Genomic DNA, 56,519 nt, shown 5'->3' on the forward strand with positions numbered 1-56,519 from the left:
ATGGCCACGGGCGCGGTGAGCCACTGGATCAGCTGCCCGGCGAGGACGGGGCCGCCGAGCTGGGCGGTGGCGCGGACGGTCTCCAGTTTGGCGTTGCCCTCGACGAGGTGCGCCCGGCCCACGAGGTGGGGCAGGTAGCTCTGGTAGGACACGTCGAAGAAGACGGTGAAGACGCCGATGACCAGCGCGACGGCGTAGAGCTGCCAGATGGTGAGGGCGTCGGCCCACCAGGCGAGCGGGACGGTGAGGAGCACGGCGGCGCGCACCACGTCGCTGACGATGAGGACGCGGCGGCGGCGCATCCGGTCGACCCAGGCTCCCGCAGGGAGTCCGATGAGGACGAAGGCGATCATCGTCATGGAGGAGAGGACGCCGACCTCGAACTCGCTGACGTCGAGGGCGATGACGGCGGCTAGCGGGAGCGCGAGCGAGGTGATCTGGTAGCCGACCTGGGCGACGGTGGTGGAGAGGAAGAGGTCGCGGAAGTCGTGGTCGCGCAGGAGGCCGAGGCGGTCGCGCTTCGGGGGCGCGCCGACGTCGGGGTCGCCGAGGGAGATCATGCGATTGAGTATTCCCAATCGATTGGGAAATGTCAATCGGTCGTGCCGCTAGGATGGGGTCGTGGCAGAGCAGCGCAGTTCAGAGGGCTTCAAGGACGACCGGACCCTGGCGACCGAGGCCGAGGCGAAGGCGGTGGCCTCGGCGGTGCGCCTGCGCATCCTGCGGCTGTGCCTGGACCAGCCGCTCACGAACAAGGAGATCGCGCTGCGGCTGGGCTCGAACCCGGCCACCGTGCTCCATCACGTGCGCAAGCTGGTGGACACCGGGTTCCTGGCCCCGCAGGAGGAGCGGATCGGCGCGCGTGGGGCCCGCGAGATCCCGTACCTCGCCACGCGCAAGTCCTGGTCGCTGCGGCTGGGCGAGGAATTCTGGTCCGACATGTCCACGGCGATGATCGACGTGTTCCAAACCGACGTGGCGCAGCTCGGCGACCCGGCCAAGCTCAATCTCGGGCGGCTCGGGCTGCGGCTCAACGAGGAGCAGTACGAGGAGGTCAACCACCGGTTCAAGGTGCTCCTCAACGACCTGGCGGGCATGGAGCCGGGGCCGGGCGCGCGGCCGTTCTCGGTGTTCCTGGCGATCCACCCCGACTCCAGCCGCGACTAACGCGAGGATCGCTCGATCCGCAGTCGCCCCCGGTCTCAAAGATGCCGCGGAGGTACGACAAGTCCGGCGGGCCCCGTGGGCGCGGAATGCGAGGATGACTCGATCCGCGGTCGCCCCCGGTTTCAAAGGTGCCCCAGGGGTACGACAGGTGCGGCGGGCGCGGGGCGGGCGGGCGCAACGCGGGCGAAGAGGAGGAAAAGGAGCGGGGCGGGGACCCCTCAGACCCCGCCCCGCCCTCCGAGGCGGTTGTGCCTGCCTCGTGTGTGTGGAAGAAAGCTTGTTATCTCTGGTCGAGCAGCCGCTGGACCTTCGCGCGGATCTCGGGCGTGTCGAGGCCGCGGATGGTGAGGGTGGTGCGGCGGCGGAGGACGTCGTCGGGGGTTTCGGCCCACTCCATGTCGCGGGCGTAGACGACCTGCGCCCAGATCTCGGGGGCGTCCGGGTGGACGCGCTCGGCGAGCTCCGGGTGCTCCCCCGCGAGGCGGGCGATGTCGAAGGCGATGGAGCCGTAGTGGGTCGCGAGGTGCTTGGCGGTGTCCTCGCCGAGGTTCGGCAGCGGCGCGCCGCCGTCGGACAGGAGCCGGTGCGCCACGGCGTGCGGGTTGGCGATGCCGGGCAGCGGGAGGCGCCGCGGCAGGTTCCGCATGGGCTCCATCTCGGCGCCGAGCGTGTACCCGGGCATGGCGGCGAGCTTCTTCATCACGGTGCGTCCGATGTGGCGGAACGTGGTCCACTTGCCGCCCGCCACGGAGAGCATCCCGCCGCGGCCCTCGGTCACGACGGTCTCGCGCTTGGCCTTCGCGGTGCTCCCGGGGCCGCCGGGCAGGACCCGCAGGCCGGCGAAGGTGTACGTGATGAGGTCGCGGTCGAGCTGGTTCGAGCGGACCGAGTGCCCGGCCTCGTCGAGGATCTGGCGGATGTCCTTCTCGTTGACGGCCACGTCCGCGGGGTCGCCCTCGTACTCCTCGTCGGTGGTGCCGAGCAGGAGCATGTCCTCCCACGGCAGCGCGAAGGTGATGCGGTACTTGTCGATCGGCGTCGCCAGCGCGGCCTTCCAGTGGGCGGTGCGCTTGAGGACGAGGTGGGCGCCCTTGGAGAGGCGGATCGAGGGGTCGGACCCGGCGTCCTCCATGCGGCGCAGGTGGTCGACCCAGGGGCCGGTGGCGTTGAGGACGACGTGGGCGTTGACGCCGAACTCGGTGCCGTCGGTGCGGTCGCGCAGATCGGCGCCGGAAACGCGTTTGCGCTGGCCTTGGCGGCCGGTGAAGCGCAGGCCGGTGACTTCGGCGTGGTTGAGGACGACGGCTCCTGCGTCGGCGGCGGCGCGGACGGTCATGAGGGCCATGCGGGCGTCGTTCATCTGGCTGTCGCCGTAGACGGCGACGGCTTTGAGGTCGTCGGTGCGCAGTTCGGGCACGGCCATGCGGGCCTTGACGGGGTTGAGGAGGTGGCCGACGCCGTCGCCGAAGGCGGAGAGCGCGGAGTAGGCGAAGACGCCGGCGCCCATCTTGGCGGCGCCGTGGGGGCCGTTCTTGTAGATGGGCAGGTAGAAGGTGAGGGGGCGGGAGAGGTGGGGCGCCACCTGGCGGGTGACGGCGCGGCGCTCGAAGTGGTTCTCGGCGACGAGTTTGACGGCGCCGGTCTGGAGGTAGCGGAGGCCGCCGTGGAGGAGTTTGGAGGAGGCGGAGGAGGTCGCTCCGGCGAAGTCGCCGGAGTCGACCAGGGCCACCCGCAGCCCCGACTGGGCGGCGTGCCAGGCGGTGGAGATGCCCAGGATGCCGCCGCCGATGACGAGCAGGTCGAACGTGGTGTTCGACAGCGCTTCGCGCTGCTCGGCCCGGTCGGCGCGCTCGGTGAAGCGTGCGACGGTCGGGTCCTCCCAGTTCGCGGGGAGGTGCTGCAAGGTGGTCATGGCCGCGCTCCTAATTGCACTGTTGCTAGTCTTCCAGCCAGCCCATGGTCCGCTCGACGGCCTTGAGCCAGTTCTTGTACTCGCGGTCCCGCAGGTCCGGGTCCATGTTCGGGGTCCATTCGGCGGCCCGGCGCCAGTTGGCGCGGAGGTCGTCGGTGGTGTCCCAGAAGCCGACGGCGAGGCCGGCCGCGTAGGCGGCGCCGAGGCAGGTGGTCTCGGCGACCATGGGGCGCACGACGGGGGCGTCGAGGACGTCGGCGAGGAACTGCATGAGGAGGTTGTTGGAGGTCATGCCGCCGTCGACCTTGAGGGCGGAGAGCTCGACGCCGGAGTCCTTGGTCATGGCGTCGGTGATCTCGCGGGTCTGCCAGGCGGTGGCTTCGAGGACGGCGCGTGCGATGTGGGCCTTGGTGACGTACCTGGTGAGGCCCGCGATGACGCCGCGGGCGTCGGAGCGCCAGTAGGGCGCGAAGAGGCCGGAGAAGGCGGGCACGAAGTACGCGCCGCCGTTGTCCTCGACGGAGGCGGCGAGCGTCTCGATCTCGGCGGCGGTCTTGATGAGGCCCATCTGGTCGCGCATCCACTGGACGAGGGAGCCGGTGACGGCGATGGAGCCTTCGAGGGCGTAGACGGGGTCCTGGTCGCCGATACGGTAGCCGACGGTGGTGAGCAGGCCCGACTCGGAGTGGATGAGCTTCTCGCCGGTGTTCATGAGCATGAACGTGCCGGTGCCGTAGGTGGACTTGGCCTCGCCGACGGAGTAGCAGGTCTGTCCGAACAGGGCGGCCTGCTGGTCGCCGAGCGCGGAGGCGACGGGGACGCCGCCGAGGAGCTGGCCGAGGGTGCCGCCGGTGACCTCGCCGTAGGTCTCGGAGGAGGAGCGGATCTCGGGGAGGACCTGGAGGGGGACGCCCATCTCGGCGGCGATGTCCTCGTTCCAGGACAGGTCTTCGAGGTTCATGAGGAGCGTGCGGGAGGCGTTGGTGACGTCGGTGACGTGGACGCCGCCGTTGACGCCGCCGGTGAGGTTCCAGATGACCCAGGAGTCCATGGTGCCGAAGAGGAGGTCGCCGGCTTCGGCCTTCTCGCGGAGTCCTTCGACGTTGTCGAGGAGCCAGGCGATCTTGGGGCCCGCGAAGTACGCGGCGAGCGGGAGGCCGGTCTCGCGGCGCCAGCGGTCTTGGCCGGCGTCGCCGCCGAGCTGCTTGCAGAGCTGGTCGGTGCGGGTGTCCTGCCAGACGATGGCGTTGTGGACGGGCTGCCCGGTGTGCTTGTCCCACAGCATGGTCGTCTCGCGCTGGTTCGTGATGCCGATGGCGAGGATGTCGTCGCGGCGGGCGCCGGCCTTGACCATGGCGCCGGCGACGACCTCCTGGACGTTGCGCCAGATCTCGGCGGCGTCGTGCTCGACCCAGCCCGGTTTGGGGAGGATCTGCTCGTGCTCCTTCTGGTCGACGGCGACGATGCGGCCGTCGCGGTCGAAGACGATGCACCGGCTGGAGGTGGTGCCCTGGTCGATGGCCGCGATGAACGGTCCGGTGTGCGAGTCGGTCATGGTGCGCTCCAAAACATCGTTGTCGAGGCGGAATAGGTCGATTGTGTCCCCATGGCTACGCGAAGGCAACGTTGTAGAGGAGGGCGGCGAGGGAGCCGCCGACGAGCGGGCCGATCACGGGGATCCAGGCGTAGCCCCAGTCCGAGGAGCCCTTGCCCTTGAGGGGCAGGAGGGCGTGGACGATGCGGGGGCCCAGGTCGCGGGCGGGGTTGATGGCGTAGCCGGTGGGGCCACCGAGGGAGAGGCCGATGCTGACGACGACGAGCGCGGTGATGAGGACGCCGAGCGCGCCGAGGCCCTTGCCGGAGTCGTTGAGGCCCTGGGTGAGGATCGCGATGAGGAGCACGAAGGTGCCGATGATCTCGGTGAGGAGGTTGAGGACGGGCTTGCGGACCTCGGGGCCGGTGGAGAAGATGCCGAGGACCGGGCCGGCCTTGGCGTCGCCCTCGGTCTCGGCGGGTTCGGGCTGGTTCGCGAGGTCGGCCATGTGGGCCTGGAACTGGCCGTAGTAGGCGACCCAGGCGAGGGCCGCGCCGATCATGGCGCCGACGAACTGGGAGGCGATGTAGAGGGGGACCTGGCTCCATTCGGTGCCGCCGGTGATGGCGAGGCCGATGGTGACCGCGGGGTTGAGGTGGGCGCCGGAGACGCCCGCGGAGACGTATGCGCCGGTGAGGACGGCGAAGCCCCAGCCGAACGCGATGGCGAGCCATCCGGCGTTCTGGGCCTTGGACTTCTTGAGGGTGACTGCCGCGCACACGCCCGCGCCGAGCAGGATCAGCAGGGCCGTGCCGACGACCTCGCCGACGATGATGTCTGTGTTGGACACTTGGAACTCCTTTGTCCGTGCCCGAGTTCGGTGCCGGGGCGCCGTCCTCGTTGGAAGGGCTTTTTGTTCACGTCGGGTGCCAGAGTGACCACTGAAGCCGTTTAGCGTTCGACAATGCCGACCGACGTACGCAAAGTGTTCTCCTCGGTTACCCGCGCGTCAATAGGTATGTGACCACGACCACACCTCCTCCTGAGAACCATGGGAAACGCCTGCAAGACAGGCATACCAGGATCACATGGGGGCCGCAGGAAAGTGGAGGAAATGGACGGAACGCTAGAAGGGCTTGGCCCCGAGATCGCGCGAGACCGAGCGCGCGGTGTCGCGGACCGCCGCCACGAGCTCCTGGCGCAGCTCCCCGTCCCTGCACACGCGCTCGACGGCGCCGGTAATGCCGACCGCGCCCACCGGGAGGCGGTGCCGGTCGAGGATCGGCGCGGCCACCGAGGCCACGCCCTCCCAGGTCTCCTCCAGGTCGGTGGCGTACCCCTGGGCGCGGGTCGCCTCCAGGACCCGCTCGATGTCGGGCAGCTCGGTCACCGTCGCGGCCGTGAACGGCTCGCGCTTGGCGTCCACCAGCTCGGCGTGCGCCACCGGGTCGAGGGCCGTGAGCACCTTCCCCAGGGCCGTGGAGTGCATCGGCTGCATCGCGCCGACCTCCAGGACCTGGCGGCTGTCGTCGGGCCGGAACACGTGGTGGACGATGAGGACGCCCTGCTTGTGGACCACCCCGAGGTAGACCGCCTCGCCGCCCGAGCGGGCCAGGTCGTCGGTCCACACGAGCGCGCGGGCGCGCAGCTCGTGGACGTCGAGGTACGTCGTGCCCAGGCGCAGCAGCTCCGCGCCGAGCTGGTAGCGGCCCGAGTCGGGGTCCTGCTCCACGAAGCCCTCGTGCTGGAGGGTCCGCAGGATGCCGTGCGCGGTGGCCTTCGCCAGGCCCAGCGCCGAGGCGATGTCGGACAGGCCGAGGCGGCGCTCGCCGCCCGCGAGCAGGCGCAGCATCGCCGCCGCGCGCTCCAGCGACTGGATGTTCTTGGCCATCCCCCGCCTCCGTTCCGGTCCCGTCCGCCAGCGGCTCCGAAAAACGGCCGCGTTCGACAATGCTAAACACTATCGGCTCTTGCCGACCAGATCGGGACCGACACCACTCGCGGAGTGGGAAGCGGAACGCGTGCGCACAGGGGACGGCGGCGGGCCTTCCGGACCCGCCGCCGTCGTCGGAGGAATGCTCAGGGGTACTAGTAGCCGTACCTGCTCTTCAAGTGGCGCCACCAGTCGCGGAGCATCCACTGGTCGAACGCGGTGATCGTGGTCGAGGAGCCCGCCTTCATGATGAAGCAGCACTGGCCGGTCGGCGTCCAGTCGTAGAAGTCGTCCAGGCCGAACGTGTGGCCGAGCTCGTGCAGGTAGATGTGGATCTGCGCCGAGTTCAGGGCGCCCACGAAGTACTCCTGGCCCATGCGCTGGCCCCAGTCGCCGCCCGCGCCGCCGCCCATGCCCTGCGTCAGCCACAGGCTCTGGTCGTAGTGGCGCGCCGCGCCGCCCGGGCACTGCGCATAGTTGCCGTCCTGGTGGAAGAAGCGGCCGCACGCCTCCGAGCACTGCGGGGCGTCCTCGCGGATGTCCCCGATGTAGACGTCCACGGAGTTGTCGCTCCACTGGAGGAGGCTCCGGTCGCGGGCGGCCCAGCCGACCACGTTGACCTCGATCTCGTCGAAGGGCCACTCGTTCCAGCCCGCCATCTGGTCGAACCACCGGTCGTACTGGTCCTGGAGCTTCGCCGCGATCTGGTCGCGGGTCTGGGCCGTGACCGGGTTCGCCGAGTCCCAGCGGACGCAGTAGTTGATCTTGCCGCCGGTGGCCATGACCTGGTCCCACCCGAAGTTGCGGAAGTTCAGGTTGTACGTGTCCTCGACGTGGTCCCACACCTCGTTCAGCGGCTGGACCAGGTTCGAGGGCGGGTTCCACTCGTCCTGGCCGGTGCCGCCGGTCGGGCCCGCGGTCGGGGTGGCGGTCGTCGGCGGGGCCGAGGTCGGGACCGCGTCGCCGGTGCACCGGACCCCGTTGAGCGTGAACGAGGTCGGCACGGCGTTGGCGCTGCCGGAGGTGGTGCCGGAGAAGCCGAAGCTCACCGACGCGCTCGGGGCGAGGCGCTTGTTGTAGTCCACGGCCAGGGCCGTGACGTGCGCGCCGGACTGGGTCGCCGTGGCGTTCCAGGCGTTCGCGACCTGCTGGCCGTTCGCGAAGTCCCATTCGAGGCGCCACGGCTCGACCGCGGCCGCGCCGAGGTTCGCGACCTCCACGTCGGCGTTGAAGCCGCCCGGCCACTGGGCCGTGACCTGGTATTCGACGGCGCAGCCCGCGGTCTGCGCGGACGCCGGGTTCATGGCGAACGTGGCGAGGCTGGCGGCGGTCGCCACGGCGGCGACGCCCGCCAGGACCATGCCCAGTCTTCGCCTGCGGTGCTTGGGGAGTGCCGGTCCCATGATCGAGTTCCCGTCTGTGAGGGCGGCCGGGCCGTTCCCGGCGCGGTGACCTCAGGGTAGAGCGGTAACACGGGAGGACACAATGCAACGGACGCCAATAAATCGAAAATTATCAATACCGTAGGTTCGGGGTCGAGACGACTGCGACCCCAGGAGGTTCCCGTTGAGCAAGACACCAGTGAGCTTCGCGGTGCACGACGACCGGTTCAACGTCGCCGGCGACGACTACCTTGAGTGCCTCTTCTCCGGCGGGCGCTGGACCGAGGGCCCCGTCTACGTCCCGTCCGGCAGGTACCTGCTGTTCAGCGACATCCCGAACGACCGGATCATGCGCTGGGACGAGACCGACGGCTCCGTCAGCGTCTTCCGCTCCCCCGCGGGCTACACGAACGGCCACACCCTCGACCGGCAGGGCCGCCTCGTCTCCTGCGAGCACGGGCGGCGGCGCGTCTCCCGCACCGAGCTCGACGGGAGCGTCACCGTGCTCGCCGACCGGTGGGACGGGAAGCGGTTCAACAGCCCCAACGACGTCGTGGTGGATTCGCGGGGCGCCGTGTGGTTCACCGACCCGCCCTACGGGATCACCAGCGACTACGAGGGCCACCGGGCCGAGCCGGAGATCGACGGGTGCCACGTGTACCGCGTCGACCCCGCCACCGGCGCGGTGACGCGGGTGGCCGACGACTTCCAGCGGCCCAACGGGCTCGCGTTCTCCCCCGACGAGCGGACCCTCTACATCGCCGACACCATGGGCGGCCACATCCGGTCCTTCGCGGTCGAGGACGGGCGCCTCAGCGGCGGCGCGGTGTTCGCCGAGTCCCCCGGCGGGCACTTCGACGGCCTCCGCACCGACGTCGCGGGCCGCGTGTGGGCCGCCGCGGCGGCCGTCTCCTGCTTCGACCCCGACGGGACGCGCCTGGCGACCCTCCAGGTCCCCCAGCCCGCCGTGTCCAACCTGGTCTTCGGCGGGCCGAAGCGCAACCGGCTCTTCATCACCGCCACCGACTCGGTGTACTCGATCATGCTGAACACGAACGGGGCCTGGAGCCTCTAGCCGATCGCATGGGCCATCGCCACGACGATCGGGCCCAGCAGCGGCAGGACGACGTTCGAGAAGGCGTAGACGATCGTGTAGGCCATGAGCGGCGTCGCGTTGCCCGCGGCGCCCTGCACGGCGGTGACGCCGGGCGTGGAGCACTGCTGGCCGGTGACGGCGCCGAGCGTCAGCGGCGCCGGGAGCTTCATGACCTTCCAGGCCACGAACAGCGAGATGAACGCCGGGATGGCGGTCATGCAGACGCCCGCGATCGGCAGGCCGATCCCGAACTCCTTCACCAGCGCCACGGCCTGCGGGCCCGAGGACAGGCCGACCGCGCAGATGAACGTGGCGAGGCCGAGCGTCTTGATGACGTCGGCCGCGCCGGAGTCGTACTGGCCGAACGTGGGCCGCTTCGAGCGGATCCATCCGAACAGGAGGCCCGCCAGGAGGCAGCCGCCGCCCGTGCCGAGCGTCAGCGGGATCGTGCCCACGGTCCACACCAGCATGCCGATGAGGAAGCCCAGGACCACGCCGACCGCGATGAACACCATGTCGAAGGTGACCTTCGGGTCGATGCGGAAGCCGATCATGGGGACCGCGCGCTGCATGTCCCGCGCCGCGCCCGCCAGGCGCAGCGTGTCGCCGCGCTGGATGAGCGTCTTGGGCTGGACCGGCAGCTCGTGGTCGCCGCGGGTGATCCGCTGGAGGAACACGCCCTGGCGCTCGTCCTCGAAGTCGCGGCGGATGTCCCCGAGCGTGGACGCCTTGTAGCCCTTGCGGGTCACGACGACGTCGGCGAGGTCGAGGCTCATGCCCATCGACTCGTCGAGGTTCACCTCCGTGCCGACGTGGGCGGCGGCGCCCACGAGCGACTCGCGGCGGCCCACCAGGAGCACCTTGTCGCCCTGGGCGAGCCGGGTGCCCGGCTCGACCTTGACGGCCGCGCCCCCGCGGGAGACCTCCTCCACGGTGGCCTCGCCGAGGTCCGACTGGAGCTCGGCGACGGTCCGCCCCGCGGCGGCCGACACGAGGTACTCGCGGCCGACGATCGGCGGGGCCGCGGGCGCGGCCGTCGCGTCGTCGGTCGCGCCGCCGAGCTTGGCCCACAGCTTCGCGGCCTCCTCGCGCAGGTTCACGCGCATCATCAGCGGGAAGAACTGGCTCGACAGGAGCACGATCGTGATGAGCCCGCAGATGTAGGAGATCGAGTACGCGGTGCCCACGTTCGCCTGGAGCGTCGCGATCTCGCTCGCGGACAGGTCGAGGCGGCCGATGGCGTCGGTCGCGGTGCCGACCGCCGCGGACTCGGTCGCGCCGCCCGCGAGCAGGCCCGCGGCGGTGCCGACGTCGAGGTTCATGATGAGCACCGCGGCAGCCGTGATCGCGAGGACCGAGACCACCTCGATGCCCGTGAACGTGGCGTAGCGCAGGCTCTTGCGGTTGAGGCTGGCGAAGAACGTCGGCCCCGAGATGTACCCGAGCGTGAAGATGAACAGCGCGAACGCGATCGTCTTCACCTGGTCGTTCAGCTCGATGTCGGCGACCATCCCGAGGAAGATCGCCACGATGAGCGTGCCCGCGACGCCGCCGAGCGAGATCTTCCAGATCTTCACCCGGCCGAGCGCGAACCCGAGCGCCAGGCACACGAACAGCGCGATCTCGGGGGTCGACTCCAGTGTCGACTTGATCCAGTCCATCGCCCCTCCCCCTTACCTGCGGCTCTGCTGGAACGCCTCGTGGTACTCGTCGCCGATGCGGCGCAGGGCCGCGCCGATCCGCTTGTAGGCGTCCATGCGGAGGTTCGCCATGGAGACGCGGACCGACCACTCGGGGCCGTCGAAGCCGCCGCCGTTGAGCAGGACGACCGACTCCTCCTGCGCGAGGCGGAAGATCGGGTCCACCGGCTCGTAGTTCGCCTGCATCCAGTCGGCGAACTCCGGGCCCCAGTTGCGGCTCGCCCAGCTCAGCAGGTCGAGCTCCACGTAGTAGTGCGCGGCCTCGGCGTCGTCGGGGTAGGGCACGTCGAGGCCCTCCACGAGCTGCTTGAGGCGCCGGGCGATGACGGCCTGGCAGTCCTGCTTGTACCGGTTCTCGGCGTCGGTGAGGCAGTGGAGCGAGAACAGGACCATCTGGACCTGCTGCGGGGTCGACAGGCCCGCGGTGTGGTTGAGCGCCACGGCCCGGGAGTCGGCCACGATGCGGTCGATGAACTTGAGCTTCTCGGGTTCGAGCGTGATCGACGCGTACCGCTCGCGCAGCGCGGCGGTGCGGGTCTCTTCGAGCGCGGCGATGCGCTGGTCGAAGACGTTGTCCTTCGCGATGGCGATGACGCCGAGGCGCCATCCCGTGCAGCCGAAGTACTTCGAGAACGAGTAGACGCCGATGGTGTTGGCGGCCTGGCTCGACATGAGCGAGGTGAACCCGTTCGTGAAGGTGCCGTATACGTCGTCGGTGATGATCGTCAGGCCCGGGTTGTCGTTCGCGACGATGTCGCGGATGCGCTCCAAGGTGGCCTCGGCGAGCTTCACCGACGGCGGGTTCGACGGGTTGACCAGGAACAGCGCCTTGATCGAGGGGTCCTTGAGCTTGTCGATCTCGCTGTCGGGGTACTGCCAGGTGTGGATGCCCTCCTCGCTGGTGGTCGAGGCCTCCAGCGAGACGATGTCGAACGCGTACCGGTCGAGCAGCGGGATCTCCAGGTACGGCGTGAAGATCGGGACCATGAGCGCGATCCGGTCGCCGCGGTGGAGCAGGCCGTTGACCTGCGCGGAGTCGAACAGGTAGCACATGGCGGCGGTGCCGCCCTCGACCGCGTACAGGTCCCAGCCGCCCTTGGGCGCGCCGCCCATCTCCGCGTCGAGGTAGGCGTGGACGACCTTCTCGGCGTGGACGAGCATCCGGTCGGGGACCGGGTAGTGGTCGCCGATGATCGCGTCCGCCAGCTCGCCCACCCAGTCGTCGGCGTCGAAGCCGAGCGTGTCGGTGCCGTACGCGACGTAGCGGCCGAGGGCCTCGGCGCCGGGCGCGGAGGCGTTGGCCTTGAGGTAGTCGCCCAGGCGCGCGGCGATCCCGTCGGACTGCGGCATCCCGCCGAACGAGTCGAACTCGTCCCAGTCGCGGCGGGTCTCGGTGACCGCGAACTGGCCCAGGAGGAAGAACGCGTCGCGCGGCGCAGTCGCCGTCCAGTTGGGGTTGCCGCGGCCGGCGTTGACCATGGCGAGCGCGTTGGCCTTCTCGTTCTCCCCGGCCAGCTCGATGAGCCGGTTCTTCAGCTCGAAGGGGCTGAGCCCTTCGAGGCGGCGTTCTTCGTCGCGGTCGACCGTGGTCATGGCGTTCCCTTTCATTGCGGGTCAGGCGGTTCAGGCGAGGACGGCCACGATGACCGCGCCCCAGATCGTCAGCAGCACGTTGCCGATGGCGTACGGGATCGTGTAGCCGAGGACGGGGACCTGGCTCTTGGCGGTGTCGGTGATCGCGCCGATCGACGCGGTCGTGGTGTTCGCGCCCGCGGTGATGCCGAGGTTGACCGGCACGGGGATCTTGAACAGCCACTTGCCGAGGAACATGGTCAGCAGCATCGGCAGGAGCGTCACGACCAGGCCCGCGAACACCAGGCTCAGGCCCTCGGACTTGACGCCGGAGATAAAGTCGGGCCCGGCCATGATGCCGACGATGCCCACGAACATGCACAGGCCGCCGGTGGAGAGCATCCAGTTCGCGGCGGGCGGGAACTGCCCGAACGTGGGCGACTTCGCGCGCAGCCAGCCGAAGACGAGGCCCATGATGAGCGCGCCGCCGGAGGTCGTCAGGCCGATGTCCGCGCCCGCGACGGCGATGGTCGGGACGCCGATGAGCGCGCCGACGACGATGCCGAAGCCCACATAGGACATGTCGGTGGCGTCGGACGCGCGGTTGGGGTAGCCGAGGTCGCCCACGACCGCCTCGACCTCTTCTTTGCCGCCCTGGACGGAGATCTCGTCGCCGCCGTGGATGACCGTGTCGTCGCTCCAGGGGATCTCCTGGCCGCCGCGGACCACTTTGGTGACGAACAGGCGCGGGGCGTGCTCGGCGAAGGCCGGGCCGATCTTCTGGCCCGCGAGCTTCTTGCTGGTGATGACGATCGCGAGCGTCTCGACCTGGTAGTCCAGCAGCTCCTCGTCGTCCACCTCCTCGCCCCACTGGTCGACGCTGAGGGCGACGAGGTCGGGGCGGCGGGCCGCGAGCGTCACCACGTCGCCGGCCTCGATGACGGTGGAGGGCTTGACGGCCTGCACGGTGGTGCCGCGGCGCAGGTCGTGGAACATGATGCGGTGGCCCAGGTCCTCGGCGCGGCGTTCGAGGTCGCCGACGGTGCGGCCGACGACCGAGCCGCCGGTGACGCGGTAGGAGCGGCGGACCACCGAGTAGTAGGCCGGGCCGATGCCCGGCTCCTTGGCGACGCCGAGCTGCTTCTCCAGCTCGTGGGCGTCGGCGGCGAGGTCCTTGGAGCCGAGCATCCGCGGGGCGAGCGTCGACAGGAAGAACGCCGCCGCGGCCGTGCCGAACAGGTAGCAGACGGCGTACCCGACGGCGACCTGCGACTCCATCTCCTTGATGTCGTCGGCGCTGAGCCCGGGGAGCGCGCTGATCGCGGAGTCGGCGACGCCGATGACCGCGGACTGGGTGAGGCCGCCCGCGAGGAGCCCGGCGCCCCAGCCGGGGCCGTAGCCGAGGAGCTTGGCGAGGACGATGACGACGCCGAGGCCGAAGACGCAGTTGATGACCGCCAGGAGCACCTGCTTGAGGCCGTCGCCCTTGAGGCCCGCGAAGAACTGGGGGCCGACGTTGTAGCCGAGGGCGAACAGGAAGGCCACGAACGCGACGGTCTTGACGAGGTCGGGGATGTCCACGCCGGAGAAGACGATGCCGACGAGGACGCCCGCGAGGAGCGTCCCGGTGACCGGCCCGAGGGCGATGCCCTTGATCTTCAGCTTGCCGACGAAGAACCCGAGGCCCAGCGCGAGGAAGATCGCGATCTCGGGGTGGGCGACCATCGAGTCCTCAAGCCAGTTCCACACCGTGACCTCCGCAACACCGACAGTAGTCAGCCGAATCTACTGGAAGCGGACGGTGCACAGAGGGGGTTCGCAGGAGTTCGCGGAGGCCCCATGTTGCAGCAATGAAAACTTTCTTCACATCGTTGACAACTCAAGAAGAGTTCCGTCATGCTGTCCGGTACATCTGAGGCCCGCGGCGATTGCACGCGCGCGGAGCCGCCAGGCGCCCGGAACCGAATGCGAGGACCTGCACCCCATGAATCCCCATGCCCTGAAGCGGCGGCTACTGGCCGCCGCGGCCGCGCTCCTGATGTCGGCCGGAGCGCTGGCCGTGGCCGCCCCCGGTGCGGCGGCCCAAGAAGAGGACAAGGACACCCTCCTCATCGCCACGAACCAGGAGGTCGACACCTTCAACCCGTTCAAGCGGCGGTTCGTGATCACGTACGAGACCAGCATGATGACGTACGAGACGCTCGTGCGCATCGGCGCGGACTACGAGCCCGAGCCGGGCCTGGCGACCGAGTGGGAGGAGTCCGAGGACGGTCTCACCTGGACGTTCACGATCCGCGACGGCGCGACGTGGTCCGACGGCGAGCCGCTGACGGCCGAGGACGTGGCGTACACGTACGGCCTGCTCATCGAGAACCAGGCGATCCACGACTGGAACATCGACTTCGCGGGGAACCTCGTCTCCGCGGAGGCGACGGACGAGACCACGTTCGTGCTCACCCTCGCCGAGCCGTCCCCGTGGGACGTGCTCACCCGCGAGGTCTACATCGTCCCCGAGCACGTCTGGTCCACTTACGCGGACCCGTCGGCGGACGACGCGAACGAGCTCCCGCTGGTCGGCTCCGGCCCGTTCCAGGTCACCGAGTACCAGACCGACGAGTTCATCCGCCTGGAGGCCAACGAGTCCTATTGGGAGGGCGCGCCCGGGTTCGACGAGGTCGTCTACGACTACTACACCGAGACCGACGCGGCCGTGGCCGCGCTGGAGGCCGGCGAGGTCGACATCGTGGGCAACGGGATGGGCGGCCTGAACCCGGCCCAGACCGAGGCGCTCCAATCGCAGGACCACGTCACCGTCAACGACGTGGAGGGCCGCCGGTACGTCTCGCTGACCCTCAACTACAACTCGGTGACGCAGGACGGCACCGAGTTCGGCGACGGCCACCCCGCGCTCAAGGACCCGGTCGTCAGGCAGGCCCTGCACATGGCGCTCGACAAGCAGGCCCTCGTGGACACCGTCCTCGACGGCAGCGGCACCCCGGCGGTCTCGATCATCCCGGCGATCTTCGAGCAGTACCACTGGGACGGCGGCGACCAGCTCGTCGGGTTCGACATCGAGGGCGCGAACGCCCTGCTCGACGAGGCTGGCTACGCGCTCGGCGACGACGGGGTGCGGACCATGCCGGGCACCGGCGAGCGGCTGAGCTTCCGGTTCTACCAGCACGCCGACAACACCGCGTACGCCACGATCGCGCAGTTCGCGACCGAGTGGTGGGCCCAGATCGGCATCGAGGTCGTGCCCGAGGCGATCGAGCAGAGCGCCCTGAACGACCTGGCCTACCTCGGCGAGTTCGACATCGCCTTCTCCGGCTGGGGCGTGGGCCCCAACCCGACCGAGCAGCTCGGCATGCACACGTGCGCGGTCCTGCCGACCCTCACCGACGGGTCCGAGCGCTCCAGCGAGAACAACTACTGCAACCCCGAGTTCGACGCGCTCCACGAGCAGCAGAAGGTCGAGTCCGACCCCGACGCGCGCGCCGAGCTCGTCAAGGAGCAGCAGGCGATCATGTACGCGGACACGCCCGTGATCTACCTGTACTACCAGAACGTCATGGAGGCGTACAACCACGACCGGATCACCGGCATGACCACGCAGCCCTCGGACGGCGGCATGGTCACCGGCCAGCAGGGCTTCACGTGGTCGTACTACACGGCGCAGCCGGCGGGGACCACCGAGGACTCGGGCGTCCCGGTGTGGGTGTGGATCGCCGTCGGCGCGGCGGTCGTCGCGGTCGTGGCGGGCGGCGCCTGGTTCGCGATGCGGCGCAAGAGCACCGCGGACGAGCGCGAATGACCGAAGTGCCACTCCCCGCGGGCGGGGCCGCCTCGGCCCCGCCCGCGGGGCGGCGCGCGCGGCGGACCTCCTCCGGCTTCGGGCGCTACCTCCTCAAGCACGTCGGCGGGGCGGCCGTGTCGCTCCTGCTCGTCCTGTTCTCGTCGTTCTTCATCTTCCGGCTCATCGGCGGCGACCCGATCGACCAGCTCACCCGCGAGCGGCCCGTCTCGCCGGAGCAGCGGGCCGCGATGCGCGCCGAGATGGGGCTCGACCAGCCCATGTGGAAGCAGTTCTGGGACTACATCACCGGGACGCTCACGATGGACCTCGGCGACTCGTTCCAGTACCGGCGCCCGATCTTCGACCTCATCGTGGAGCGGCTCCCGGCCACGCTCCTGCTCTCGGGCACGGGCATGGTCCTCGCCGTGGTCCTCGGACTGTGGATCGGGACGCGCTCGGGCTGGCGGCAGGGCAGCCGGTACGACCGCGGCCACGTCGCCACCGGACTGCTGCTGTACTCGGCGCCGACGTTCTGGCTCGGCATGATCGTCATCCTGGTGTTCGCCAGGTACATGGGGATCTTCCCGGTCAACGGGATGCGCTCGCCGAGCACGCCGCCGCAGTTCTGGCCGCAGGCGCTCGACATCGCGCACCACCTGGTGCTGCCGGTGCTCACGTACACGGCGGTGGTCTACGCCGGGTACCTCATGATCATGCGCTCGTCCATCCTGGACGAGATCGGCTCGGACTACCTCACCACCGCGCGGGCCAAGGGCCTGCGCGACGACGAGGTGCGCGACAGGCACGCCGTGCCGAACGCCCTGCTGCCGACGGTGACCCTGGTGTTCCTCGCGATCGGCGGGGTCGTCAACGGCTCCATCGTGACCGAGGCGGTGTTCTCCTGGCCGGGCCTGGGGAGCCTGTTCGTGCAGGCGATCTTCTACCCCGACCGGCCCGTCCTCCAGGCGCTGTTCGTGCTGTTCTCGGCCTCGACCATCATCGCGGTGCTCGCCGCCGAGGTCCTCTACTGGTTCATCGACCCCCGGATTCGGAAGTCATGACGGCATCCCCCACCACCTCGCCGCGGGCCCTGGCATGGGCCCGGCGGCGGCAGTCCTTCGCGCGGTCGTGGGCCGCGTACCGGGCCCAGCGGACCGGCATGGTCGGCCTGGTCCTCCTGGGCGCCATCGTGATCCTCGCGGTCTGCGCGCCGGTCCTCATCGACGAGTCGGCGCTCTCGGTCACGCAGGCCACGGGCGGGCGCATGGAGCCCCCGAGCATGGAGTTCCCGCTCGGCACCGACGAAGTGGGCCGCTCGGTCCTCGCGCTCACGCTGTGGGGCTCGCGCCTGTCGCTCCTCATCGGACTCACCGCCACGGTGGTCGCGATCCTCATCGGCACCGCCGTCGGCGTCACCAGCGGCCACGTCGGCGGCGCCTACGGCTGGTTCGCGCTGCGGATCTCCGACTGGTTCATGGTGCTGCCCAGCCTCGTCGTCGCGATCGCGCTCCTGGCGGTCCTCGGGCGCAGCATGGGCACCACGATCCTCGTCATCGCGCTCGTCTCCTGGTCGGGGACGACCAGGCTCGTGCGGGCGCAGACGCTCACCGTCCAGGCCCGGCCGTACCTGGAGCGCGCCAGAGCGCTCGGCGCCGGGCACTGGCACCAGATGACCAAGCACATCATCCCGAACGTCCTGCCGCTCGTGCTCGCCAGCGCGACGCTGCTGGTGCCCTCGGCGATCCTCATGGAGTCCTCGCTCGCGTGGCTGGGCCTGGGCGACCCGAACGTGGTGTCGTGGGGTTCGATCCTCAACCGGGCCAGCGACAACGGGGCGGTGTCGGCGCACGCGTGGTGGTATCTGCTGCCGCCGGGCCTGGCGATCCTGCTGGTGGTGCTCGCGTTCATGATGTGCGGGCGGGCCCTGGAGGCCGTGTTCAACCCGAGGCTGCGAGGGGAGCAGGCATGACGCTCTTGGAGTTCCGGGACGTGCACGTCACGTACACGGGGTCGCGCGGGCGGGTCCCGGCCGTGCGCGGCGTGGACCTGAAGGTGGAGGCCGGGAAGGTGCTCGGCGTCGCGGGCGAGTCGGGGTGCGGGAAGTCGACGCTGGCGATGGCGGTGCTGCGGCTGCTGCCGAAGTCCGCGGAGGTGACCGGGGAGATCCTGCTCGACGGGGAGGACCTGCTCACGATGGGGTGGGGCCGGCTGCGGGCGGTGCGGTGGACGGGCGCGTCGATCGTGTTCCAGGGGGCGATGCACTCGTTGAACGCGGTGCAGCGCATCGGGAAGCAGGTCGCCGAGCCGATGCTGGTGCACGATAGGGAATTGAGCGCCGCGGCAGCGGCGAAGCGCGCGGCGGCGCTGCTGGAGCGGGTGGGGCTGCCGGCGTCGCGGCTGCGGTCGTACCCGCACGAGCTGTCGGGGGGCCAGCGCCAGCGCGTCATGATCGCGATGGCGCTCGCGTGCGATCCGGACCTGATCATCGCCGACGAGGCGACGACGGCGCTGGACGTGATGGTGCAGGCCCAAGTGCTGCAATTGATCTCGGGGCTGGTGAAGGAGCGCGGGGTGGGGCTGGTCATGATCAGCCACGACCTGTCGGTGCTCTCCGCGACGTGCGACACGGCCGCGGTGATGTACGCGGGCCGGGTGGTGGAGCAGGGTCCGGCGCACGAGGTGTTCGCGCGGGCGCGGCATCCGTACTCGGCGGCGCTGGGGGCGGCGTTCCCGGTGATCGGGGACCCGGCGTCGCGGCGCAACCCGGGGGGTCTGGCGGGCGATCCGCCGGACCCGGGGCGGCTGCCGGAGGGCTGCTCGTTCCGGCCGCGGTGCGCGGTGGCGGTGGAGCGGTGCGCGGAGGCGTCGCCGGAGTTGCTGCAAGTGGAGGGCGCGCGGCTGTCCGCGTGCTTCGTCGCCCAGGAGGGGGAGCCCGTTGTCCTTGGATAAGGTGCTGACGGCCCGGGAGCTGCGGGTCGAGTTCGGTCTGCCGGGCGGGCGGGTCGCGCGCGCGGTGGACGGGGTGGACCTGGACGTGGCGCCGGGCGAGATCGTGGCTTTGGCGGGCGAGTCGGGGTGCGGGAAGACGACGCTGGCGCGGACGCTGCTGGGTCTGGAGCGGGCGACGGGCGGCGAGGTCGCCTTCGGCGGGGTGCCGCTGGGGCGGTCGACGAAGGCGCTGAAGGCGTACCGGCGGCAGGTGCAGCTGGTGCTCCAGGACCCGTCGGGGGCGTTGAATCCGCGGCACACGGTGTACGACGCGGTTGCTGAGGGGCTGCGCATCCACGGGATCACCGACGACGAGCCGGGCCGGGTGGCGGAGGCGCTGTCGCGGGCGGGGCTGCGGCCGCCGGAGCGGTTCTTCCTGGCGTATCCGCACGAGCTGTCGGGCGGTCAGCGCCAGCGCGTGGTGATCGCGGGGGCGCTGGTGCTGGAGCCGAGCATCCTGGTGGCGGACGAGCCGGTGGCGTCGCTGGACGCGTCGGTGCGCGGGGAGATCCTCTCGCTGCTGCTGCGGCTCAAGGAGGACGCGGGTCTGGGGGCTCTGGTGATCACGCACGACCTAGGTCTGGCGTGGAGCATCGCGGACCGGATCGCGATCATGTACCTGGGGCGGATCGTGGAGCAGGGGCCGGTGGAGCAGGTGCTCACGGCGCCGCGGCACCCGTACACGCGGGCTTTGGTGTCGGTGCTGCCGGACTCTCCGGTGGCGGAGCCGATCGTGCTGGCGGGCGAGCTGCCGGACGCGTCGCGGATTCCGGGCGGGTGCCGGTTCCGGCCGCGCTGCCAGGAGGTGGCGTCGGGGGGCGCGCTGAAGGTCCTGGACCAGTGCGAGGGCGTGGACCCGGCGGTGCTGGGCTCGGAGGCGGAGCCGCATCTGGTTGCGTGCCATCTGGATCGTGCGAGGATGTCGGTGTGAAGATCCTCATCAGCGCCGACATGGAGGGCGCCACGGGCGTGACGTGCCCGGAGGACGTCCTGCCGGGCGGGCCGGGCTGGGAGCGGATGCGGCCCGTGTTCACCGGTGACGTGAACGCGGCGGTGCAGGGCCTGTTCATGCAGGGCGCCGACGAAGTGGTGGTGAACGAGGCGCACTGGTCGATGCGGAACCTGCTGCTGGAGCGGCTCGATCCGCGGGCGACGATGATCACGGGGCGGCACAAGGACCTCTCGATGATGGAGGGCGTGCAGCACCGGGACGTGGACGGCGTGGTGTTCCTGGGCTACCACGCGGGCGCGGGGTCCGAAGGGGTGCTGGCCCACACGTACCTGGCGAACTCGGTGACGGGCGTGTGGCTCGACGGGGTGCGCGCGAGCGAGGGCCGCTTGAACGCGGCGGTGGCCGCGGAGTTCGGGGTCCCGGTGATCATGGTGATCGGGGACGACAAGGCCGTGGAGGACGCGGAAGGGTATGCGCCGCAGGCGGTCGGCGTGGCGGTGAAGGAGTGCGTGTCGCGGTACGCGGCGCGGTGCCTCCCTCCGGAGGTGTCCGCGGAGCTCATCAGCGCGGGCGCGGCCGCGGCGGCGGCGCTGGCGGTGCGGCACGAGCCGGTGGCGGCCCCGCACCGGGTGGAGGTCGAGTTCGACGCGGACCATCTGGCGCGGGCGGTGACAGTGGTTCCGGGCGTCGAGGTGTGCGGGGAGCGGCGGGTCGGGTACGGGTCGGCGACGATGTACGAGGCGATCCGCGTGTTCAAGGCGGTCACGACCCTGGCGAGCGCGGCGATGGAGGACCAGTTTGGTTGACCGGCGATGGAGGAGCAGTTTGACATCCTCCTCTCCCGTGAGGGAGAGGATTCCAACCATTACGTTGAGGTTCACGGACGTTCACCCGCTGGCACGGAGTCGTCCCTCCGGCATGTCCTGCCGCGATGTTGATGGCAGCATTGATGTCGGCGTTGCACGCGAATCCGCAGGAGACACAGGAGAACTCGGCTTGGCTCTTGCGCGAGTGCTTCTCGATCCATCCGCATGCGGAGCAACGCAGACTCGTGTAGGGGGCCGGGACATCTTCGACTCGGCCAGGAGCTTTCTGCTCGGTGCGGGAACGGAGCAGACCCCAGCCCTGAGCGAGGATCGCCCGGTTGAGACCGGACTTGGCGGCGATATTTCGGCCCGGCTCTGTCGCAGTGCCTCTGGCGGAGCCGGTCATGTTCTTAATGTTGAGCTTTTCGAAACGGATCACATCGAACCCGGTCGCGAGCGTCGTCGAAGTCTTCTCAACCCAGTCGCGGCGCCGGGCAGCCTCCTTGGCCTTGATCTTCGCGGCCTTGGCATACTCGGCAGCGCGTTGGTCAGAGTTCTTCGGGGCGCGGGCAGCGCGGCGCTGGTGCTTACGGTGCCGGGCCCGTTCGGCCCCGGTGAGTTGCGGGCAGTTGAACGTCCGCCCGTCCGAAAGCGCGGCCGTGATCACCACACCGCGATCGACTCCGATGATCTTGCCGGTGCCGGGCGCCGGTTTCGGAACCGGCATGACCGCGAATGCCGCATGCCATTGACCGTTGCGAAAGGTCACTCGGAACGTCTTCGCATCAGGGAGACCCCGATTTTTGTTGAGCCGGAACCTGACCTGACCGCAGCCAGGCACGTTCACTTTCGCCCAGCGACGGTTGAGCCGCTCGACCCGGACCGACCGGGACATGACCTGTTTGCCCTTGGCGTTGAGCTTCGGGGTGCCATCGTCTTCGAATGCAGGGACTCGGTCGGTGCCGATCACCCGGAAACCCTCGTGTCGGTAGCGCTTGCGCCAGGTCGGCTCCCCGTGACCCAGCGCGAAACGGCGGGCAACAGTGTGGTCGAAGTCGCGCAGCGCTTGTTGTTGAATTTCGGCGTTGCCTTCTCTCAGCCATTCGCTCGCTGCTCGGGCCTCGGTCAATTGTCGCGCAAGCTCCACATACCGAGGTGTGGGCCCCTTGTGCCGCGCCCAGTAGGACCGCTGCTCGACTGCGAGGTTCCAGACGTACCGCGCTTGAGCGCAATGCAGCAGCATCTGATGTTCCTGCTGTTGCGTCGGGTACATCCGGAAACGAGCCATAACACGATTATATTCCGAATAACTCTCAGTTGCCACACATGTTCAACCTGTTCGAGATGTGCAGTTGCATCCTGTATGGAATGGCGGAAACAATGCAATCACCCTACAACGCCTGGGAAATGTCCATTTCTACCGGGAGCGGCCTCAATGGCTGATGAGCGGGCGTTGGAGGAGGTCGTCGCGTTCACGCGGGACCTGATCCGGTTCGACACGACGAACCTGGGCGGCGGGGACGGGAACGAGCGGGCGGCCGCGGAGTTCGCGGCGGAGCGGCTCGCGGAGGCGGGCCTGGAGCCGGTGCTGGTGGAGAAGGCCCCGAACCGGTCGAACGTGGTGGCGCGCTTGGAGGGGTCGGACCCGGAGGCGCCGGCGCTGCTGGTGCACGGGCACCTGGACGTGGTGCCCGCGGCGGCGGCGGACTGGTCGGTGGACCCGTTCGCCGGGGAGGTCGACGCGGACGGGATGCTCTGGGGCCGCGGGGCGATCGACATGAAGAGCATGGACGCGATGATGCTCGCGGCGGTGCGGTCGTGGGCGCGCGAGGGGGTGCGGCCGCGGCGGTCGATCGTGTTCGCGTTCGTCGCGGACGAGGAGGCCGAGGCCGAGTACGGCTCGCGGTACCTGGCGCAGGAGCACGGGGACCTGTTCGCGGGCTGCACCGAGGGGGTCTCGGAGTCCGGCGGGTTCACGTTCCACAGCAACGGGATGCGGATCTACCCGATCGCGGCGGGCGAGCGGGGCACGGCCTGGCTGGAGCTGGCGGCGCGCGGGAAGGCCGGGCACGGGTCGAAGCGGAACCCGGACAACGCGGTGAGCAAGCTGGCGGCGGCGGTGGCGCGGATCGGCGCGCACGAGTGGCCGCTGCGGGTCACGCCCGTGGTGGAGGCGGCGGTCGCGGAGCTGGCGGCGCTGCACGGCGTCGCGGCAGACTACGAGGACCTGAGCGGGCTCGGCGCGGCCGCGCAGCTGGTGGACTCGACGCTGCGCAACTCCGCGAACCCCACGGTCCTTGAGGCGGGCTACAAGGTCAACGTGATCCCCGAGCACGCGCGGGCCGAGGTGGACGGCCGCGTCGTCCCCGGCGGGGAGGACGAGTTCGAGGCCACGATGGACGAATTGTGCGGCCCCGACGTGGCGTGGCGGTACGCGCACCGGTCCCGGTCGCTGGCCTCGCCCGTGGACTCGCCGGTGTTCGCGGCGATGCGCGCGGCGGTCCTCAAGCACGACCCGGAGGGGCACCCGGTGCCGTTCTGCATGTCGGGCGGCACGGACGCGAAGGAGTTCTCGACCCTGGGGATCACCGGGTACGGGTTCTCGCCGCTGGGGTTGCCGCCGGAGTTCGGGTACGGCAGGCTGGCGCACGGTGTGGACGAGCGGGTCCCGGTCGAGGGGCTCCGGTTCGGCCTGCGGGTCCTGGACGACTTCCTGCTGAACGCTTAGGAGACGGATGTGAAGCGAGCCCCTTACGGCGCCTGGGAGTCCCCGATCGGCACGGGCCTGGTCGCCGCGTCCGACGGGCGGCCGGGCTTCCTCGGCGCGGTCGGCGACGAGCTGTGGTGGACCGAGCCGCGCCCCGAGGAGGGCGGGCGGCGGGCGCTCATGCGCCGCACCGCCGACGGCGCGGTCGAGTCGGTGCTGCCCGCGCCGTGGAACGTGCGCAACCGGGTCCACGAGTACGGGGGCCGCCCGTGGGCGGGCGCGATCGGCGGGGACGGCAGTCCCGTCGTCGTGTTCACGAACTACGAGGACCAGCGGCTGTACGTGTTCGAGCCGGACCGGCGGCGCGAGCCGCTGCCGATCAGCCCGGCCCCGGCGTTCCCGGGGGCGCTGCGCTGGTCGGAGCCGGTGGTGGACCTGGATCGGTCCGTGGTGTGGGCGGTCCTGGAGGAGCACACCGGGCCGGGCCCGACCGACGTCAGGCGGGTCATCGCGGCCGTGGACCTGACGCGGCACGGCGACGACGCGCGAGTGCGGGAGTTGACCGACGACTCGTACCGGTTCCTCACCGGACCGAAGCTGAGCCCCTCGGGCGGGGCGGTGGCGTGGATCGCCTGGAACCACCCGCACATGCCCTGGGACGAGACGGAGTTGCGCGTCGCCGAGGTCGCGGGCGAGCACGACCCGGTCCTCGCCGAGGCGCGGACGGTCGCCGGGGGCGACGGGGAGTCGATCGCGCAGGTCGAGTGGTCCCGGGACGAGACGCTCGTGTTCGCCGGGGACCGGACCGGCTGGTGGAACCTCCACTGGGCGGACCCGCACACCGGCGACCGCGGCCCGGTCCACGAGGCCGAGTCCGAGTTCGCCGGGCCCCTGTGGACGCTCGGCTCCACGTGGTTCCAGATCCTCGCCAGCGGCGACATCGCCGCCGTCCACGGCAAGGGCGAGAGCCGCCTCGGGGTCTTCGACGCGTGGGAGCGGAGGCTGACCCCCGTCGAGGGGCCCTGGACCGACTGGGCGCCGGGCCTGGCCGCCGCCGACGACCACGTGTACGGCCTGGCCGCCGGTCCGCACACCGGCTACGAGGTGGTGGAGGTGGACACGCGCAGCGGCGCCGCGACCGTGGTGGCCGCTGCCCACGAGCACCGGGTGGACCCTGCGTACCTGCCGGTCCCCGAGCACCGGAAGTTCGCCGGGCCCGAGGGCCGCGAGGTCCACGCCCACGTCTACCCGCCGCGCAACCCCGACTACGAAGGGCCCGAAGGGGAGGCGCCGCCGTACGCGGTGTGGGTCCACGGCGGGCCCACCAGCCACGTGCGGGCCGTGCTCGACATGGAGCTGGCGTACTTCACCTCCCGCGGCATCGGCGTCGTCGAGGTCAACTACGGCGGGTCCACCGGGTACGGGCGCGCCTACCGCGAGCGGCTGCGCGAACGCTGGGGCGAGGTGGACGTGGAGGACTGCGCGGCCGTGGCCCGCGCGCTCGCCGCCGAGGGCGCCGCCGACCCGGCCCGGATCGCGATCCGCGGCGGCTCCGCGGGGGGCTGGACCTCCGCGGCCTCGCTCACCTCCCCCGCCGCGCGAGGGGTGTACGCGTGCGCGGTCGTCAAGTACCCGATCCTGGACCTGTCCGGGTGGACCGGCGACGACACGCACGACTTCGAGTCCCAGTACGTGTACTCGATGGTGGGCCCGCCGGAGGTCCTGGAGGAGCGCTCGCAGGAGCGGTCCCCCGTGCACCACGCCGACCGCATCGCCGTCCCGTTCCTCCTCCTCCAGGGCCTGGAGGACGAGATCTGCCCGCCCGCGCAGGCCGAGAAGCTCCTGGAGCGCGTCCAGGGCAAGGGGATACCGCACGCCTACCGCGCCTACGAGGGCGAGCAGCACGGGTTCCGGCGCGCGGCGACCATCGAGGACGCCGTCCTCGCCGAGCACGCCCTGTACGCCGAGGTGTTCGGCTTCCAGGGCCCCGACTTCGACCTGGGGCTCAAGCCGTGACCCTCGCACCGCTGCGCCGCCCGCGGCGCCTCGTCCCCGGCGACCGCGTCGCCGTCGTCTCCCCCGCGAGCCCCTCCCCCGCCGAGCGCATCGACGCGGGGCTGGCGGTCCTGCGCTCGTGGGACCTCGAACCGGTCCTCATGCCGCACGCGGCGGGCCGGACCGGGCTGTTCGCCGGGACCGACGCCGACCGGGCCGCCGACTTCCAGGACGCGTGGCTCGACCCCTCGGTCGCGGCCGTGTTCGCCGCGCGCGGCGGGTACGGGTCGCAGCGGATGATCGACCTCGTCGACTGGGAGCGGCTGCGCGGCGCGGAACCGAAGGCGTTCATCGGGTTCAGCGACGTGACGGCCCTCCACGAGGCGCTCGCGCTCAACCTCGGCGCCGCCTCCGTCCACGGGCCCATGCCCACCTGGTCGGCCTTCACCGACGACGCGGGGATGCGCGAGCACCTGCGCCAGACCCTGTTCGAGCCCGAGCGGGTCCAGAAGATCGCCTCCCCCACCGCGCGGGCCATGAACGGCGGCACGGCCACCGGGGTCACGATCGGCGGGACGCTGACGCTCCTGGCCGCCGGGATCGGCACCCCCGACCACCGCTCGGACGTCGCGGGCGGCCTGCTGCTGCTGGAGGACGTCGGCGAGGAGCCGTACCGGATCGACCGGGCCCTGACGCAGCTGCGCCGCGCCGGATGGTTCGACGGCCTCGCCGGGATCGTCCTCGGCTCGTGGGCCGAGTGCGGCCCGTACGAGGAGGTGCGCGCCGTCCTCGCCGACCAGCTCGGCGGCCTGCCGATGCCCGTCGTGGAGGAGTTCGGGTTCGGGCACTGCACGCCGTCGCTGACGATCCCGTTGGGCGTCAAGGCGACGCTCGACGCCGGCGCCGGGACGCTCCACTTCGGAGTCCCGGCGCTCGCCTGACCGCGCCCGACGCACTATTTTGAAAATTCTCTCCGTAGTCTTGCCTTTACCTGAAGTTTTCTGCCAGGATGAGCGGATCGGGCCTACCCGTCGAAAAGGGACCGCCCGGACCCCGCACAGACTGGAGCCGCTCAATGGAGACCCATCCCCGCCGGACCGTGCTCGCCGCCGCCCTCGGCGCCGCCGCGGCGACCGCCGCCGCAGGAACCGCACAAGCCCACGGCGGCGGCGAGCGGAAGTTCGTCAAGCGCCGCCTCAAGGCCATGAGCCTGGAGGAGAAGGTCGGCCAGCTCTTCACCACCTACGCGTACGGGCAGACCGCCGACACCACCGCGGCCGCCGACGTCGCCGCCAACCGGACCGCGCACGGCGTCGACAACGCCGCCGCGCTCATCGAGAAGTACCACCTCGGCGGCGTCATCTACTTCGCGTGGTCGAACAACGTCGCCAACCCCGCCCAGATCACCGCGCTCTCCAACGGCCTCCAGGACGCCGCCCTCGCCGGGTGCGGGACGCCCCTGTTCATCGCCACCGACCAGGAGCACGGCCTCGTCACCCGCATCGGCCCGCCCGCGACGCAGCTGCCCGGGGCGATGGCCCTCGGCGCCACGCACGACCCCGAGGCCGCCCGCGCCGCGGCCGTCATCGCCGGGACCGAGCTGCGCGCGATGGGCCTGAACCAGAACTTCGCGCCCGACGCCGACGTCAACGTCAACCCCGAGAACCCCGTGATCGGCGTGCGCTCCTTCGGGTCCGACGGCGAGCACGTCGCCGCGTTCGTGGCCGCGCAGGTCGAGGGCTACCAGGCCCGCGGCGACCTCGCCGCCACCGTCAAGCACTTCCCCGGGCACGGCGACACCGAGGACGACAGCCACTCGGAGCTCCCGCAGATCGACCACACCTACGAGCAGTGGCGCGAGATCGACGCCCCGCCGTTCCGCGCCGCGATCGCCTCCGGCGTGGACCTCGTCATGACCGCGCACATCCAGTTCCCGGCCCTCGACGCGTCGCTGCGGCCCGCGACGCTCTCCGAGGAGATCCTCACCGGGCTCCTGCGCGACGAGCTCGGCTACGACGGCGTCGTCATCACCGACTCCCTGCGCATGGAGGGCGTGCGCAACGGCTACGGCGACGACCGCATCCCCGTCCTCGCGCTCCTGGCGGGCGCGGACATCCTGCTCATGCCCGAGCACATCGACATCGCGTTCAACGCCGTCCTCGACGCGGTCGCCAGCGGCGAGGTGTCGCGGCGGCGCATCGACGAGTCGGTCACCCGCATCCTCGGCCTGAAGTACCGGCTCGGCCTCTTCGGCGACCCGTACGCCGACCCCGACCTCGTGGACGACGTCGTGGGGATTCCCGCGAGCCTCGAAGCGGCGCAGGCGCTCTCGGACCGGACCACCACGCTCGTGACGAACGACGGGACGCTCCCGGTCCCGACCGACGGCGGCTCCGTGCTCGTCACCGGGTGGGGCGTCACCACCGTCGCCCGGCTCGCCGCCGAGTTCGCGAACCGCGGGTGGAGCCCCCACAGCCTCGTCACCGGGGCCGCGCCGACGCAGGCGCAGATCGACGCGGCCGTCGCCGCAGCCGCGGGCAAGGGCCTGATCGCGGTGTCCACCAACAACACGAAGCTCAACCCGACCCAGGTCGCGCTCGTCGAGGCCCTCGCGGCCACCGGCGTCCCGGTCGTGGCGCTCGGCGTCCAGAACCCCTACGACATCGCCCACCTCGGCGACCACCCCAACGCGTACCTCGCCACGTACTCGTACTCGCTCGACGGCCTCGAATCGGCCGTCCACGCGATCCTCGGCTCGGTCGACCCCGCCGGGCGGCTCCCCGTCGACATCCCCACCGCCGACGGCGCCGGCGTTCTGTTCCCCTTCGGCCACGGCCTGAGCTACTAGGAGCACCGCATGAAACGCAGGACCGTCATCGGCGGCACGGTCGCGGGAGCGGCCGCCGCCCTCGCCACCGCCGCACCCGCCGCCGCCGACCGCGGCGGACGCGCCGTGAGGACCGGCGTGGAAGTCCTGGCCCGCAGCGACTTCCGCGAGCTCAGGGGCCAGCGCGTCGGCGTGATCTCGAACCCGACCGGGGTCCTCCCGGACCTGAGCCACGAGGTGGACCTCATGCACGGGAGCGGGAAGGTCGACATCGCGGCGGTCTTCGGGCCCGAGCACGGCTTCCGCGGGGTCTCGCAGGCCGGGGAGGGCGAGGACTTCTTCCTCGACGCGAAGACCGGGCTGCCGGTGTACAACGCGTACAACGACATGGACCGGATGGCGGAGGTGTTCGCCGAGACCGGGATCGAGACGGTGGTCTTCGACATCCAGGACGTGGGGGCGCGGTTCTACACGTACATCTGGACCATGTACCTGGCGATGGAGGCCGCGGGGCAGCTGGGCCTGCGGTTCGTCGTCCTCGACCGGCCCAACCCGGGGTCGGCGCTGGCGGCGAGCGGGCCGGTGCTCCACCCCGAGCACGCGACGTTCGTGGGGCTCAAGCCGATCGCGCAGCGGCACGGGATGACCGTGGGCGAGCTGGCGCGGCTGTTCAACGGCGAGTTCCTCGGCGGCGCGGTCGACCTGACCGTGGTGAAGATGGAGCGGTGGCGCCGGGGCATGTACTTCGAGGAGACGGGGCTGCCGTGGGTGCCGCCGTCGCCGAACATGCCGACGGTGGCGACGGCAGTGGCGTATCCGGGGACGTGCCTGTTCGAGGCGACGGCGCTTTCGGAGGGGCGGGGCACGACGAAGCCGTTCGAGCTGCTGGGGGCGCCGGAGATCGACCACGAGTGGTCGGAGGCGCTGGAGGGGCTGGCGGGCGCTCGTTTCCGCGAAGCGTACTTCACCCCGACTTTCTCGAAATGGTCGGGAAAGGTCTGCGGGGGCGTGGAACTGCAAGTCACCCGAAGGGATGAATTCGATCCGATCAGGACGGCGCTGGCGATGATCGTCGCGCAGCGGCGGGCCTTCCCGCAGTACGGGTGGCGGTCGCAGGACGTGACGTCGTTCTGGCTGGACAAGCTCACGGGGAACCAGGCGGTGCGCCTGGCGATCGAGGCCGGAGCGGACGTGGACGAGGTCACGCCGCTGTGGGCCGAGGAATTGGATGCGTTTTCCGAGCAAAGAGAGTCGTACTTGCTCTATCGCGGCACCGCTCAGTGATGGCACGATAACCAGGAGACACGATGCAGCGTCGAACCATGCTCGGGGGCGCGGCGGGGGCGCTGTGGTCGGCGTTCGCGCTCGGCTCCCGCGCCAACGCCGAGGAGCGCCCCTCCATGCCCGATCTGACCGGTCCGCCGAGCGCTGGGCCGTACGATGTGACCTTCCCCGAACATCCGCTGGAACTGCGGTACGGGCCCTGTTCCGAAGCGCGGTTGACCGCCGCGCACGTCGACCTCATCGCGCCGCAACTTAAGTCCTATATGGAGGGTTCTGCCCCCTCGTTCCCCGGCTTCACGGTCCTCGCCGCCCGCCGCGGCGTCGTCGTCGCGCACGAGGCCGGGGGCCACCGCCTCCGCTACTCGGGGTGGGACGAGGAGACCGAGACCGCCGTGGAGCTGCCGGAGGCCGACCGGCTCCCGGCCGAGACCGGCACGGTCTACGACCTGGCGTCGATCTCGAAGCTGTTCACCGCCGCGGTGACCGGCCGCCTCATCGACGACCACGTGGTGGACCTGAAGCTGCCGGTCGTGGACTACCTCCCCGAGTTCGACTCCCTCGACCCGGCGAAGTCCCCCATCACGCTGGAGATGCTGCTGTCGCACACCTCCGGGATGATCTCCTTCATCAACCTGTACGACAAGCCCGACGACGCCGCGCGGATGGCCGCGATCTACGCGCAGCCGCTGCGCCGGGCCCCCGGCTCGGGCTACGAGTACTCCGACCTCAACCTCATCGTCCTGGGCAAGATCCTGGAGCGCGCCACCGGCCAGGGCCTCGCCGAGCTCGTCGCCGAGTTCGTGTGCGAGCCCCTGGGGCTCAAGGACACCGGGTACAACCCGGTGGACCGGATGCGCACGGCCGCGACGGAGTACCAGCCGTGGACGGGCCGCGGCACCGTCCACGGGGAGGTCCACGACGAGAACGCGTGGGCGTTCGGCGGCGTCGCCGGGCACGCGGGCGTGTTCGCCACGGCCTGGGACCTCGCGGTGTTCGGGCAGATGATCCTCAACGGCGGCCGTTACGGGGACGCCGAGATCCTCTCGGAGTCCACCGCGCGCATGGTCTTCACCGACATGAACGCCGGGATGGGCGAGGCCGCGGCGCGCGGCCTCGGCTGGCAGCTCGGCCAGCGCTGGTACATGGACGCGATGAGCTCGCCGGTCACGGTGGGGCACACGGGGTACACGGGCACGTCGATCGTGCTCGACCCGCTCGCGGGCACGCTGCTGGTGCTCATGACGAACCGGGTCCACCCGACGCGCAACCGCGGCACGGCCAGCGCCTACCGGCGGGCGGCCTCGCGGCCGCTGGGCCGGGCGGTGCCGGTGCGGCCCGAGCGGGGCCGCGACTCGTGGTACGCGGGGCAGGTGGACGCCTCGACGGCGACGCTGACGGCGGTGCTGCGGCGCCCCAGCGACTGCGCGACCGCGCGGTTCTCGCTCTGGTACGACACCGAGGCCACGGACCTGGCGGTCCTGGAGGCGAGCCCGGACGGCGCGGCGTGGACGCCGGTGCCGCTGGACCTGCGGACCGAGGACCACTGCTGGCGGACCGAGGGCGCGTTCTCGGGCTACTCGGGGCGCCAGTGGATCGACGCGAAGGCGACGCTCCCGGACGGCACGGCCCGGCTGCGCTGGCGGTACACGTCCGACCCGGTGTACCAGGGCCGGGGCGTGTACGTCGACGAGGTCGAGGTGCGCGAGGGCCGCGCCGTCCTGTGGGAGGGCGACGACTTCGAGGCGGTCGGCTGGACGCGCCAGCGGGACTTAGGGGTGCCCCTAAGGCATGGGGTGGGGCGCGTAGCGGTCGGCGAGCCAGTCCATGACCTTGTCGCGCTCCGCGTCGACCTCCTGCTGCTCGGGGTGGGCGTCGTACCAGGCGACCACCTCGCGCGCGCCGAGCCGGAACGGCGTGGGGCGCTGCCCGAACGCGGGCACGAGGCGCTTGACCTTGGTGTTGTCGAAGACCATCGAGTGGGCCTTGTCGCCGAGGAGGCCGGGGCCCCAGCCGGGGTCGGCGGCGGCGATGGCGTCCGAAGGGACGTGGACGAGGTGCGGCTCGTCGACTCCGGCCGCGGCGGCCACGTCCAGGAAGATCTGGTTCCAGGTGGGGGCCTCGTCGCCGGTGATGTGGAAGGCCTCGCCGATCGCGGCCTCCAGGCCGAGGAGCCCGGTGAAGCCCACGGCGAAGTCGCGGGCGTGCGTGATGGTCCACAGCGAGGTGCCGTCGCCGTGGACGACGACGGGCTTGCCGGCGCGCATCCGCTCGACCACGGTCCAGCCGCCGTCGAAGGGCAGCAGGGTCTCGTCGTAGGTGTGCGAGGGCCGGATGATCGTGGCGGGGAAGCCGTCCTCGCGGTAGGCGGCGGTGAGGAGGTCCTCGCAGGCGATCTTGTCGCGCGAGTACTGCCAGAACGGGTTGCGCAGCGGCGTGGACTCGGTGACCGGCAGGTGCGAGGGCGGGGTCTGGTAGGCGCTCGCTGAGGAGATGAACAGGTACTGGCCGGTGCGGCCGGCGAACAGCTCGATGTCGCGGCGGACCTGCTCGGGGGTGAACACGATCCAGTTGACGACGGCGTCGAAGGTCCGGTCGCCGATCGCCGCGCGCACGGACGCGGGGTCGGAGGCGTCGGCCGTGAGGACCTCGGCCCCTTCGGGGACGGCGCGCTCGCTGGTGCGGCCGCGGTTGAGGACGGTGACGTCGAGTCCCTGGGCGACGGCCTCGCGCACGCAGGAGGTGGAGATCCGGCCGGTCCCGCCGATGAACAGCACGCTGACGCTCACGTGAAACCCCTTTCAGTTGACGACGGTCCCACCCTACTCGGGGCCGGATGTCGGACCCGCGGGTTACGGTGACCGGCATGGACGGGATGTTGAGCCCGAAGGGCTTCCAGGAGGCCGACGCGAGCGGCCGGTGGCGGGTCCTCGGGGACGGCGCGTGCGCGTTCTTCAAGACCGGGTCGATGCGCGAGGCCGCCGAGTTCGCGGCGGCCGTGGCGGACCTGCCGGGCGCGGGACCGCACCGGCCGGACCTCGACCTCAGGTCCGAGGGGGTGACGGTCCGGCTCGTCGCGGTGGAGCCGGACTTCTGGGGCCTCACGGCCCGGGAGGTCGCACTCGCCCAGGACATCTCGGCCGTGGCCGACGGGCTGGGACTGGAGTCGGACCCCTCGCGGCTCCAGTCGGTCCAGGTCGCGGTCGACGCGATGTCGCACCCGGAGGTGATCCGGTTCTGGAAGGCCGTCCTCGGGTACGACGAGCGCGGCGACGAGGACCTGGTCGACCCGATGGGGCGCAATGCGTCGTTCTGGTTCCAGGAGATGGACGCGCCGCGCCCGCAGCGCAACCGGCTCCACGTGGACGTGTTCCTGCCGCACGACCGGGTGGAGGCGCGCCTCGCGGAGGCGCTGGCCGCCGGGGGCGTCATGGTGCGGGACCGGTCGCCGCACTGGTGGGTCGTGGCCGACCCGGAGGGCAACGAGGCGTGCGTGTCGACGCTCGGGACGCGGGACTAGGGCGTCACGGGGGCGGGTGCTTCAGGCGGGCTGGGCGTCGCGGAAGGCCCTGGGGCTCATGCCCTGGAGGCGTTTGAACGCGGTGCTGAACGCGAACGGGTCCGCGTACCCGACCTGCCTGGCGACCGCCGACACCGGGATCTCGGGGTCGGTGAGCAGGTCCTCGGCGAGGGACATGCGCCATTCGGCGAGGTAGCCGAGCGGCGGGCGGCCCATGACGGCCGTGAAGCGCTTCGCGAAGTGCGCGCGGGAGACCCGGGCCTCGGCGGCGAGCGCGTCCACGGTCCAGCGGGCCGCCGGGTCGCGGTGCATGGCCTCGATCGCGGGACCGGTGACCGGGTCGAGGACGCCGCGGTACCAGGCCGGGGCCTCGGCCCCTTGGAGGTCGAACCAGCAGGAGAGCGTGCAGACCAGGCCCCAGTCGAGGACGCGGTCCACGAGGGCGCCGCCGCCGGGGCCGCCGCTGCGGGCCATGGCGTCGTCGAGGACCTTGAGCCAGAGCACGTCCACGGGGTCGTCGTCGAGGACGAGCGCCTTCGGGAGGGTCCGCATGAGCCGTTCGTGGCGGGGCCGCAGGTCCCGGTAGGCGCCGACGACGAGGGCCGTGGGGCCGTGCGGGTCGCGCTTGGGCTCGCAGTCGGCGTCGGGGTCGAAGCAGGAGACGAGGTAGGCCGGGCCGGTCGCGCCGGGCGGTGCGTCGCGGTCGACGAGGTGGAACGGCTCGGTGTCGCGCACGAGGGCGGTGGAGCCGGGCCGGAGCGGGTGCTCGGTGCCGTCGGCGAGGACGAGGCGGGCGCCGCCGTGGACGAGGGTGATGAGCGTCAGGGGCGCGCGGTCGGGGAAGCCGATGCGCCAGCCGGGTTCGAGTGCCGCGCGGGTGGCCGAGGCGCCGTCGGCGCGGATGCCGCGGAGCATGTCGCTCAGTGGGTCCATCGCGCAAGCGTAGACGATCGCAAAGGTATCTGCCGGTCTGGTCCATGGTCCGTCTGCCCGCGAGCGGGTGTACTTGCCCCATGAGCGAAACCGAACCCACCGCACTCGTCGTCTTCGGCCATCACCGGGCCGACTCCCTGACCGCCGCCGTCGCCGAGCGGACCGCCAAGCGCCTCGCCGACCGCGGCTACCGCGTCGACGTGCTTGACCTCGAACGCGAGGGCTTCGACCCGCGCAACAGCGTCGCGGACGAGCCGGACTACGGGAACCGCGACAAGCACTACACCGACGAGGTCCACGCCCACATCGCCCGCGTCCACGCCGCCGACGTGATCGTCCCGGTGTTCCCGGTGTGGTGGTACGGGCTCCCGGCCCTGCTCAAGGGCTGGTTCGACCGGGTCTGGAACTACGGGCTCACATACGGGCGCAGCAAGTCCCCCATGGCGGGCAAGCGGATGCTGTGGATCGCGCTCGCGGGCGGGACCGCGGACGACCAGATGGCGCCGCTGGTGCAGGGGCTCCTCGACCCGCAGCTGCGCGTCGGCGTCTCGGCGTACTGCGGCATCCCGGACGCGCACACGGTCGCGCTGTACGACTCCGAGGGCCAGGGCCTGGAGGGCGAGGCGCGGGAGCGGCACTTCCGGGAGCTGTTCGCGCAGGCCGAGGCGGCCGTGGACGCGCTGCTGGCGGCGCCCGCGGCGTAAGTGGACGCGGGGCGTGCGGCGGCGGCCGGGGCGCTTGGGGCCGTCCACGAGGACGCGCACGGCGACCTCCCCGTCCGGGAACGCGGCGGTGACGGACTCGGCGACGCTCCCCGCGGCGTTGACGAGGGACTCGCCGTCGGCGCGCGGGTCGATGTGGGCCCGCAGTTCGATGAGCTGGCCGCCGCGGACCGCGAAGCGGCGGCTGGCGACCCGGTCCACGGGCGCGACCCGTTCGAGGTCGGCCCGCAGGCGCGGCGCGACCGCGCGCACGTCGAGGTCGATCCGGTCGGCCCCGGTGGAGGACAGGGCGACGCGGCCTTCGGCGGGGCGCGGGAGTCGCGCGAGCAGCCACCACAGGGCGAGCACGGCGAGGACCGCGGCCGCGCCGAGCGCGGCCCACGAGAACCACTCGGCCGCCGCCGTGTCGTTCACCTTCGCGGTGTCGAGGCGCTTCCAGATCCCGGCGAGGTCGAAGCGCCAGTCGAGGACCGCGGCCCCCGCGGCCAGGAGCAGCAGGCCGATGACGGCGGCGGCGGGCCGGTCGATCGCGGGTCGCCTCATCGCGCGCCCTCCTTGGCCTGCACGGACACCTCGATCTCGGCGAGGCTGCCGAGCCGCGTGCCGACCGATTCGAGGATGTCGGCGACGGCGGCCTCGCTGCCGGGCGCGAGGAGGGCCTTGACGCGCAGGCGGCGGCGCCGCATCTCGGTGGCGGCGTGGAGGACCCCGGGGGCGCGCTCGGCCGCGTCGGCGGCGACGGCCTCGACGGCGGCGGGCGTGACCCACAGGTCGCCGGGGCCCTCGGCGTGCAGGTGGGAGCGGCGGGCCGGGAGGAACGCGGCGACGAGGAACCACAGGCCGAGGAGCACGGCGGCGACGCCTCCGGCGAGGACCCACGTGGACGGCTCCCGGTCGTCAAGGGCCGCAAGGGCTTCGCCGAGCCAGGAGGACGCGGAGGTCCAGCCGCGCGCGGCGGCGGCGTGCTGCGCCAGGAGCGCGGCGAACGCCAGGAGCAAGAGCGCGCCGAGGACGGCGAGCCAGGAGGCGGCGGGGCTGCGGCGCGGTTCGCGGACCTTCATCGGACCCTCCGCGTCTGCTCGGGGGCGTCGACGAGATGGACGCCCACGTCGAGGGCGACCACGTCGTACCCGGTGATGCGGGTGGCCTCGGCGCGCACGCGGGCCGTCAGGTCCCGGGCCGTCGCCGAGACGGGGCCGGGCCAGGCCACGCCGACGTCGAGGCGGGCCCAGATCCGGCCGTGCTTGACGGTGGCCTTGGCCTTGGGCCGCTTGGTCGTCGCGGTGCCCTCGCACGCGAGCGCGGCGCCTTCGAGGATGCGGGCCACGGCGGCGTCGGCGAGGCGCAGGCTCCCGCGCTCCCCCGGCGGCCGGTCGGCGCCGGAGCCGGGGAGGTCGGCGAGCGCGAAGTCCTCAGTCACGGCGGCCTCGGAAGCGGTCGAAGAGGTCCACCTCGCCGCTGAGCTTGCCCGCGACGGCGAAGCCGACGGCGCCGAGGACCACGGCGAGCAGGAACCCGGTGAAGCCGCCATTGATGACGGCCAGCGCCAGCAGGAGCCCGGCCACGAGGCCGGCGAAGGAAGCCTTCATTGGTCAGTCCCCTTTGTTCGCGACGGGAGCGGTGGCGTCCGCTGCGGCGGTCGCTTCAGAAGTGGCGTCTTCCACGGTGAGGTCCTCGATGAACACGGCAACGGTCCGTCCGGCGGCGAGCGGTGCGACCGCGGCGCGGATCGCGGCGGCCGCGGCCGGGATGTCGGCGCCCCAGGCTACGGTCGCGTGGACCTCGCAGTCGGTGTCGCCGAGCCGCAGGCCAGGGACGCGGCGGCCGGGAAGGAGGACGGCGGTCCCGTGGTGGAGGCCGGTCACGCCGGGCACGGCCAGGACGGCGTCGGCGATGGCGTCGACGCCCGCGGCGAAGTCCTCGGCGGCCACGGCGGTCACTCGACCCTCGGGTCGCCTTCGGGTTCGGCGTCGGGGTCGTCCAGGTGCACGTCGTGGACGGTGATGTTGACTTCGGTGACTTCGAGCCCGGTCATGCGCTCGACGGCGTCCACGACGTTGCGGCGCACGCCCGCGGCGAGGTCGGCGATGGCGATGCCGTACTCGGCGACCACGTCGAGGTCCACGGCGGCCTGGCGTTCGCCCACTTCGACGGAGACGCCCTGGCCGTAGTTGGTGCGGGAGCCGGGGATGCGCTCGCGCAGGGCCCCGACGGTGCGGCTGCCCGCGCCGCCGAGCTGGTGGATGCCGTCGACTTCGCGGGCGGCGATGCCCGCGATCTTGGCGACCACCTGGTCGGCGATCACGGTCCGGCCCTGGTCGCTCGCCAGCGGCCCGGCGTCCTCGGTCTTCGTCTTCTCCGGCATCACTGACCTCCCGTTTCGCGGTGGCCTCCCACCGTCGCACAGAACGGAAGGGGTTGTCGCGGAAAGCGGGGAACCGGGGCCGGGCCGCTTTTTCTCATGCTTTATCGAAGGAGTTGACTTTACCGATCGGCGCTGCGATCATCGAAGAACCTCGATGTATTGGAGGGCGTCATGCGCCGTCGCACACTCTTCACCGCCGCCGGGACGGGGGCGCTCGCCGCGGGCGCGGTCCCCTCGGCCGCGCGGGCCGACTACACGACCGCCGTCAACCCCGCGTCCGCATGGGGCACTTGGGAGGGCTGGGGCACCTCGCTGTGCTGGTGGGGCCGGGCCTTCGGGAACCGGAACGACCTCGCCGACCTCATGTTCACGAGGAACAGCGTCACGTACAACGGGGCCTCGCTGCCGGGGCTGGGCATGAACATCGTCCGCTACAACGCGGGCGCGTGCTCCTGGAACTCGATCAACGGCGAGTCCATGGCGGTCTCGCCGAACATGATGCGCTCGCGGCAGATGGACGGGTACTGGCTCGACTGGAACTCCAGCGACCCGGCCTCGGCGAGCTGGAACTGGAACGTCGACAGCGCGCAGCGCAACCTCATGTGGAAGGCCCGCGACCGCGGCGTGAACCTGTTCGAGCTGTTCTCGAACTCGCCGATGTGGTGGATGTGCGTCAACCACAACCCCTCCGGCGGCGCCAGCGGCAGTGTGGACAACCTCCAGTCGTGGAACCGGCAGCAGCACGCCGTGTACATGGCGACCGTGGCGAAGTACGCGCACGACCACTGGGGCGTGGACTTCGACTACGTGGACCCGTTCAACGAGCCGATCGCGAACTGGTGGACGGCCACCGGGACGCAGGAGGGCTGCCACTTCGACGTGGCGACCCAGTCGATCGTCATCGACCACCTGCGGTCCGAGCTGGACGCGCGGGGCCTGTCGTGGATGCCGATCACCGCCTCCGACGAGTCGCTGTACGACCAGGCCGTGAGCACCTGGAACGGCCTCACCTCCTCCGCCAAGGGGAAGGTCGCGAAGGTCAACGTCCACGGATACCAGTACGAGGGCGGGCGCCGCGACTCGGTCTACAGCGCCGTCCACGGGGCCGGGAAGCGGCTGTGGAACTCCGAGTACGGCGAGAACGACGGCACGGGCCTGCGCCTGGCCCGCAACATCAACCTGGACTTCCGCTGGCTCCACCCGACCGGCTGGTGCTACTGGCAGGTCCTCGACGGCGGCGGCTGGGGCCTGGTCCAGGCCGACAACGAGGCCGGGACGCTCGGGGCGGTGAACACCAAGTACTTCGTGTTCGCCCAGTTCGCGCGGCACATCCGCCCCGGCATGACCATCATCGACGGCGGCGAGGCGAACACCGTCGCAGCGCACGACTCGGCCTCCGGCAAGCTCGTCATCGTCACCACCAACTACGGGACGGCGCAGACCGTGACGTACGACCTGTCGGCGTTCGGCACGGTCCCGAACGGCACGGCCGTGCGCTGGTCCACGCGGACCAACGGGTCCGAGAAGTACGCGCGGTACGCCGACACGACCGTGGCGTCGAAGCGGTTCTCGCGGGCGTTCCCGGCGAACACCGTCATGACGTTCGAGATCGAGGGCGTGCGCCGCTGATTCGCGCGTTCGCGCGCCGTGCGCGGCTCCGCCCCATAGGTTGTGGGGGTGACCGAAGGGAGCGGAGCCGTGGACAGCCCCGAACGCCTCTTCGTCCTCGCCTACCCCGACGCCGCGACCGCCGAGGCCGCGCGCGACCGGCTCCTCGAACTCCAGCGGCCCGAGCACATCACCATCAGGGACCTCGCCGTCGCCGAGAACCGCGACGGGAAGATCAAGCTGCGCCAGTACCGCAACAACACCGCGATCGGCTTCGCCGTGGGCGGCATGTGGGGCGGCCTCATCGGCCTCCTCGTCTTCGCACCGTTCGTCGGCCTCGCCCTCGGCGCCGCCGCGGGCGCCGTCGGCGGCGCCCAGACCGACACCGGCATCGACGACGAGTCCATGAAGACCCTCGCCCGCCATCTCGCCCCCGGCGCCGCGGCCCTGTTCGTCCTCGAAGAGGGCGCCTCGCGGGACCGCATCGTGGAGGACCTCGCGTCCTTCGGCGGCACGCTCCTGGACGATCCGCTGAAGTGACCCGCCCAAGCGACGCGCCAACGGCGCCGGGTCCTGTCGGGCCCGGCGCCGTTGGCGTTGGGGTGGTTCAGGAGAGGATCGGGTCGAGGGCCTCGAACCAGTTGGCGGCGAGCTTGACGTAGCCGTCCTCGTCGGGGTGGACGCCGTCGTAGGTGTCGACGGAGGGGACCCAGCCGGTGTGCTGGTCGACCACGACGATCGGGGACGCGGGAGTCGACAGGCCCGCGGCCCAGGCCGGGATCTGGGCGTTGAAGTCGATCGTGCGCTGCGGGCAGTCGGCGCAGTTGCTCGGGGCGAGCGGGATGAGCTGCGCCGCGAGGATCACCGCGTCGGGGTTGAGCTCGCGCAGGTCCTCCACGATCTGGGTGTACGCGGCCAGGATGGTCGCGGGCGGGATCGAGGACCAGACGTCGTTGGTGGCGAAGTGCAGCAGGAGCACGTCGGGCGTGTTCTGCTCCAGCCAGCCGCGCACGCTGCCGTTGTTCACCGACTGGGTGACCAGGAAGCCGCCGTGGCCCTCGTGGTCGGGGTCGGAGCCGGCCGGGTTGCAGGCCTGGGAGAGCGAGCCGACGAAGTCGACGTCGTACCCGGCGGTGTCGAGGAGCTGCCACAGGTTGCCGCGCCAGCAGCCGGGGCTGCCGGTGATCGAGTCGCCCAGGGGCATGATCCGCACGGCCTCACCGGGCGGGTCGGTCGGGTCGTCGGTGGTGGGCGGGTCGGTCGGGTCCACTTCGCCGTCGCACAGGTCGCCGTTGACGGAGACCCCGGTGGGGGCGGCGGTGCTGCCGGAGCCGATGAAGCCGAAGACCTCGCGGGTCTGCCCGGCGGCGACGGTGCCGTTCCAGCCCACGTCGGAGCCGGAGAACACGCGGCCGCTCTGGGACCACGAGACGTTCCAGGCGCTGGAGACCGCCGTCCCGGCCGGGAAGGTCCACTCGATGTCCCACCCGCCGCTGATCGCCTCGCCGGCGGTGATCGCGACGTTGGCCTGGAAGCCCGAGCCCCAGCTGCTGACGACGGTGTACCGGACCTCGCAGCCGTCCTCGGCGAGTGCCAGGTCCGCCGGGCCGAGCGTCAGCGCCGCCGCGCCGAGGGCCGTCGCGGCCGCGGCCGCGAGGGCGGTGATCTTGCGTCTGAAGCGCATTCGTTGCTCCTTCACCGGAATCCGGGAACTGAGGGAGCGCTCCCAGATTGGATGGGACGATCATACCGAACCAGGCTTAGTATAGTCAAGTGTGTCAATATTTACCGGTGAGGACGGCGGCGGACCCGCGGGCCCGCCGCCGTCCGGTCAGGCCTGCGGCTCGCGCCACATCGGATAGAGGAACGGCCCGCCGTCCTCCAGCCCGTACCGCTCCCCCAGCGGCTCGTACCCGAGCGTCCCGTACAGGCGCGCGGTCTCGGGCGAGACCGCCTCCAGGTACGCGGGGATGCCGTCCCGGTCGAGCACGCGGTGGTGGCGGCGCAGCATCGCCGAGGCGATCCCGTTGCCGCGCTTGGCCTCACGCACCCCGACGAGCGCCACGTAGTGGTGCGGGACGTCGGGGTGGTGGTCCTCCATCACCTGGTCGAGGCGGCGGAACCGGTCGATCGTCGGGCCGCAGGCCGCGGCCAGGCGCTCGTCGTAGCCGGGGATCGGCGGCGCCCCGGCCGTGTGGTCGAACCACACGACCGCGCCGTCGAGGTCGCCGGAGGTGACGACCCCGCCGTGTCCGAGCGCGTGCTCCACGAGCAGCTCGAACTGGCCCCGGACCGCCTTGCGGCGCTCCTCCGGGTCGTCGGAGAGCCAGCGCGCCGTCGGCAGCTCGTTGAACTCGTCGGCGAGCATCGCCGCCACGGCGCCGTACGCGCTAACGCTCACTCGCGGCCCCCACCGGCACCGCGGCCCGCTCGGCCGCCTGGACCAGCGGCGCCTTCGCGCCGTGGCCGATCCCGGCGTACACCTCGGGCCGGGCGCGCTTGAGGAACAGGCCCCAGCCCGCGCCCAGGAGCGCCAGGACCGCGAACACGATCGGCACGAGCTTCGGCAGCAGCGAGCCCTTCTCGACGCCCAGGAGCGTGTGGAAGTGGATCACCGACAGGTACATGACCCCGGCCATCGCCAGGACCGCCAGCACCGGCGCGATGCGCGCGGCCCACACCGACTCCTCGCGCCGATCCCGCGCGAAGTAGACGACGACCGCGATGCCGCACGTCAGGATCAGCGCGATGAGGCCGATCCCCGAGGCGGTGCCGAGGTAGTAGAACAGGTGCACCAGCGGGTCGAGGCCGAGGGCGGCCCACAGGACGATGACCAGGCCGCCGACGACGGTCTGCGTCACGGAGGCGGCCACGGGCGCGCACGTGCGCACCGAGGTGCGCCCCAGCCACGAGAACACGACCTGCTCGCGGCCCAGCGCGAACAGGTACCGCGCGGTGGTGTTGTGGAAGCTCAGCGACGCCGCGGTGACCGAGGTGAGCAGGAGGACCTGCCCGATCGTCACCCACGCGGAGCCGAGCTGGTCCCCGGCGAGGGTGAACATGAGGTCGGGGTCGGCGCTGGCGGCGACCACGTTGTCGTCGCCGACGGCGGTGATGATCGACCAGGACGAGGCGATGTAGATGAACGCGAGGATGCCGATCGTCGCGAGCGTCGCGCGGGCGACGGTCCGCTTGCGGTCGCGGGCCTCCTCGCCGTAGACGGTGGGCGACTCGAACCCGATGAACCCGATGACCGCGAGGGCGAGCACGGCCCCGGCGGCCTCGCCGCCGAGCGCGGTCGGCGAGAGCGCGGCGAACGACAGGCCGTCCGCGGGGTGCGCGAAGTTCGAGACGCTGAACATGAGGATGACGGCGACCTCGACGGTGAGGAGCACCGCGAGGACCTTCGCGTTGATGTCCACCGCGCGGGTGCCGAGCAGGCCCACCAGCAGCCACGCGACGAGCGAGAACGCCCACCACGGCAGGTCGAGGCCGGTCTGCGCGAACAGGCCTTGAGCGGTGATGCCGACGAGGCCGTAGAGGCTGGCTTGCAGGGCGCAGTAGGAGGTGGCGGCGACCCACGCGGCGGCGACGCCCGGGACGCGGCCGAGGCCGCGGGCGACGAACGCGTACATGGCGCCCGCGTTGGCGATGTGGCGGGCCATCGCGGTGTAGCCGATGCTGAACAGCCACAGGGAGACCGCGATGATGACGTACCCGAGCGGGATGCCGATCTGGCCGGCCACGGCGAACATGACGACGACGCCGCCGGCGATGACGGTGAGCGGGGTGGCGGCGGTGAGCGAGAAGTGGAGGAGGCTGAGCGTTCCGAGCTTGTCGCGGGCCAGTGCGGACTGGACCGCGCTCGCGGGTGAGGGAGCGGACATGGGGTGGTGACTCTCCTTATCGTTCGGGCACTTGCTTAGAGGTTGCCGGTGATGGCGGTGTCCGCCACGGCGGCGGTGAGGTGCCCGCGGATCGCCTGGAGCGGCGCGGGCAGCACCCGCAGATGGCCCTCGGCGTATTCGCGTGCGCCGGAGGGCATCTGGGAGTACAGCGACTTCGACAGGCCGACGGACTCGGTGAGCGCGAGGAGGAACGCGTCGAGCAGGGGCATTCGTCGGTCCATCGAGGACAGGTAGCGGCGCAGCCGGGCGAGCGGCGCCTGGGCGATGAGGGCGTCGGCCGCGTCGTACGTGGTCTGCACCCTGCCGAGCCAGCGGCTGCGCTGCTCGCCGCGGACCATCAGCCCGGCCACGACCATGTGCTCGGCGGTCTTGGTCTGGGTGTCGGCGATGGCGAGGTACTCCAGCCACTCGGGCACCGCGAGGTTCTCGGGCTCGCCGTGCACGAGCTCGCTCAGCCACAGCCCCAGGGAGTCCCGCGGCGGGCCGCCGCGCTTCTCGGCGAGGACGTAGTCCTTGCCCTCATGGGGCCTGACCGCCAGGTGGCCCGAGAACACCAGCTCCGCCAGCAGCGCCGCGCCGAGCGCCAGGCCGATGACGCGCGGGGCGACCGCGGGCTTGTAGAAGTCGTGGTAGGCGGTGATGAGAAACGCGTCGTACACGAGCCTGGGGGTGGGCGCGTCGGGCACCGGGAGTGATCCTTCCAGTACAGGAGCATTCGATCGGATTATGATACGGTCACGCTTTTTCAGGGTTCATATCGGTATTCCGACTATTTCACCGCTGCTAGGACCCTCGTCGGTCTTTTGCGCGCTCCAGCCCGTGGGCTGCCCGAACGCACCGAAGCTCCGCACCATTTGGACGGTGCGGAGCTTCTGGTGATTCGCGGCTATTGGGGCCCTTGGGGAACGCGGGCTACCCGATGACGTCGCAGTAGGGCTTGACGGTCTCGACGAGCGTGGGGCCCTCGGCCTCCTCGACGCCGAACAGGGACGCGGCGTCGCGCGCGAGCTGCTCCTCGTCGGCGCCGTCGGCCGCCGACTCGCACAGCTGCCTCGCGCCGTCCACGATCTCGCCGGCCGTGACGTCGGGCGCGAGCTCCTGGAGGTCCCCGGCGAGGCCGGTCGGGAAGTCCCCCGCGAGGTCCTGGATGGAGTCCTCCAGGTTCGGCACCGAGGGCGCCTCGATGGGCAGTTCCCCTTCCCCGCAGGCGGACAGCGCCAGTGCGGAACCGAGGGCGAGTGCGAGCGCGGCGATGGTCCGTCGTGCCATGTGAACTGCTCCTTTGCGTGGTTTGCGGCCACGGTACCAACGGATCGGGCGATTCCCGAGGCGTGCTGCGATGGGTTCGGTCACAGGGACGCGGCGGCGAAGCGGGTCGCCAGGTGCGCGAAGGCGCGGGCGAGCTCGGGGGGCCGGGCGGCCTCGATCCCGGCGTCGAAGCGGCCGAAGGACGCGGCGAGCGCGGGCCAGGACCAGGCGCCGAGGGTGACGCGGCACCGGTCGGGGCCGAGGGCCTCGATGCGGCCGTCTTCGAGGTAGGGGGCGACGGCGTCGGCGGACCGCAGGAGCACCGCGTCGCCGCGGCAGGGCCATTCGGGCGTGCCGTCGGCGCCGCGGAAGCGGGACTGGAGGAACGCGGCGACGTTGCCGCCGGGGAGCGGGCGCGGGGTGAAGCGGGGCCCGGCGGGGGTGCGGGGCGCGATGCGGTCGACGCGGAAGACCCGCCAGTCGCGGCGGTCGAGGTCCCAGGCGACGAGGTACCAGCGGTCGTTCCAGGTGGCGAGGTGGTGGGGCTGGGTGCGGCGGAGGCCCTTGCCGGCGTAGGTGAAGCGCAGTTCCTCGCGGTCGCGCACGGCCGCGGCGAGGGCGAGGAGGACCTCGGTGCCGATGGGGGCCGGGCGGGGGCCGCGGGGGACGGCGGCGACCTGGACGGCGTCGACGCGGCGGCGCCGGCGCGGGGGCAGGACCTGCCGGACGGCGGCGAGCGCGAGCGCGGCGGCGTCCTCCATGCCGGTGCCCGTGGCGGTGCGCAGGGCGACGGCGAGGGCCACGGCCTGCTCGTCGTCGAACAGGAGCGGCGGGAGGGCCGAGCCGGGTTCGAGCCGGTAGCCGCCGTAGGGGCCGCGCACGGCGGTGATGCGGTAGCCGAGGTCGCGGAGACGCTCGACGTCGCGGCGGACCGTGCGCTCGCTGGCGCCGAGGCGGTCCGCGAGCGCCGGGCCGGTCCAGTCGGGGCGGGTCTGGAGGAGCGCGAGCAGGCGGAGGGTCCGCGACGAGGTTCCGGTCATGGTCCGATCCTGCCACCGGGAGCGGACGGCACCTGTCCGGAATGCGGATCACGCTGGTGCGGCACCGGGCGAGAGGCGCCCGGGACGCGAACGAGGAGCAGTCACATGAGCGTGAGCACCACACCGCACCTGAACTTCCGGGGCGAGGCCCGGGAGGCGCTGGAGTTCTACCGGTCCGTGTTCGGCGGCGACCTGGTGGCGATGACGTACGGGGACATGGGGTCCCAGGACCCGGTCGAGAAGGACCAGGTCGTGTGGGGGCAGGTCGCGGCCCCGAACGGGTTCCGGGTGATGGCCTACGACGCGCCCGCGGCGGTCCCGTTCGGGCGCGGCGAGGACCCGTTCTTCGTGTCGGTCCGCGGCGACGACGTGGAGGAGCTGGCGGGCCTGTGGGCGCGGCTCGCGGAGGGCGGCGCGGTGGCGCAGCCGTTCGGGCCGTCGGCGTGGGCGAAGGCGTACGGGATGGTGCGCGACCGGTTCGGGATCACGTGGGTCCTGGACGTGGCCGCTTAAGCCGCGGCCGGGCCGAGGACCGCGAGGAGCCTGAGCTGCTCCTCGGCCTCGGTCCGGGGCGCGGCGGTGAGGACGAGGAGCGCCTGCGCCTCGTCCTCGGTGTACAGCACCTGGCAGTCGAGTTCGATCGGGCCGACCTCGGGGTGGACGAGCGTCTTGTGGTCGGCGAAGCGCTTGGCGACCTCGTGGCGGTCCCAGATCTCGGCGAACTCCGGCGACCGCTTCCGCAGGGCCGCCACGAGCTCTCCGGCGCGGGACTTGGCCCCCATGGCGCCGTAGGCGACCCGCAGGGCCGAGACGAGGGCGCGGCCCTGGCGGTCGCGGTCGTCGGCGGGGTACTTCTCGCGTTCGGCCGGGCGGGTGAACCAGCGGTACGCGTCGTAGCGGTCGAGCCCGGTGAACGCGGTGCGGTCGCCGAACAGGGCCTTCGCGAGGTCGTTCTGGACGAGGGCCTCGCCGAGGTTCGAGAGGATCAGCGCGGGTGTGTCCTGGAGCCGGTCGAGGACGCGCAGGAGCGCGGGGGCGACGTGCGCGCCGTCGCCGATGCGGGCGGGGAGGCCGTGCCCGGCCGCGCGGAACAGGTAGTCGCGCTCCTGGTCGGTCAGGCGCAGGGCGCGGGCGAGGGAGGCGAGCATCTGGACGCTCGGCTGCGGGCCGCGGCGCTGTTCGAGCCGCGTGTAGTAGTCGGTGGACATGGCCGCGAGCGAGGCGACCTCCTCGCGGCGCAGGCCGGGCGCGCGGCGGCGGACGCCGGGCGGGAGCCCCACGTCCTCGGGCCGCAGGTGCTCGCGGCGGGCGCGCAGGAACTCGGCGAGTGCGGTGCGGTCCATGCGTCCAGTATCGGCCCGGCGGCGGGCCCCAGCCAGGGACCGGCGATCCCCCGATGGACGATCTCTGCACATCCGGCCCGGATTCGCCCAGACTCGGGGCATGGACATTTCAGGGAACACGGTCTTCATCCCCGGCTCGACCTCCGGGATCGGCCTCGCGCTGGCGCTGGAGCTGCGGGCGCGGGGGAACACCGTCGTCGTCGGCGGGCGGCGCGCGGAGCTGCTGGAGCGCCTCGCGGCCGAGCACCCGGGGCTGGACACGGTGCGCATCGACACGGCGGACCCGGCGAGCATCGAGGCCGCCGCGAAGGAGGTGCTGGAGCGGCACCCGGACCTGAACGTGCTCATCGCGATGGCCGGGATCATGCGCGCCGAGGACTGGCGCCGGCCCGAAGGGTTCCTCGCGTCGGCCGAGGCGACGATCGAGACGAACGTGCTCGGGCCGATCCGGCTCATCGCGGCGTTCACCGAGCACCTCCAGACGCGCCCGGCCGCGACGATCATGACCGTCACGTCGGGGCTGGCGTTCGCGCCGCTGCGCGCGACCCCCAGCTACAACGCGTCGAAGGCCGCGATCCACATGCTCAGCGAGTCGCTGCGCCTCCAGCTCGCCGACACGTCGGTGCGGGTGGTGGAGCTGGTGCCCCCGGCGGTGCAGACCGACCTCATGCCCGGGCACGCGGCGAACGAGCGGAACCTGCCGCTGGACGAGTACGTCGCGGAGGTCATGGGGCTCATCGAGTCGCAGCCGGACGCGAGGGAGATCCAGGTCGAGCGCGTGAAGTTCCTGCGCTACGGCGAGGCCCGCGGGGACTACGACCAGGTAGTGGCGGCGCTGAACGCGAGCGAGCCCGCCAATCGGTGACCGACGAGCGCCGGGCCCTCCCGCGGGAGGGCCCGGCGCGTCGCGTCAGCCCGCGGCGACGACCTTGGCGAGGGCGGTGAGGGCCTCGGAGACCGCCACGGGGTCGCCGACGGTGAGGCCGGGCGTGGCCTGGGCCCGGGACCATCCGCCCATGTCGCGGTCGGCGATGGCGACCTGGTCGAGGGTCTGGACGTCCTGGGCGTTGACGTCGCCCGCGAAGATGCCCGGGTTGAGGTCGAGCACGAGGTAGCCGGTGCCGGGGAGCGCGCACCACATGCCGTTCTCGATCCCGGCGTCGAGCGCTCCGGCGCGGGTCCAGCCCTTCTTGACCAGGCCGAGGAGGCCGCCGACGTGGACGCTGGCCTTTTCGAAGCGGGCGACGTGCCCGGTGGCGAGCTCCTCGTCGGTGAAGGCGTCGGTTTCGCGGCCGAGCTGCGGGAACGGCTGCACGATCTCGTAGTCGGCGAAGACCTCCGACCACGCCGCGACCGAGTCGCCGAGGTGCACGGGGTGGGCGAGGCGCACCACCGCGTCCTCGGGGAGGTCCAGGGCGTCCTCGTTCGCGTCGGTGCGGGTGCGGTCCTCCGCGAGGCGGAACGCGACCGGCCCGGCGCCGTCGTCGGCGGTCCACACCAGGCGGCGGGCGAGGTGCCAGGTGAGCGGGTGGCGCACGAAGTGCTCGTCGAACTCCGCTGACGTCCAGGCGCGGCCGGAGACCATGGCGCGTTCGAGGCGCTTGACCTGGTCGGCGGCGACGGTGCGCAGTTCCTTGCGGAGGTTCGCGAACCGCTTGTAGGCGGCGTCGGCGAGGGCCGCGTCGTCCTTCGCGCCGGGCTTGGGGAGGGACTTGCGGGGCCTGCCGTCCTCGTCGGTGACGAAGGGCTTGAGCTGCTCGTCGAAGCCGACCTTGAATCGGCGCGGCCCGTAGTCGAGGACGAGCGCGTCGGCGTCGCGGAGCCCGTAGTCGGGCACGAGCCGGTCGGCGAGCTGCTCGGAGGTCAGGCCGAGCGCGGCCGCGATGGCGGTGATCTGCCTGCGGGCCTCCTCCTTGATGGCCGCGAACTTGGCCTTCTCGCCGATGCCCTGGATGGCGCGCAGGGCCGTCTCGGTGCCGAGCCCGCCGAGGACCTGGAGGCCCTTGACGGCGCGGTGGTGCTGGTTCTCCCCCGGCCAGCGCCCGATGAGCGGCGCGAGCGCGTGGACGGTGTCGTCGTCGCCGAAGTGGATGAGCTGGGTGAGGGCCCAGGAGTCCTCCCAGGGCGCTCCGGCGGTGAGCCACTGCTCGAACAGGGCGGTGGAGAAGCGGGTGAGGGACGCGCGGTCGCAGGTCTCGGCGAGGACGGCGACGCCCGGGTAGTCGTACTCGGGCGTGCCGAGGCCGAGGATGATCGCGGCGGTGCGGGCGGCGCTGTCGGGGAGGGCGCGGTCGGGAACGGCGCCGTCGCCGCCGGGGAGCAGGAGCTGCGGGAGCGCGGCCGGGGAGACCCACGGGCCGGGGTCCGGGACGGGGACCCCGGCGGGCATGAGCGGGTCGGCGTCGGCGAGGGGTTCGATCGCCGCGGCGGCTTCGGGCCCGTAGTGGGCGGCGGCCTCGCGCACGGCCTGGGCCCGGCCGGAGGCGGCGAGGTAGCGGAGGGCGGCTTCGGCGGCGGCGCGGGGCTTCTTGGGTTTGGCGAGCGCGTCGGGGACCAGGAGGAGGACGGCGTCGGGGCCGTGCCGGTCGAGCCAGGCGAACGCGAAGGGCCGCAGGGTCTTCAGGCGGGCGAGGGCGTCGGCGGCGAGGCGGGCGGCGGTGAGGTTGACGACGGGCAGGAGGATGCCGCGCAGGGACGCGTCCGATCCGGCGAGGAGGGCGACCTGGTTGGCGACGGCCTCGCCGTGGTTGGCGAGGATGCGGCGCAGGACGTTCGGGTCGGTGTAGCCGGTGCCGGGGTCCCATGCGGCGGCGTCGGGGACGCGGTCGGCGGGGGCGAGCGCGAGGATGCGGGTCTTGTGGTGGGCGCTGGCCTCGGCGAACCGGGCGGCCTCTTCGGCCCAGTCGCGGTCGCGGTCGCCGTAGCGCACGCCGACGTCGAGGTTCTGGGCCTCCTCGCGTTCCCCTGGGGCCCATTCGACCCGGTTGACCGGGGGCGGAACGAGTCCTTTGACGACGACGGGCGGGCCGGTGTCGGCGTCCTTGGACCAGGGCGGGGCGGTGAGGAGGGCCGGGAGTTCGTCGGCGGGCGCGGCGGGAAGGCGCGCGGCGTCGGCGGTGGCGGTGGCGGCCTCGATCGCGGCGCGAACGTCCTCGTCCTGGGCGGCGAGCGCGGGGCCGAGGAGCATGGGGTCGCTGTGGAGGAGTGCGGTGAGGCGCTTGAGGATCGCGGGTTCGGCGTCGGGGAGACGGACGGCGACGGCGCGGAGGGCGCGCTGGGGGAAGCGGGCGGCGGCCTCCATGGCGAAGGTGATGGCCTGGGGGTCGTCCACGCGGTCGAGGAGCATGCCGAGCGCCTCGTCGGAGGGCATGATCGCGAGCGCGCGGTGGAGGATCTTCCGCTCGTTGGAGTCGCACCAGGAGGTGAACTGGGCTTCGATGACGGGGAACGCGTCGGCGCCGAGGCGGTGGAGGAGGTCGGCGGTGGCCTCCGCGCCGACCCAGGCGGGGCGCAGGCGGGTCGGGTCGAAGGCGTCGAGCTGGTGGCGGGTCGCGATGACGTCGAGGAGGAGGTCCGAGGCGGCGGGGTGCGGCTGCTGCGCGCGGTGCTCCTCGCAGACCTGGTCGAGCCAGTGCTCCTCGTCGGGGACGAGGAGGCTCACGGCGAGCCGGTGCGCGGGGTCGGTGCGGTGGGCGGCGAGGGCGGTGACGACGGCGTCGTAGTCGGCGTCGGGGAGGGCGGCGAGGTGCGCGCGCCGGACCCCGAGGTCGGTGGAGCCGCTGACCCAGGCCCAGTGGTGGTCGCGCAGTTCCTTGGGGCGGAAGGCGGTGCGGCCGTCGCCGGGGAACTCGGCGACGAGGCACAGGGACTCCACGACGGCGGCCGCGGCGAAGGGGAGGCCGTGGTCGGCTTCGACCGCGTCGGCGGCGGGGCCGTTGTACGGGGTCGAGCCGGGCATTTCGAGCTCGACGGCCGCGATGACCGTCGCCGCGCCGAGGACGTCCGCTTTGCCGTCGAGGAACGCCAGGCCCGCGGGGCCGTGCTCGCCGTCGGCGGCGGACAGGGTGGCGCGGACGAAGCCGTCGTACTTGGCGAGGAGTTCGCGGCCCTTGTCCGGGACGGCCTTGCGCCTGCGGGGCTTGGCGCCGCCGCGGCGGGGCTTGACGAAGCGGCTCCAGGCGGCGGGGAGGTCGAGGCGGTCCTCGTCGGGGAGCGCGGGGTTCTCGGATTCGGTCACGGGCGCCAGTCTAGGAACCGGGTACGACAGCGTTCGGGCTGGTGCACACCGTGATCGGACGGAAGCGGGCGGCGACGCGGGGCCGCCGCCCGCACCGGACTAGTCGACGGGGGCGACCCGGATCAGGTTGCCGTCGGGGTCGGCGGCCACGAAGGTGCGGCCGAAGACCTCGTCCTGCGGCGCGCTGACGATGGCGACGCCCTTGGCCTTCCACGCGTCGTGGAGCGCGTCGATCCCCTCGGGCCCGCCCGGTTCGGCGACGCACAGTTCGCTGGTGCGCACCGGGTTCGCGGCGAAGTCGACGTTGGAGCGGCCCCACAGCGAGAGGCTGATGCCTCCCCCGAGGTCGAAGGCGATGTAGCCCGGGGTCTCGAAGACCGGTTTCAGGTCGAAGAGGTCCCCGTAGAAGCGGGCGGCGGCCGGGGCGTCGGCGACGTAGACGATGAAGATGTTCGGTGCGGGCATGATGCCCTCCTTTCCGTCGGGACCGCCACCGTAGGCGCGGAACCTGACGGGATCTGTCAGGTTCTCTGGGAGAATCGGCCGTATGACTCCCGACAGGTTCTTCTCCCTGCTCCTGGCCCTGCGGACGCGGCCGGAGACGACGGTGGCGGCGCTCGCGGCCGAGACGGGCGTGTCGGACCGGACGGTGATGCGGGACCTGCACTGGCTGCGGGACGCGGGCTTCCCGGTCCTCATGCGCCGCGGGAAGTACGGCGGCGTGTCGATGCTCCCCGGGGGCGGGCTCGACTCCGGGCGCCTGACGCCGGGCGAGCGGGAGCACTTGGCGCTCACGGGACTCGACGTGGACCAGCGGCGGCGCCTGGGCGTCGAGCAGGTGAGCGGGCGGGCCCTGCGGAAGGTGACCGGGGCGCGTGGGCCCGACGACCTGATCGCGGTCGGCGACCTCGTCGTCAGCGACAACCGGCCCTGGTTCGGGCCCGAGCCCGCCGGGACCTCCCCCGCCGCGCTCATCGGGGACCTGCGCCGCGGGGTGCGGCTGCGGGTCCGGTACGAGCGCGAGCGCGAGGCGGCCCGGTGGCGCACGGTGGACCCGTACGGGCTCTTGGCGAAAGGCGGCCGCTGGTACCTCGTCGCGGACGAGGAGGGGCGCCCGCGGCTGCTCAACCTCCAGCGAGTCGCCGAGTGGGAGCCGCTGCGTACGGCCAGGCGCCTGCGCGAGGGGGCCGGGCTCGCCGCGGTCGCCGCCGAGCTGACGTCGGGGTGGGAGTCCTCCGGGGATCTCGAAGTGCGCCTTCGGGTCCAGGAGTACCAGGTGGAGCGCGCCCGGCGCATCCTCGGCTCGCGCCTGTCGGTCGGGGAGGCCGAGCCGGACGGCTGGCGGTCGGCGGTGCTGCGCTGCCGGGTCCTGGAGGACGTGCGCCAGCTCCTCGCCTTCGGGGCGACGGCGACCGTCACCGGCCCGCCGGAGGCGGTGGCCCGCGTGAAGGAGCTGGCCCGGGAGATCCTCGACCACTACGAATAAGACCAGCGGCGGACGGGTTCGGCGGTCGCCTCCCCCAAAGGTCGTAAGCGGATTTCCGACTCGCGCGAGAAGTCGGGAAGGTCCCTTCCCGGACAGTATTGCGAGGTCAGACCGAGACCACGCACCCGATGGAGACGACATGACCGCCCGACACCTCGCCGCCGCCGCGGCCCTAGCCGCGGTCGCAGTGCTCGCGACCGCCTGCGGGAGCGCCGCGCCCGCGGCGCCCGACCCGCACGTCCCCGACGCGCCCGAGGCGCTCACCGCCGCGAACGTCGACGCCTGGCTCGACGAGACCCTGCCCGGAATGCTTGAGGCCGAAGGGATCGCGGGCGCCAGCGTCGCCGTCGTCGGCGGCGGGGAGGTGCTCACCACGCGCGGGTTCGGGACCGCCGCGCCCGGGACGCCCGTGGACCCGGCCGACACGCTGTTCCGGCCCGGCTCGATCTCGAAGGTGTTCACCGCGACCGCCGTCATGCAGCTCGTCGAGGCAGGGGAGCTCGACCTCGACGCCGACGTCGCCGCTTACCTCGATTTCGAGATAGAACGGAACTACCCCGACGACCTGACGCTGCGGCACCTGCTCAGCCACACCGCCGGGTTCGAGGAGCGCGTCGCCGGGCTCATCGGCCTCGACGGCGAGGAGGTCGACCTGCGCGCGGCGCTCGCGACCGACCCGCCCGAGCAGGTGTTCCGGCCCGGCACGACCCCGTCGTACTCCAACTACGGCAACGCCCTCGCCGGGTACATCGTGGAGCGCGTGAGCGGCGTGCCGTTCGAGGAGTACATCGAAGCGAACCTCCTCCAGCCGCTCGGCATGGACTCCTCCTCGTTCCGCCAGCCGCTCCCCGCCGACCTCGCGGGCCGCGTCTCGGAGGGGTACGACGACGCCGGCGGCCCGGCCCAGCCGTTCGAGTACGTCGGCACCCCGCCCGCCGGGGCGCTCTCGGCGACCGCCGACGACATGGCGAAGTTCATGCTCTCGCAGCTCGGCGTCGGCACGCAGCTGCTCGAAGCGGCGACGCGGGAGCAGATGTTCTCCCCCGCCCTCGAAGCGGACAGCCTCGGCGCCTTCGCTGAAGCGCCGCGCATGACCCTCGGCTGGTTCCAGGAGGACCAGAACGGGCACCGCGTCGTCGGCCACGGCGGCGACACGAACTTCTTCCACTCGCACCTGAACCTCTACCCCGAGGACGGCGCCGGGATCTACGTGTCCTTCAACAGCACCGGCACCTCCGGGACCGCCACGATCGGCCTGCGCAGCGGCCTCATGCGCGACTTCGCCGACCGGTACTTCCCCGGCGAGACCGCATCGACCGCGGTGGAGGGCTCGAACGCCGAGCTCCTCGCCGGGACCTACCACTCCTCGCGCGGCTTCCACAGCACGTTCCTGTCCGCGCTCGACCTGTTCTCCACCACCGAGATCACCGCCTTGGACGACGGCCGCATCGCGTTCGAGGCCGACCCGGGCACGCTCGAACCCGCCGTCTACGAGCAGGTCGGCCCGGACCTGTGGCGCGAGGTCGGCGGCGAGCGCCTGCTGGCGGTGCGCGTCGAGGGCGGCGAGGTCACCGGCATCGTCCACGACGCCGCGTTCACGCTGCTGCCCATGGACGTCGAGCGGCGGCTCCAGCTGCCGCTCACGATCGGCGCCCTCGCGGTGCTCCTCTTCGGACTCCTCGCCTGGCCCGCCGGGGCCCTCTACCGGAAGCTGCGGCGCCGTCCCGGCCCCGGGCCCGAAGGGCGGCGCTGGCGGGTGCTCGTGCGGATCGCCGCCGCGTGCTCGGTGCTCGCCATCGCCGGATGGGCCGCGGTCGTCATGCTCGCCATGGGGCTCCAGGACCCGTCCGCGGCGCTCATCCGCGCCGTGCAGGTCCTCCAGCTCGCCGGGGCGCTCGGCCTGGTCCCCGCCGTGGTGCGGCTCGTCGGCGAGATCCGGCGCAGGGCCGGGTGGCGGGCGGTGACCGGTACGGTGGTCACGCTGCTGGCCCTCGGCGCGGTCGCCGACTTCGCGATCGAGTTCCAGCTCCTGTCGCCGAACATCTCCTACTGACCGGAGGAAGCATGTCCGCGCCCGCTCCGGCGGCCGCCCTCACCCCGGGAGAGCGCCTCGACAAGGCGCTCTCCCGGGCCCGGGCCGCCCGGCCGTTCACCAAGGACGCCGCCCTCGCGGTCGCCGTCGCCGCGACCACGCTGGGGCTGTACGCGGTCCTGGCGCGGCTCGCCCCGGCCGACGCGTCGCTCCAGGTCACCGCCGCCGAGGTGTGGACCATGGGCGCGCTCGCCGCGGCCCAAGGGCTGCTGCTGTGCCTGCGGCGGATGCGGCCGGGCCTGTGCCTGGCGCTCGTCGTGGCCGTGCAGCTCGGCGTCATCGCCGTCGCGCCGCAGATCATGGCCCAGGGCTTCGGCCCGGCCATCGCGGCCTACACGCTGGGGACGCTCGCGTCGGCGCGGTTCGCGTTCACCGCCGCGGCCGTCGCCGTCGTGCTGGAGACCGGCGCCTCAGTGGCCGCCACGTGGGGCGAGCCGGGCGCGGCGGTCACCGTCCTCAACCAGCTCGGATCGAGCGCGCTGCTGTACGCGGCGGCGTCCATCGTGGGCGCCTACGTGGCGACCCGCCGCCGCAACTGGGCCCTGGCGCAGGAACGGGCCGAGCAGGTGCTCAGGGCCGCAAGGGAACGCACCGAGCGATCGGTCCGGGCCGAGCGGACCCGCATCGCCCGGGAGCTCCACGACGTGGCCGCGCACCACCTGTCGGGCATGGTCGTCCAGGCCGCCGCAATCGAGCGGCTCATCGACCGCGACCCGGCCGCCGCGAAGGACGGGGCCGCGTGGATCCGTACGCAGGGCAAGGAGACCCTCGCGAACCTGCGGCAGGTCGTGGGGCTCCTGCGCGAACGGGGTGACGCCGGAGACGGCGACGCGCCCGTGCCGGGCCTCTCGGCACTCGACGCGCTGGTGGCGGAGTCGCGGCGGCTCGGCGATGACGTGGATTTCGCGCGCGAGGGCGAGCCGCTGGTGCTGCCGCCGATCGCGGACATCTCGTTCTACCGGATCGCGCAGCAGGCGTTGACGAACGCCCGCCAGCACGCGCCGGGCGCACCGGTGCGGCTGCGCCTCGCGTACACCGATCATGCGGTGGAGCTGCTGGCCGCCAACGGGAGTGCGCGGCGCGCGGTCGCCGAGGCCGGGCACGGCGGGACCGGCCTGGTCGGGATGCGCGAGCGCGCCGACCTCGTCGGGGCCGAGTTCGCGGCGGGCCGGGTCGCGGACGGCGGCTGGAGTGTGCGGCTACGGCTGGCGGTCCGCGAGGCCGACCGGGAGCGGCAAGGCGAGGCGTTCACGAAGGAGGGGAAGCGATGATCAAGGTGCTGCTCGTGGACGACCAGGCGGTGGTCCGCGCCGGGTACCGGGTGATCCTGGAGGACGCCGGGGACATCGAGGTGGTCGGCGAGGCGTCGAACGGGCCGTCGGCGGTGGTCGCCGCGGCGCAGCTCGCGCCCGACGTCGTCTGCATGGACGTGCGCATGCCCGGCGGCGACGGCCTCTCGGCCACGCGCGAGATCGTCGCGGCCCGAGACGGGGACCGCCCGGCGGTGCTGGTGGTGACCACGTTCAACCCCGACGAGTACGTGTTCGGGGCGCTCGAAGCAGGCGCCAGCGGGTTCATCCTGAAGGACTGCGAGCCGGAGGACCTGATCGACGCGGTCCGCAAGCTCGCCGAGGGCAAGGGCCTCGTGGACCACGCGGTCACGCACCGGGTCATCACCGAGTTCGCGCAGCGGCGGCGACGCCCCGGGGCCTCGGCCGCGGCCGGGGTGCTCACGGCCCGCGAGCTGGAGATCGTGCTGCTGCTGGCCCGCGGGATGTCGAACGCGGAGATCGCGCAGGAGCTGTTCGTGGAGACCAGCACGGTCAAGTCGCACCTGGGCCGGGCCATGACGAAGATCGGCGCGCGGGACCGGGTGCAGACCGTGGTGTGGGCCTACGAGAACGGCCTGGTGGAGAACGGCGCGACCGAGGGCCGCTGAAGCGAGAGCACCGCGAGCTTCGCGGCCCCGAGCTCGGCCGGCCCCGCCTCGGTGACCGGCGCACCGGGCCAGGCCGCGGCGAGCCGTGCCCGGACGCCGTCGCGGACCGGGGCGCTGCCGCGGAGCACGCTCCCGGACAGGACGATCGGCGTCGCCTCACCCGCGTCCCGCACGCTGGCGACGGCCGCGGCGAGATGCGCGGCGGCCTCGTCCAGGATCGCCGCGGCGTGCTCGTCCCCGGCCAGCGCGGCCTCGGTGACAAGCGGCGCGAGCCGGTCGAGGCTGCGCGGCGGGCGCTGATGGACGGCGATGACGAACGCGTCGGAGGCGGCACGGGAGTCGCGCCGCGCGTCGGCGGTCAAGCCGCCTGGTCGCGTACCGGCGGCCCTCACCTCGGCGGCGCCCGCCGTGCCCTCGGACCACCGCCGATCGG

50 protein-coding genes and 1 pseudogene (2 of these 51 only partly in view) are annotated in these 56,519 nt (G+C 72.1%); 24 read left to right on the top strand and 27 right to left on the bottom strand.

The features are described from left to right. On the bottom strand, positions 1–560 hold the 5' end (the start) of the coding sequence (locus tag ACFFXY_RS15460; protein ID WP_382352177.1) for an MFS transporter. Its footprint begins 739 nt before the window's first position; only the first 560 of its 1,299 coding nucleotides appear in the window; the start codon lies at positions 558–560; the stop codon falls past the left edge of the window. A 61-nt stretch (positions 561–621) separates the two neighbouring features. On the opposite strand from ACFFXY_RS15460, the gene ACFFXY_RS15465 reads away from it, so the two are divergent. Then, entirely contained in the window at positions 622–1,167 is a 546-nt protein-coding gene (locus tag ACFFXY_RS15465) for an ArsR/SmtB family transcription factor (RefSeq protein WP_382352180.1), read from the top strand. A 280-nt stretch (positions 1,168–1,447) separates the two neighbouring features. Here ACFFXY_RS15465 and ACFFXY_RS15470 read toward each other — a convergent pair whose 3' ends face one another. The 5 genes from ACFFXY_RS15470 to ACFFXY_RS15490 form a co-directional block, all read right to left on the bottom strand. Beyond that, positions 1,448–3,079 (bottom strand): glycerol-3-phosphate dehydrogenase/oxidase, encoded by a 1,632-nt coding sequence (locus ACFFXY_RS15470; RefSeq protein WP_382352183.1) that lies wholly within the window; start codon positions 3,077–3,079, stop codon positions 1,448–1,450. Between the two features lie 25 nt (positions 3,080–3,104). Beyond that, complete coding sequence (glpK, locus tag ACFFXY_RS15475) at positions 3,105–4,634, bottom strand: glycerol kinase GlpK (protein ID WP_382352185.1); 1,530 nt, start codon at positions 4,632–4,634, stop codon at positions 3,105–3,107. A 55-nt stretch (positions 4,635–4,689) separates the two neighbouring features. Beyond that, entirely contained in the window at positions 4,690–5,463 is a 774-nt protein-coding gene (locus ACFFXY_RS15480; protein ID WP_382352188.1) for an MIP/aquaporin family protein, read from the bottom strand. Positions 5,464–5,739: 276 nt separating this feature from the next. Continuing rightward, a complete protein-coding gene (locus tag ACFFXY_RS15485) occupies positions 5,740–6,504 on the bottom strand; it encodes an IclR family transcriptional regulator (RefSeq protein WP_382352191.1) in 765 nt (254 codons plus the stop codon). Between the two features lie 197 nt (positions 6,505–6,701). Continuing rightward, a complete protein-coding gene (locus tag ACFFXY_RS15490; protein ID WP_382352194.1) occupies positions 6,702–7,949 on the bottom strand; it encodes a cellulose-binding domain-containing protein in 1,248 nt (415 codons plus the stop codon). Between the two features lie 163 nt (positions 7,950–8,112). Between ACFFXY_RS15490 and ACFFXY_RS15495 the strand changes: the two genes are divergently transcribed. Then, positions 8,113–9,003: an SMP-30/gluconolactonase/LRE family protein gene (locus ACFFXY_RS15495; RefSeq protein ID WP_382352197.1), complete on the top strand. Its 891-nt coding sequence runs from the start codon at positions 8,113–8,115 to the stop codon at positions 9,001–9,003. Here the strand turns inward: ACFFXY_RS15495 and aspT (ACFFXY_RS15500) are convergent. The 3 genes from aspT (ACFFXY_RS15500) to aspT (ACFFXY_RS15510) are packed head-to-tail and all read right to left on the bottom strand — an operon-like array spanning position 9,000 to position 14,045. Then, positions 9,000–10,685: an aspartate-alanine antiporter gene (aspT, locus tag ACFFXY_RS15500; RefSeq protein ID WP_382352200.1), complete on the bottom strand. Its 1,686-nt coding sequence runs from the start codon at positions 10,683–10,685 to the stop codon at positions 9,000–9,002. The two genes, ACFFXY_RS15495 and aspT (ACFFXY_RS15500), sit on opposite strands and share 4 nt — an antisense overlap. 12 nt (positions 10,686–10,697) lie before the next feature. Continuing rightward, positions 10,698–12,317: a bifunctional aspartate transaminase/aspartate 4-decarboxylase gene (locus ACFFXY_RS15505; protein ID WP_382352203.1), complete on the bottom strand. Its 1,620-nt coding sequence runs from the start codon at positions 12,315–12,317 to the stop codon at positions 10,698–10,700. A 30-nt stretch (positions 12,318–12,347) separates the two neighbouring features. Continuing rightward, positions 12,348–14,045: an aspartate-alanine antiporter gene (gene aspT, locus ACFFXY_RS15510; RefSeq protein WP_382352206.1), complete on the bottom strand. Its 1,698-nt coding sequence runs from the start codon at positions 14,043–14,045 to the stop codon at positions 12,348–12,350. Positions 14,046–14,280: 235 nt separating this feature from the next. On the opposite strand from aspT (ACFFXY_RS15510), the gene ACFFXY_RS15515 reads away from it, so the two are divergent. The 6 genes from ACFFXY_RS15515 to ACFFXY_RS15540 are packed head-to-tail and all read left to right on the top strand — an operon-like array spanning position 14,281 to position 20,835. Beyond that, positions 14,281–16,107, top strand: a complete 1,827-nt coding sequence (locus tag ACFFXY_RS15515) for an ABC transporter substrate-binding protein (protein ID WP_382352209.1) — start codon at positions 14,281–14,283, stop codon at positions 16,105–16,107. Continuing rightward, entirely contained in the window at positions 16,104–17,150 is a 1,047-nt protein-coding gene (locus tag ACFFXY_RS15520) for an ABC transporter permease (RefSeq protein WP_382352212.1), read from the top strand. The genes ACFFXY_RS15515 and ACFFXY_RS15520 overlap by 4 nt, the downstream gene beginning before the upstream one ends. Next, positions 17,147–18,058: an ABC transporter permease gene (locus ACFFXY_RS15525; protein ID WP_382352214.1), complete on the top strand. Its 912-nt coding sequence runs from the start codon at positions 17,147–17,149 to the stop codon at positions 18,056–18,058. Before ACFFXY_RS15520 ends, ACFFXY_RS15525 begins: the two co-directional genes overlap by 4 nt. Further along, positions 18,055–19,038: an ABC transporter ATP-binding protein gene (locus ACFFXY_RS15530; protein WP_382352217.1), complete on the top strand. Its 984-nt coding sequence runs from the start codon at positions 18,055–18,057 to the stop codon at positions 19,036–19,038. Before ACFFXY_RS15525 ends, ACFFXY_RS15530 begins: the two co-directional genes overlap by 4 nt. Beyond that, complete coding sequence (locus ACFFXY_RS15535) at positions 19,031–20,008, top strand: ABC transporter ATP-binding protein (RefSeq protein ID WP_382352220.1); 978 nt, start codon at positions 19,031–19,033, stop codon at positions 20,006–20,008. Before ACFFXY_RS15530 ends, ACFFXY_RS15535 begins: the two co-directional genes overlap by 8 nt. Continuing rightward, a complete protein-coding gene (locus ACFFXY_RS15540; protein ID WP_382352223.1) occupies positions 20,005–20,835 on the top strand; it encodes a M55 family metallopeptidase in 831 nt (276 codons plus the stop codon). Before ACFFXY_RS15535 ends, ACFFXY_RS15540 begins: the two co-directional genes overlap by 4 nt. On the opposite strand, the gene ACFFXY_RS15545 is transcribed toward ACFFXY_RS15540, so the two are convergent. Continuing rightward, the gene (locus ACFFXY_RS15545) at positions 20,792–22,123 is read right to left on the bottom strand and encodes an RNA-guided endonuclease InsQ/TnpB family protein (RefSeq protein WP_382352226.1); all 1,332 of its coding nucleotides are present in this window, start codon (positions 22,121–22,123) and stop codon (positions 20,792–20,794) included. The two genes, ACFFXY_RS15540 and ACFFXY_RS15545, sit on opposite strands and share 44 nt — an antisense overlap. Positions 22,124–22,270: 147 nt before the next feature. On the opposite strand from ACFFXY_RS15545, the gene ACFFXY_RS15550 reads away from it, so the two are divergent. The 6 genes and pseudogenes from ACFFXY_RS15550 to ACFFXY_RS15575 all read left to right on the top strand — a co-directional run. Further along, complete coding sequence (locus ACFFXY_RS15550; protein WP_382352229.1) at positions 22,271–23,563, top strand: M20/M25/M40 family metallo-hydrolase; 1,293 nt, start codon at positions 22,271–22,273, stop codon at positions 23,561–23,563. 9 nt (positions 23,564–23,572) lie between these two features. Beyond that, positions 23,573–25,558: a prolyl oligopeptidase family serine peptidase gene (locus ACFFXY_RS15555; protein ID WP_382352232.1), complete on the top strand. Its 1,986-nt coding sequence runs from the start codon at positions 23,573–23,575 to the stop codon at positions 25,556–25,558. After that, positions 25,555–26,478 (top strand): S66 peptidase family protein, encoded by a 924-nt coding sequence (locus ACFFXY_RS15560; protein WP_382352235.1) that lies wholly within the window; start codon positions 25,555–25,557, stop codon positions 26,476–26,478. Before ACFFXY_RS15555 ends, ACFFXY_RS15560 begins: the two co-directional genes overlap by 4 nt. Positions 26,479–26,612: 134 nt before the next feature. Beyond that, positions 26,613–28,385, top strand: coding sequence for a glycoside hydrolase family 3 protein (locus ACFFXY_RS15565; RefSeq protein WP_382352238.1), 1,773 nt, complete (start codon positions 26,613–26,615; stop codon positions 28,383–28,385). 9 nt (positions 28,386–28,394) lie between these two features. Continuing rightward, the gene (locus ACFFXY_RS15570; RefSeq protein WP_382352241.1) at positions 28,395–29,648 is read left to right on the top strand and encodes an exo-beta-N-acetylmuramidase NamZ family protein; all 1,254 of its coding nucleotides are present in this window, start codon (positions 28,395–28,397) and stop codon (positions 29,646–29,648) included. Positions 29,649–29,911: 263 nt separating this feature from the next. Further along, positions 29,912–30,934: pseudogene (locus ACFFXY_RS15575) on the top strand (serine hydrolase domain-containing protein); the annotation flags it as partial. 495 nt (positions 30,935–31,429) lie between these two features. On the opposite strand, the gene ACFFXY_RS15580 reads toward ACFFXY_RS15575, so the two are convergent. After that, positions 31,430–32,434: an SDR family oxidoreductase gene (locus ACFFXY_RS15580; RefSeq protein ID WP_382352244.1), complete on the bottom strand. Its 1,005-nt coding sequence runs from the start codon at positions 32,432–32,434 to the stop codon at positions 31,430–31,432. A 77-nt stretch (positions 32,435–32,511) separates the two neighbouring features. On the opposite strand from ACFFXY_RS15580, the gene ACFFXY_RS15585 reads away from it, so the two are divergent. Continuing rightward, the gene (locus tag ACFFXY_RS15585; RefSeq protein WP_382352247.1) at positions 32,512–33,165 is read left to right on the top strand and encodes a 4a-hydroxytetrahydrobiopterin dehydratase family protein; all 654 of its coding nucleotides are present in this window, start codon (positions 32,512–32,514) and stop codon (positions 33,163–33,165) included. Between the two features lie 21 nt (positions 33,166–33,186). Here the strand turns inward: ACFFXY_RS15585 and ACFFXY_RS15590 are convergent, their stop codons facing one another. Further along, positions 33,187–34,098 (bottom strand): AraC family transcriptional regulator, encoded by a 912-nt coding sequence (locus ACFFXY_RS15590; RefSeq protein ID WP_382352250.1) that lies wholly within the window; start codon positions 34,096–34,098, stop codon positions 33,187–33,189. Between the two features lie 80 nt (positions 34,099–34,178). Between ACFFXY_RS15590 and ACFFXY_RS15595 the strand changes: the two genes are divergently transcribed. Then, positions 34,179–34,802, top strand: coding sequence for an NAD(P)H oxidoreductase (locus ACFFXY_RS15595; protein WP_382352253.1), 624 nt, complete (start codon positions 34,179–34,181; stop codon positions 34,800–34,802). A 557-nt stretch (positions 34,803–35,359) separates the two neighbouring features. Here ACFFXY_RS15595 and ACFFXY_RS15600 read toward each other — a convergent pair. From ACFFXY_RS15600 to ACFFXY_RS15620, 5 genes are read right to left on the bottom strand one after another with little or no spacing between them, the layout of a single operon-like run. Further along, complete coding sequence (locus tag ACFFXY_RS15600; RefSeq protein ID WP_382352256.1) at positions 35,360–35,881, bottom strand: DUF6286 domain-containing protein; 522 nt, start codon at positions 35,879–35,881, stop codon at positions 35,360–35,362. Further along, complete coding sequence (locus ACFFXY_RS15605; RefSeq protein WP_382352259.1) at positions 35,878–36,240, bottom strand: Asp23/Gls24 family envelope stress response protein; 363 nt, start codon at positions 36,238–36,240, stop codon at positions 35,878–35,880. The genes ACFFXY_RS15600 and ACFFXY_RS15605 overlap by 4 nt, the downstream gene beginning before the upstream one ends. After that, positions 36,233–36,409, bottom strand: a complete 177-nt coding sequence (locus ACFFXY_RS15610) for a DUF2273 domain-containing protein (protein ID WP_359951003.1) — start codon at positions 36,407–36,409, stop codon at positions 36,233–36,235. The genes ACFFXY_RS15605 and ACFFXY_RS15610 overlap by 8 nt, the downstream gene beginning before the upstream one ends. Before the next feature lie 3 nt (positions 36,410–36,412). Then, positions 36,413–36,760 carry a hypothetical protein gene (locus tag ACFFXY_RS15615; RefSeq protein ID WP_382352262.1) on the bottom strand — a complete coding sequence of 116 codons (348 nt, stop codon included), beginning with the start codon at positions 36,758–36,760 and terminating at the stop codon, positions 36,413–36,415. Next, positions 36,757–37,185, bottom strand: coding sequence for an Asp23/Gls24 family envelope stress response protein (locus tag ACFFXY_RS15620; RefSeq protein ID WP_382352264.1), 429 nt, complete (start codon positions 37,183–37,185; stop codon positions 36,757–36,759). Before ACFFXY_RS15620 ends, ACFFXY_RS15615 begins: the two co-directional genes overlap by 4 nt. A 171-nt stretch (positions 37,186–37,356) precedes the next feature. On the opposite strand from ACFFXY_RS15620, the gene ACFFXY_RS15625 reads away from it, so the two are divergent. Together ACFFXY_RS15625 and ACFFXY_RS15630 are read left to right on the top strand one after the other, a co-directional pair. After that, positions 37,357–38,814 (top strand): glycoside hydrolase, encoded by a 1,458-nt coding sequence (locus tag ACFFXY_RS15625; RefSeq protein WP_382352267.1) that lies wholly within the window; start codon positions 37,357–37,359, stop codon positions 38,812–38,814. Positions 38,815–38,862: 48 nt separating this feature from the next. Next, a complete protein-coding gene (locus ACFFXY_RS15630) occupies positions 38,863–39,333 on the top strand; it encodes a DUF1269 domain-containing protein (RefSeq protein ID WP_382352270.1) in 471 nt (156 codons plus the stop codon). A gap of 67 nt (positions 39,334–39,400) precedes the next feature. Here ACFFXY_RS15630 and ACFFXY_RS15635 read toward each other — a convergent pair whose 3' ends face one another. The 6 genes from ACFFXY_RS15635 to ACFFXY_RS15660 form a co-directional block, all read right to left on the bottom strand. Further along, complete coding sequence (locus ACFFXY_RS15635) at positions 39,401–40,477, bottom strand: cellulose binding domain-containing protein (RefSeq protein WP_382352273.1); 1,077 nt, start codon at positions 40,475–40,477, stop codon at positions 39,401–39,403. Between the two features lie 147 nt (positions 40,478–40,624). After that, positions 40,625–41,194: a GNAT family N-acetyltransferase gene (locus tag ACFFXY_RS15640; RefSeq protein ID WP_382352276.1), complete on the bottom strand. Its 570-nt coding sequence runs from the start codon at positions 41,192–41,194 to the stop codon at positions 40,625–40,627. Continuing rightward, positions 41,184–42,680, bottom strand: coding sequence for an APC family permease (locus ACFFXY_RS15645; protein ID WP_382352279.1), 1,497 nt, complete (start codon positions 42,678–42,680; stop codon positions 41,184–41,186). The genes ACFFXY_RS15640 and ACFFXY_RS15645 overlap by 11 nt, the downstream gene beginning before the upstream one ends. 35 nt (positions 42,681–42,715) lie before the next feature. Continuing rightward, positions 42,716–43,387, bottom strand: a complete 672-nt coding sequence (locus ACFFXY_RS15650) for a GPP34 family phosphoprotein (RefSeq protein ID WP_382352282.1) — start codon at positions 43,385–43,387, stop codon at positions 42,716–42,718. Positions 43,388–43,613: 226 nt separating this feature from the next. Further along, a complete protein-coding gene (locus tag ACFFXY_RS15655; RefSeq protein WP_382352285.1) occupies positions 43,614–43,970 on the bottom strand; it encodes a hypothetical protein in 357 nt (118 codons plus the stop codon). Positions 43,971–44,050: 80 nt separating this feature from the next. After that, positions 44,051–44,989 carry a helix-turn-helix transcriptional regulator gene (locus ACFFXY_RS15660; RefSeq protein WP_382352288.1) on the bottom strand — a complete coding sequence of 313 codons (939 nt, stop codon included), beginning with the start codon at positions 44,987–44,989 and terminating at the stop codon, positions 44,051–44,053. 105 nt (positions 44,990–45,094) lie between these two features. On the opposite strand from ACFFXY_RS15660, the gene ACFFXY_RS15665 reads away from it, so the two are divergent. Beyond that, on the top strand, positions 45,095–45,502 hold the full coding sequence (locus ACFFXY_RS15665; protein ID WP_382352291.1) for a VOC family protein: 408 nt from the start codon (positions 45,095–45,097) through the stop codon (positions 45,500–45,502). Here ACFFXY_RS15665 and ACFFXY_RS15670 read toward each other — a convergent pair. Next, positions 45,499–46,332, bottom strand: coding sequence for a helix-turn-helix transcriptional regulator (locus ACFFXY_RS15670; RefSeq protein WP_382352294.1), 834 nt, complete (start codon positions 46,330–46,332; stop codon positions 45,499–45,501). The two genes, ACFFXY_RS15665 and ACFFXY_RS15670, sit on opposite strands and share 4 nt — an antisense overlap. Positions 46,333–46,432: 100 nt before the next feature. On the opposite strand from ACFFXY_RS15670, the gene ACFFXY_RS15675 reads away from it, so the two are divergent. Then, positions 46,433–47,197, top strand: a complete 765-nt coding sequence (locus ACFFXY_RS15675) for an SDR family oxidoreductase (RefSeq protein ID WP_382352297.1) — start codon at positions 46,433–46,435, stop codon at positions 47,195–47,197. 45 nt (positions 47,198–47,242) lie between these two features. Here the strand turns inward: ACFFXY_RS15675 and ACFFXY_RS15680 are convergent, their stop codons facing one another. Together ACFFXY_RS15680 and ACFFXY_RS15685 are read right to left on the bottom strand one after the other, a co-directional pair. Further along, positions 47,243–50,569 (bottom strand): DUF4132 domain-containing protein, encoded by a 3,327-nt coding sequence (locus ACFFXY_RS15680; protein WP_382352300.1) that lies wholly within the window; start codon positions 50,567–50,569, stop codon positions 47,243–47,245. A gap of 99 nt (positions 50,570–50,668) precedes the next feature. Beyond that, positions 50,669–51,034: a VOC family protein gene (locus ACFFXY_RS15685; RefSeq protein WP_382352303.1), complete on the bottom strand. Its 366-nt coding sequence runs from the start codon at positions 51,032–51,034 to the stop codon at positions 50,669–50,671. 82 nt (positions 51,035–51,116) lie between these two features. Here ACFFXY_RS15685 and ACFFXY_RS15690 point away from each other — a divergent pair, with 82 nt between their 5' ends. From ACFFXY_RS15690 to ACFFXY_RS15705, 4 genes are all read left to right on the top strand, one after another. Then, positions 51,117–52,055 (top strand): helix-turn-helix transcriptional regulator, encoded by a 939-nt coding sequence (locus ACFFXY_RS15690; protein ID WP_382352306.1) that lies wholly within the window; start codon positions 51,117–51,119, stop codon positions 52,053–52,055. 139 nt (positions 52,056–52,194) lie between these two features. Beyond that, positions 52,195–54,108: a serine hydrolase domain-containing protein gene (locus ACFFXY_RS15695; RefSeq protein WP_382352309.1), complete on the top strand. Its 1,914-nt coding sequence runs from the start codon at positions 52,195–52,197 to the stop codon at positions 54,106–54,108. A gap of 11 nt (positions 54,109–54,119) precedes the next feature. Beyond that, positions 54,120–55,418, top strand: a complete 1,299-nt coding sequence (locus ACFFXY_RS15700; protein WP_382352312.1) for a sensor histidine kinase — start codon at positions 54,120–54,122, stop codon at positions 55,416–55,418. Beyond that, entirely contained in the window at positions 55,415–56,086 is a 672-nt protein-coding gene (locus ACFFXY_RS15705; protein ID WP_382352315.1) for a response regulator, read from the top strand. Before ACFFXY_RS15700 ends, ACFFXY_RS15705 begins: the two co-directional genes overlap by 4 nt. Here the strand turns inward: ACFFXY_RS15705 and ACFFXY_RS15710 are convergent. Further along, a protein-coding gene (locus ACFFXY_RS15710) for a BadF/BadG/BcrA/BcrD ATPase family protein (RefSeq protein ID WP_382352318.1) crosses the window boundary here: on the bottom strand, positions 56,041–56,519 show its 3' portion. It continues 799 nt past the right edge of the window; the window shows 479 of its 1,278 coding nt (coding positions 800–1,278); its start codon lies off the right edge, out of view; the stop codon is at positions 56,041–56,043. The two genes, ACFFXY_RS15705 and ACFFXY_RS15710, sit on opposite strands and share 46 nt — an antisense overlap.

Origin of the sequence: Glycomyces mayteni, from assembly GCF_042428885.1 — a bacterium.
GTDB classification, from domain to species: domain Bacteria; phylum Actinomycetota; class Actinomycetes; order Mycobacteriales; family Micromonosporaceae; genus Glycomyces; species Glycomyces mayteni.

Coding starts and splice junctions, on each gene's coding strand:
- ACFFXY_RS15470 (WP_382352183.1), bottom strand. CDS start 3,079: ATGACCACCTTGCAGCACCTCCCCGCGAACTGGGAGGACCCGACCGTC.
- glpK (WP_382352185.1), bottom strand. CDS start 4,634: ATGACCGACTCGCACACCGGACCGTTCATCGCGGCCATCGACCAGGGC.
- ACFFXY_RS15485 (WP_382352191.1), bottom strand. CDS start 6,504: ATGGCCAAGAACATCCAGTCGCTGGAGCGCGCGGCGGCGATGCTGCGC.
- ACFFXY_RS15490 (WP_382352194.1), bottom strand. CDS start 7,949: ATGGGACCGGCACTCCCCAAGCACCGCAGGCGAAGACTGGGCATGGTC.
- aspT (WP_382352200.1), bottom strand. CDS start 10,685: ATGGACTGGATCAAGTCGACACTGGAGTCGACCCCCGAGATCGCGCTG.
- ACFFXY_RS15505 (WP_382352203.1), bottom strand. CDS start 12,317: ATGACCACGGTCGACCGCGACGAAGAACGCCGCCTCGAAGGGCTCAGC.
- ACFFXY_RS15515 (WP_382352209.1), top strand. CDS start 14,281: ATGAATCCCCATGCCCTGAAGCGGCGGCTACTGGCCGCCGCGGCCGCG.
- ACFFXY_RS15520 (WP_382352212.1), top strand. CDS start 16,104: ATGACCGAAGTGCCACTCCCCGCGGGCGGGGCCGCCTCGGCCCCGCCC.
- ACFFXY_RS15525 (WP_382352214.1), top strand. CDS start 17,147: ATGACGGCATCCCCCACCACCTCGCCGCGGGCCCTGGCATGGGCCCGG.
- ACFFXY_RS15530 (WP_382352217.1), top strand. CDS start 18,055: ATGACGCTCTTGGAGTTCCGGGACGTGCACGTCACGTACACGGGGTCG.
- ACFFXY_RS15545 (WP_382352226.1), bottom strand. CDS start 22,123: ATGGCTCGTTTCCGGATGTACCCGACGCAACAGCAGGAACATCAGATG.
- ACFFXY_RS15550 (WP_382352229.1), top strand. CDS start 22,271: ATGGCTGATGAGCGGGCGTTGGAGGAGGTCGTCGCGTTCACGCGGGAC.
- ACFFXY_RS15565 (WP_382352238.1), top strand. CDS start 26,613: ATGGAGACCCATCCCCGCCGGACCGTGCTCGCCGCCGCCCTCGGCGCC.
- ACFFXY_RS15570 (WP_382352241.1), top strand. CDS start 28,395: ATGAAACGCAGGACCGTCATCGGCGGCACGGTCGCGGGAGCGGCCGCC.
- ACFFXY_RS15585 (WP_382352247.1), top strand. CDS start 32,512: ATGGACGGGATGTTGAGCCCGAAGGGCTTCCAGGAGGCCGACGCGAGC.
- ACFFXY_RS15590 (WP_382352250.1), bottom strand. CDS start 34,098: ATGGACCCACTGAGCGACATGCTCCGCGGCATCCGCGCCGACGGCGCC.
- ACFFXY_RS15595 (WP_382352253.1), top strand. CDS start 34,179: ATGAGCGAAACCGAACCCACCGCACTCGTCGTCTTCGGCCATCACCGG.
- ACFFXY_RS15600 (WP_382352256.1), bottom strand. CDS start 35,881: ATGAAGGTCCGCGAACCGCGCCGCAGCCCCGCCGCCTCCTGGCTCGCC.
- ACFFXY_RS15610 (WP_359951003.1), bottom strand. CDS start 36,409: ATGAAGGCTTCCTTCGCCGGCCTCGTGGCCGGGCTCCTGCTGGCGCTG.
- ACFFXY_RS15620 (WP_382352264.1), bottom strand. CDS start 37,185: ATGCCGGAGAAGACGAAGACCGAGGACGCCGGGCCGCTGGCGAGCGAC.
- ACFFXY_RS15625 (WP_382352267.1), top strand. CDS start 37,357: ATGCGCCGTCGCACACTCTTCACCGCCGCCGGGACGGGGGCGCTCGCC.
- ACFFXY_RS15635 (WP_382352273.1), bottom strand. CDS start 40,477: ATGCGCTTCAGACGCAAGATCACCGCCCTCGCGGCCGCGGCCGCGACG.
- ACFFXY_RS15645 (WP_382352279.1), bottom strand. CDS start 42,680: ATGTCCGCTCCCTCACCCGCGAGCGCGGTCCAGTCCGCACTGGCCCGC.
- ACFFXY_RS15655 (WP_382352285.1), bottom strand. CDS start 43,970: ATGGCACGACGGACCATCGCCGCGCTCGCACTCGCCCTCGGTTCCGCA.
- ACFFXY_RS15660 (WP_382352288.1), bottom strand. CDS start 44,989: ATGACCGGAACCTCGTCGCGGACCCTCCGCCTGCTCGCGCTCCTCCAG.
- ACFFXY_RS15665 (WP_382352291.1), top strand. CDS start 45,095: ATGAGCGTGAGCACCACACCGCACCTGAACTTCCGGGGCGAGGCCCGG.
- ACFFXY_RS15670 (WP_382352294.1), bottom strand. CDS start 46,332: ATGGACCGCACCGCACTCGCCGAGTTCCTGCGCGCCCGCCGCGAGCAC.
- ACFFXY_RS15675 (WP_382352297.1), top strand. CDS start 46,433: ATGGACATTTCAGGGAACACGGTCTTCATCCCCGGCTCGACCTCCGGG.
- ACFFXY_RS15685 (WP_382352303.1), bottom strand. CDS start 51,034: ATGCCCGCACCGAACATCTTCATCGTCTACGTCGCCGACGCCCCGGCC.
- ACFFXY_RS15690 (WP_382352306.1), top strand. CDS start 51,117: ATGACTCCCGACAGGTTCTTCTCCCTGCTCCTGGCCCTGCGGACGCGG.
- ACFFXY_RS15695 (WP_382352309.1), top strand. CDS start 52,195: ATGACCGCCCGACACCTCGCCGCCGCCGCGGCCCTAGCCGCGGTCGCA.
- ACFFXY_RS15700 (WP_382352312.1), top strand. CDS start 54,120: ATGTCCGCGCCCGCTCCGGCGGCCGCCCTCACCCCGGGAGAGCGCCTC.
- ACFFXY_RS15705 (WP_382352315.1), top strand. CDS start 55,415: ATGATCAAGGTGCTGCTCGTGGACGACCAGGCGGTGGTCCGCGCCGGG.